At 71.8% G+C, this 57,262-nt stretch carries 48 protein-coding genes, 1 rRNA gene, 1 pseudogene and 1 riboswitch (1 of these 51 cut by a window edge); of the genes and pseudogenes, 34 read left to right on the forward strand and 16 right to left on the reverse strand.

The genetic code is table 11. The annotated features are described in order from the left end of the window. The 11 genes from rrf to ACFY3I_RS32840 all read left to right on the forward strand — a co-directional run. A 5S ribosomal RNA gene (gene rrf, locus ACFY3I_RS32790) occupies positions 1 to 95 on the forward strand; the annotation flags it as partial. Positions 96 to 207: 112 nt separating this feature from the next. Further along, entirely contained in the window at positions 208 to 816 is a 609-nt protein-coding gene (locus tag ACFY3I_RS32795; protein ID WP_360497198.1) for a CDP-alcohol phosphatidyltransferase family protein, read from the forward strand. 118 nt (positions 817 to 934) lie between these two features. Continuing rightward, positions 935 to 3,430 carry a sugar phosphate nucleotidyltransferase gene (locus ACFY3I_RS32800; protein WP_390864680.1) on the forward strand — a complete coding sequence of 832 codons (2,496 nt, stop codon included), beginning with the start codon at positions 935 to 937 and terminating at the stop codon, positions 3,428 to 3,430. 118 nt (positions 3,431 to 3,548) lie between these two features. Then, the gene (locus tag ACFY3I_RS32805; RefSeq protein ID WP_365284950.1) at positions 3,549 to 4,460 is read left to right on the forward strand and encodes a DUF881 domain-containing protein; all 912 of its coding nucleotides are present in this window, start codon (positions 3,549 to 3,551) and stop codon (positions 4,458 to 4,460) included. After that, a complete protein-coding gene (locus ACFY3I_RS32810) occupies positions 4,457 to 4,789 on the forward strand; it encodes a small basic family protein (RefSeq protein WP_046727248.1) in 333 nt (110 codons plus the stop codon). Before ACFY3I_RS32805 ends, ACFY3I_RS32810 begins: the two co-directional genes overlap by 4 nt. 5 nt (positions 4,790 to 4,794) lie before the next feature. After that, entirely contained in the window at positions 4,795 to 5,631 is an 837-nt protein-coding gene (locus ACFY3I_RS32815) for a DUF881 domain-containing protein (protein ID WP_390864681.1), read from the forward strand. A 190-nt stretch (positions 5,632 to 5,821) separates the two neighbouring features. Further along, entirely contained in the window at positions 5,822 to 6,652 is an 831-nt protein-coding gene (locus ACFY3I_RS32820) for an FHA domain-containing protein (RefSeq protein ID WP_365284955.1), read from the forward strand. 41 nt (positions 6,653 to 6,693) lie between these two features. After that, the gene (locus ACFY3I_RS32825) at positions 6,694 to 7,431 is read left to right on the forward strand and encodes a MerR family transcriptional regulator (protein ID WP_365284957.1); all 738 of its coding nucleotides are present in this window, start codon (positions 6,694 to 6,696) and stop codon (positions 7,429 to 7,431) included. A gap of 91 nt (positions 7,432 to 7,522) precedes the next feature. Further along, positions 7,523 to 7,996 carry a bifunctional nuclease family protein gene (locus ACFY3I_RS32830; protein ID WP_026253112.1) on the forward strand — a complete coding sequence of 158 codons (474 nt, stop codon included), beginning with the start codon at positions 7,523 to 7,525 and terminating at the stop codon, positions 7,994 to 7,996. 274 nt (positions 7,997 to 8,270) lie between these two features. Next, a complete protein-coding gene (locus ACFY3I_RS32835; RefSeq protein WP_390864682.1) occupies positions 8,271 to 8,954 on the forward strand; it encodes a MerR family transcriptional regulator in 684 nt (227 codons plus the stop codon). Between the two features lie 89 nt (positions 8,955 to 9,043). Continuing rightward, positions 9,044 to 10,378 (forward strand): DNA polymerase IV, encoded by a 1,335-nt coding sequence (locus ACFY3I_RS32840; RefSeq protein ID WP_390864683.1) that lies wholly within the window; start codon positions 9,044 to 9,046, stop codon positions 10,376 to 10,378. Positions 10,379 to 10,544: 166 nt separating this feature from the next. Here ACFY3I_RS32840 and ACFY3I_RS32845 read toward each other — a convergent pair whose 3' ends face one another. Next, the gene (locus tag ACFY3I_RS32845) at positions 10,545 to 10,919 is read right to left on the reverse strand and encodes a PRC-barrel domain-containing protein (RefSeq protein WP_365284963.1); all 375 of its coding nucleotides are present in this window, start codon (positions 10,917 to 10,919) and stop codon (positions 10,545 to 10,547) included. Between the two features lie 114 nt (positions 10,920 to 11,033). Continuing rightward, a riboswitch (glycine riboswitch) is annotated at positions 11,034 to 11,126 on the forward strand. A gap of 175 nt (positions 11,127 to 11,301) precedes the next feature. Here ACFY3I_RS32845 and gcvP point away from each other — a divergent pair. Continuing rightward, entirely contained in the window at positions 11,302 to 14,187 is a 2,886-nt protein-coding gene (gene gcvP / locus ACFY3I_RS32850) for an aminomethyl-transferring glycine dehydrogenase (protein WP_390864684.1), read from the forward strand. A 64-nt stretch (positions 14,188 to 14,251) separates the two neighbouring features. Here gcvP and ACFY3I_RS32855 read toward each other — a convergent pair whose 3' ends face one another. The 3 genes from ACFY3I_RS32855 to modA are packed head-to-tail and all read right to left on the reverse strand — an operon-like array spanning position 14,252 to position 17,231. Then, positions 14,252 to 15,556, reverse strand: a complete 1,305-nt coding sequence (locus tag ACFY3I_RS32855; protein WP_390864685.1) for an ABC transporter ATP-binding protein — start codon at positions 15,554 to 15,556, stop codon at positions 14,252 to 14,254. Beyond that, on the reverse strand, positions 15,553 to 16,401 hold the full coding sequence (gene modB / locus ACFY3I_RS32860; RefSeq protein ID WP_365284969.1) for a molybdate ABC transporter permease subunit: 849 nt from the start codon (positions 16,399 to 16,401) through the stop codon (positions 15,553 to 15,555). Before modB ends, ACFY3I_RS32855 begins: the two co-directional genes overlap by 4 nt. After that, positions 16,398 to 17,231, reverse strand: a complete 834-nt coding sequence (gene modA, locus ACFY3I_RS32865) for a molybdate ABC transporter substrate-binding protein (protein ID WP_365284971.1) — start codon at positions 17,229 to 17,231, stop codon at positions 16,398 to 16,400. Before modA ends, modB begins: the two co-directional genes overlap by 4 nt. Before the next feature lie 215 nt (positions 17,232 to 17,446). Here modA and ACFY3I_RS32870 point away from each other — a divergent pair, with 215 nt between their 5' ends. Continuing rightward, a complete protein-coding gene (locus tag ACFY3I_RS32870) occupies positions 17,447 to 17,935 on the forward strand; it encodes a molybdopterin-dependent oxidoreductase (protein ID WP_390864686.1) in 489 nt (162 codons plus the stop codon). On the opposite strand, the gene ACFY3I_RS32875 is transcribed toward ACFY3I_RS32870, so the two are convergent. Together ACFY3I_RS32875 and ACFY3I_RS32880 are read right to left on the reverse strand one after the other, a co-directional pair. Further along, on the reverse strand, positions 17,850 to 20,591 hold the full coding sequence (locus tag ACFY3I_RS32875; protein WP_390864687.1) for a molybdopterin-dependent oxidoreductase: 2,742 nt from the start codon (positions 20,589 to 20,591) through the stop codon (positions 17,850 to 17,852). The genes ACFY3I_RS32870 and ACFY3I_RS32875 overlap by 86 nt on opposite strands. Beyond that, positions 20,588 to 21,412, reverse strand: a complete 825-nt coding sequence (locus tag ACFY3I_RS32880) for an FAD binding domain-containing protein (RefSeq protein WP_390864688.1) — start codon at positions 21,410 to 21,412, stop codon at positions 20,588 to 20,590. Before ACFY3I_RS32880 ends, ACFY3I_RS32875 begins: the two co-directional genes overlap by 4 nt. A 185-nt stretch (positions 21,413 to 21,597) precedes the next feature. Here ACFY3I_RS32880 and ACFY3I_RS32885 point away from each other — a divergent pair, with 185 nt between their 5' ends. Continuing rightward, complete coding sequence (locus ACFY3I_RS32885; RefSeq protein ID WP_390864689.1) at positions 21,598 to 23,079, forward strand: PucR family transcriptional regulator; 1,482 nt, start codon at positions 21,598 to 21,600, stop codon at positions 23,077 to 23,079. A gap of 6 nt (positions 23,080 to 23,085) precedes the next feature. Here the strand turns inward: ACFY3I_RS32885 and ACFY3I_RS32890 are convergent, their stop codons facing one another. After that, positions 23,086 to 23,481 carry a helix-turn-helix transcriptional regulator gene (locus tag ACFY3I_RS32890; protein ID WP_365284981.1) on the reverse strand — a complete coding sequence of 132 codons (396 nt, stop codon included), beginning with the start codon at positions 23,479 to 23,481 and terminating at the stop codon, positions 23,086 to 23,088. A gap of 89 nt (positions 23,482 to 23,570) precedes the next feature. On the opposite strand from ACFY3I_RS32890, the gene ACFY3I_RS32895 reads away from it, so the two are divergent. Continuing rightward, positions 23,571 to 24,167, forward strand: a complete 597-nt coding sequence (locus ACFY3I_RS32895; protein WP_390864690.1) for a DUF6461 domain-containing protein — start codon at positions 23,571 to 23,573, stop codon at positions 24,165 to 24,167. A 12-nt stretch (positions 24,168 to 24,179) separates the two neighbouring features. Here ACFY3I_RS32895 and ACFY3I_RS32900 read toward each other — a convergent pair whose 3' ends face one another. The 3 genes from ACFY3I_RS32900 to ACFY3I_RS32910 all read right to left on the reverse strand — a co-directional run bounded on the left by ACFY3I_RS32900 (position 24,180) and on the right by ACFY3I_RS32910 (position 27,798). After that, complete coding sequence (locus ACFY3I_RS32900) at positions 24,180 to 24,701, reverse strand: hypothetical protein (RefSeq protein WP_365284985.1); 522 nt, start codon at positions 24,699 to 24,701, stop codon at positions 24,180 to 24,182. Positions 24,702 to 24,814: 113 nt separating this feature from the next. After that, complete coding sequence (locus ACFY3I_RS32905; RefSeq protein WP_390864691.1) at positions 24,815 to 26,770, reverse strand: amino acid transporter; 1,956 nt, start codon at positions 26,768 to 26,770, stop codon at positions 24,815 to 24,817. A gap of 890 nt (positions 26,771 to 27,660) precedes the next feature. Then, positions 27,661 to 27,798 carry a hypothetical protein gene (locus tag ACFY3I_RS32910; RefSeq protein WP_390864692.1) on the reverse strand — a complete coding sequence of 46 codons (138 nt, stop codon included), beginning with the start codon at positions 27,796 to 27,798 and terminating at the stop codon, positions 27,661 to 27,663. 321 nt (positions 27,799 to 28,119) lie between these two features. On the opposite strand from ACFY3I_RS32910, the gene ACFY3I_RS32915 reads away from it, so the two are divergent. Next, positions 28,120 to 29,532, forward strand: a complete 1,413-nt coding sequence (locus tag ACFY3I_RS32915) for a hypothetical protein (RefSeq protein ID WP_390864694.1) — start codon at positions 28,120 to 28,122, stop codon at positions 29,530 to 29,532. A 25-nt stretch (positions 29,533 to 29,557) separates the two neighbouring features. On the opposite strand, the gene ACFY3I_RS32920 is transcribed toward ACFY3I_RS32915, so the two are convergent. Beyond that, positions 29,558 to 31,117, reverse strand: a complete 1,560-nt coding sequence (locus tag ACFY3I_RS32920; RefSeq protein WP_390864695.1) for a Na+/H+ antiporter — start codon at positions 31,115 to 31,117, stop codon at positions 29,558 to 29,560. Positions 31,118 to 31,298: 181 nt separating this feature from the next. Between ACFY3I_RS32920 and ACFY3I_RS32925 the strand changes: the two genes are divergently transcribed. Next, on the forward strand, positions 31,299 to 33,767 hold the full coding sequence (locus ACFY3I_RS32925; protein WP_390864696.1) for an ATP-binding protein: 2,469 nt from the start codon (positions 31,299 to 31,301) through the stop codon (positions 33,765 to 33,767). A 147-nt stretch (positions 33,768 to 33,914) separates the two neighbouring features. Here the strand turns inward: ACFY3I_RS32925 and ACFY3I_RS32930 are convergent, their stop codons facing one another. Then, on the reverse strand, positions 33,915 to 34,091 hold the full coding sequence (locus ACFY3I_RS32930; RefSeq protein WP_390864697.1) for a hypothetical protein: 177 nt from the start codon (positions 34,089 to 34,091) through the stop codon (positions 33,915 to 33,917). Between the two features lie 172 nt (positions 34,092 to 34,263). Here ACFY3I_RS32930 and ACFY3I_RS32935 point away from each other — a divergent pair, with 172 nt between their 5' ends. Further along, positions 34,264 to 34,536: a hypothetical protein gene (locus ACFY3I_RS32935; protein ID WP_390864698.1), complete on the forward strand. Its 273-nt coding sequence runs from the start codon at positions 34,264 to 34,266 to the stop codon at positions 34,534 to 34,536. Positions 34,537 to 34,542: 6 nt separating this feature from the next. Here ACFY3I_RS32935 and ACFY3I_RS32940 read toward each other — a convergent pair whose 3' ends face one another. After that, positions 34,543 to 35,061: a hypothetical protein gene (locus tag ACFY3I_RS32940; protein WP_365284997.1), complete on the reverse strand. Its 519-nt coding sequence runs from the start codon at positions 35,059 to 35,061 to the stop codon at positions 34,543 to 34,545. Positions 35,062 to 35,340: 279 nt separating this feature from the next. Here ACFY3I_RS32940 and ACFY3I_RS32945 point away from each other — a divergent pair, with 279 nt between their 5' ends. The 7 genes from ACFY3I_RS32945 to ACFY3I_RS32975 all read left to right on the forward strand — a co-directional run bounded on the left by ACFY3I_RS32945 (position 35,341) and on the right by ACFY3I_RS32975 (position 45,307). Next, the gene (locus tag ACFY3I_RS32945; RefSeq protein WP_390864699.1) at positions 35,341 to 37,182 is read left to right on the forward strand and encodes an APC family permease; all 1,842 of its coding nucleotides are present in this window, start codon (positions 35,341 to 35,343) and stop codon (positions 37,180 to 37,182) included. Positions 37,183 to 37,523: 341 nt separating this feature from the next. Next, positions 37,524 to 37,613, forward strand: coding sequence for a K(+)-transporting ATPase subunit F (kdpF, locus tag ACFY3I_RS32950; protein ID WP_016434100.1), 90 nt, complete (start codon positions 37,524 to 37,526; stop codon positions 37,611 to 37,613). 7 nt (positions 37,614 to 37,620) lie between these two features. Continuing rightward, positions 37,621 to 39,285, forward strand: a complete 1,665-nt coding sequence (kdpA, locus tag ACFY3I_RS32955) for a potassium-transporting ATPase subunit KdpA (protein ID WP_390864700.1) — start codon at positions 37,621 to 37,623, stop codon at positions 39,283 to 39,285. 29 nt (positions 39,286 to 39,314) lie between these two features. Beyond that, a complete protein-coding gene (kdpB, locus tag ACFY3I_RS32960; protein WP_390864914.1) occupies positions 39,315 to 41,408 on the forward strand; it encodes a potassium-transporting ATPase subunit KdpB in 2,094 nt (697 codons plus the stop codon). Positions 41,409 to 41,413: 5 nt separating this feature from the next. Further along, entirely contained in the window at positions 41,414 to 42,082 is a 669-nt protein-coding gene (locus ACFY3I_RS32965; RefSeq protein WP_390864701.1) for a potassium-transporting ATPase subunit C, read from the forward strand. Next, positions 42,082 to 42,765 (forward strand): response regulator, encoded by a 684-nt coding sequence (locus ACFY3I_RS32970; RefSeq protein ID WP_390864702.1) that lies wholly within the window; start codon positions 42,082 to 42,084, stop codon positions 42,763 to 42,765. Before ACFY3I_RS32965 ends, ACFY3I_RS32970 begins: the two co-directional genes overlap by 1 nt. A 1-nt stretch (position 42,766) precedes the next feature. After that, positions 42,767 to 45,307: an ATP-binding protein gene (locus ACFY3I_RS32975; RefSeq protein WP_390864703.1), complete on the forward strand. Its 2,541-nt coding sequence runs from the start codon at positions 42,767 to 42,769 to the stop codon at positions 45,305 to 45,307. A 23-nt stretch (positions 45,308 to 45,330) separates the two neighbouring features. On the opposite strand, the gene ACFY3I_RS32980 is transcribed toward ACFY3I_RS32975, so the two are convergent. Beyond that, positions 45,331 to 45,870: a universal stress protein gene (locus ACFY3I_RS32980; protein WP_390864704.1), complete on the reverse strand. Its 540-nt coding sequence runs from the start codon at positions 45,868 to 45,870 to the stop codon at positions 45,331 to 45,333. Positions 45,871 to 46,170: 300 nt separating this feature from the next. Here ACFY3I_RS32980 and ACFY3I_RS32985 point away from each other — a divergent pair, with 300 nt between their 5' ends. From ACFY3I_RS32985 to ACFY3I_RS33025, 9 genes and pseudogenes are all read left to right on the forward strand, one after another. Then, positions 46,171 to 46,530, forward strand: coding sequence for an SAV_915 family protein (locus tag ACFY3I_RS32985; protein ID WP_390864705.1), 360 nt, complete (start codon positions 46,171 to 46,173; stop codon positions 46,528 to 46,530). A gap of 23 nt (positions 46,531 to 46,553) precedes the next feature. Further along, positions 46,554 to 47,888, forward strand: a complete 1,335-nt coding sequence (lysA, locus tag ACFY3I_RS32990) for a diaminopimelate decarboxylase (RefSeq protein ID WP_390864706.1) — start codon at positions 46,554 to 46,556, stop codon at positions 47,886 to 47,888. A gap of 105 nt (positions 47,889 to 47,993) precedes the next feature. Beyond that, complete coding sequence (kdpF, locus tag ACFY3I_RS32995) at positions 47,994 to 48,083, forward strand: K(+)-transporting ATPase subunit F (protein ID WP_360493140.1); 90 nt, start codon at positions 47,994 to 47,996, stop codon at positions 48,081 to 48,083. A 74-nt stretch (positions 48,084 to 48,157) separates the two neighbouring features. Then, a complete protein-coding gene (gene kdpB, locus ACFY3I_RS33000) occupies positions 48,158 to 50,236 on the forward strand; it encodes a potassium-transporting ATPase subunit KdpB (protein WP_390864915.1) in 2,079 nt (692 codons plus the stop codon). Between the two features lie 3 nt (positions 50,237 to 50,239). Beyond that, positions 50,240 to 51,082: a potassium-transporting ATPase subunit C gene (locus tag ACFY3I_RS33005; protein ID WP_390864707.1), complete on the forward strand. Its 843-nt coding sequence runs from the start codon at positions 50,240 to 50,242 to the stop codon at positions 51,080 to 51,082. Positions 51,083 to 51,097: 15 nt separating this feature from the next. Then, positions 51,098 to 52,360: pseudogene (kdpA, locus tag ACFY3I_RS33010) on the forward strand (potassium-transporting ATPase subunit KdpA); the annotation flags it as partial. Positions 52,361 to 52,406: 46 nt separating this feature from the next. Continuing rightward, positions 52,407 to 52,748, forward strand: a complete 342-nt coding sequence (locus ACFY3I_RS33015; RefSeq protein WP_390864916.1) for a potassium-transporting ATPase subunit KdpA — start codon at positions 52,407 to 52,409, stop codon at positions 52,746 to 52,748. 127 nt (positions 52,749 to 52,875) lie between these two features. Then, positions 52,876 to 54,696, forward strand: a complete 1,821-nt coding sequence (locus ACFY3I_RS33020; protein WP_390864708.1) for an amino acid permease — start codon at positions 52,876 to 52,878, stop codon at positions 54,694 to 54,696. Between the two features lie 102 nt (positions 54,697 to 54,798). After that, on the forward strand, positions 54,799 to 56,346 hold the full coding sequence (locus ACFY3I_RS33025; RefSeq protein ID WP_390864709.1) for a glycoside hydrolase family 43 protein: 1,548 nt from the start codon (positions 54,799 to 54,801) through the stop codon (positions 56,344 to 56,346). Between the two features lie 144 nt (positions 56,347 to 56,490). On the opposite strand, the gene ACFY3I_RS33030 is transcribed toward ACFY3I_RS33025, so the two are convergent. Both ACFY3I_RS33030 and ACFY3I_RS33035 read right to left on the reverse strand, forming a co-directional pair. Then, a complete protein-coding gene (locus tag ACFY3I_RS33030; RefSeq protein ID WP_363014973.1) occupies positions 56,491 to 56,697 on the reverse strand; it encodes a DUF5999 family protein in 207 nt (68 codons plus the stop codon). A gap of 359 nt (positions 56,698 to 57,056) precedes the next feature. Further along, positions 57,057 to 57,262, reverse strand: the 3' end of a protein-coding gene (locus ACFY3I_RS33035; protein WP_365285027.1) for a hypothetical protein. It continues 379 nt past the right edge of the window; only the last 206 of its 585 coding nucleotides appear in the window; the start codon falls outside the window, past its right edge; the stop codon is at positions 57,057 to 57,059.

A 57,262-nucleotide genomic window follows, 5' to 3' on the forward strand; every position in this document is an offset into this window, starting at 1 on the left:
AAACGCCCGGTTACATTCCGAACCCGGAAGCTAAGCCTTACAGCGCCGATGGTACTGCAGGGGGGACCCTGTGGGAGAGTAGGACACCGCCGAACTCCTTTTAGAGCTCCGGCTCTTGGGCATCAAGCCCGAGAGCCGGAGCTTTTTTGTGTTGAGGTAGGGTCAGGGAGCAAAGTTGGCTCGTTTCACTTCACAGGAGGCCCCCGGGTGGAGGTCCAGGAGACCCGCGTCCAGACGGACCGGGTCCTCACCATCCCGAACATCCTCAGCATGGCGCGTCTCGTCGGTGTACCCGTCTTCCTGTGGTTGATCCTCAGGCCCGAGTTCGGCGGGCCCAAGAGCGACGGCTGGGCGCTGCTGGTGCTGGCGTTCAGCGGTATCAGCGACTACCTGGACGGCAAGCTCGCCCGGCGCTGGAACCAGATCAGCAGCCTCGGCCGGCTGCTGGACCCCGCCGCGGACCGGCTGTACATCCTGTCCACGCTCGTCGGACTCACCTGGCGCGAGATTCTGCCGCTCTGGTTGACGGCCGTACTACTGCTGCGCGAACTGGTGCTGCTGGTGATGGTGGGGATCCTCCGTCGCCACGGCTATCCGCCGCCGCAGGTGAACTTCCTCGGCAAGGCAGCCACGTTCAATCTGATGTACGCGTTCCCGCTCCTGCTCCTGAGTGACGGAAGCGGCTGGATCTCGTCACTGGCTGCAGTTTTCGGATGGGCGTTCGCCGGATGGGGTACAACGCTCTACTGGTGGGCAGGAGTGCTCTACGTGGTGCAGGTCCGTCGTCTGGTTCGTGCGGACGCCACAGCCGATTGAGCTCGGCGATTGTCCGGACGCAGAGTTGCTCTCGATGGCCCGCGGCGGAAAAGTGGGGGACAATCTGGACGGGTGAAGTCGGCTAGACCGTCATCTTTTAGAGGAGGACGCTTCCGACATGAAGGCCGTCGTGATGGCCGGTGGCGAAGGTACACGCCTTCGCCCAATGACCTCTAGCATGCCCAAGCCGCTCCTTCCGGTGGTGAACCGCCCGATCATGGAGCACGTGCTTCGGCTGCTCAAAAGGCATGGGCTCACCGAGACCGTCGTCACCGTGCAGTTCCTGGCATCGCTGGTCAAGAACTACTTCGGAGACGGCGAGGAGCTCGGTATGGAGCTCACCTATGCCAATGAGGAGAAGCCACTCGGTACCGCCGGGAGCGTCAAGAACGCCGAAGAGGCGCTGAAGGACGATGCCTTCCTCGTCATCTCCGGCGATGCGCTGACCGACTTCGACCTCACCGAACTCATCACCTTCCACAAGGCGAAGGGCGCACTCGTCACGGTCTGTCTGACCCGGGTGCCCAATCCGCTGGAATTCGGCATCACCATCGTCGACGAAGAGGGCAAGGTCGAGCGGTTCCTGGAGAAGCCGACCTGGGGACAGGTCTTCTCCGACACGGTGAACACGGGCATCTACGTGATGGAGCCCGAGGTGTTCGACTACGTCGAGGCCGACGTTCCGGTCGACTGGTCCGGCGACGTCTTCCCCCAGTTGATGAAGGAAGGCAAGCCGATCTACGGCTATGTCGCCGAGGGCTACTGGGAGGATGTCGGCACTCACGAGTCGTACGTGAAGGCGCAGGCCGACGTCCTGGAGGGCAAGGTCGACGTCGACATCGACGGCTTCGAGATATCGCCGGGTGTCTGGGTCGCCGAGGGCGCCGAGGTGCATCCCGACGCCGAACTGCGCGGTCCGCTGTACATCGGCGACTACGCCAAGGTCGAGGCCGGCACGGAAATCCGCGAGCACACCGTCGTGGGATCCAACGTCGTCGTGAAGAGCGGTGCCTTCCTGCACCGGGCCGTCGTCCACGACAACGTCTACGTCGGGCAGCACAGCAATCTGCGGGGCTGCGTCGTCGGGAAGAACACGGACATCATGCGGGCCGCCCGGATCGAGGACGGGGCGGTCATCGGTGACGAGTGCCTGATCGGTGAGGAATCGATCGTGCAGGGCAACGTCCGCGTCTATCCGTTCAAGACGATCGAGGCCGGCGCATTCGTCAACACCTCCGTCATCTGGGAATCCCGAGGGCAGGCGCATCTCTTCGGCGCACGTGGCGTCTCCGGAATCCTGAACGTGGAGATCACGCCGGAACTGGCCGTGCGGCTCGCAGGCGCGTACGCGACCACCCTGAAGAAGGGCTCGACGGTCACCACCGCCCGGGACCACTCCCGCGGTGCCCGTGCGCTCAAGCGGGCGGTCATCTCCGCTCTGCAGGCCAGCGCCATCGACGTACGCGACCTGGAGAACGTGCCCCTGCCGGTGGCACGGCAGCAGACCGCGCGGGGCAGTGCCGGCGGCATCATGATCCGGACCTCGCCCGGGGTGCCGGACTCCGTGGACATCATGTTCTTCGACGGTCAGGGCGCCGACCTGTCGCAGGCCAGCCAGCGCAAGCTGGACCGCATCTTCGCCCGACAGGAGTACCGCCGGGCGTTCCCCGGTGAGATCGGTGACCTGTACTTCCCGGCCAGTGTCTTCGACTCGTACACCGGGTCGCTGCTGCGCAACGTCGACACGACCGGGATCGCGGAAGCCGGCCTGAAGGTCGTCGTCGACGCCTCCAACGGCAGCGCCGGGCTCGTCCTGCCCAGCCTGCTCGGGAAGCTCGGTGTGGACTCGCTGACCGTCAATCCCGGTCTCAACGAGGCCAGGCCCACGGAGACGGCGGATCAGCGGCGGGCGGGGCTGGTGCGCCTCGGCGAGATCGTGGCGTCCTCCGGGGCCGCGTTCGGCGTCCGGTTCGACCCGGTGGGCGAGCGGCTGTCCCTGGTGGACGAGAAGGGCCGCATCATCGAGGACGACCGGGCGCTGCTGGTGATGCTCGACCTGGTCGCCGCCGAGCGGCGCAGCGGCCGGGTGGCGCTTCCGGTCACCACGACCCGGATCGCCGAGCAGGTGGCCGCGTACCACGGCACCCAGGTCGAGTGGACGACCACCTCACCCGACGACCTCACGCGCGTGGGGCGTGAGGAGGGCACCATCTTCGGGGGTGACGGCAAGGGCGGATTCATCGTCCCCGAGTTCAGCAGTGTGTACGACGGTACGGCGGCCTTCGTGCGTCTGATCGGGCTGGTGGCGCGCACGCAGCTCACGCTCAGCCAGATCGACGCCCGGATCCCGCGGGCCCATGTCCTCAAGCGGGACCTGGCCACCCCGTGGGCCGTCAAGGGCCTGGTCATGCGACGTGTCGTCGAGGCGGCCGGTGATCGTTCCGTGGACACGACGGACGGGGTGCGGGTCGTGGAGACCGACGGGCGCTGGGTGATGGTGCTGCCCGACCCGGCCGAGGCGGTCACCCATCTGTGGGCGGAGGGTCCCGACGACGCCTCCGCGCAGGCCCTGCTGGACGAGTGGTCGGCGATCGTGGACAGCGCCGGACGCTGACCCCACCGCATCGCACCGCACGCGCGCGTGCCGGACAGGTGTCCCCCGAGGGGGGCCTGTCCGGCACGCCGGTGGGGCCATTCGGAGGTACCGGTGGCAACGTGCGACGATGTGCGGCATGCCGCAGCAACCCCCCGTTCGGAGCAGCGCCACCCGGTCGCGCCGCCTGGACGCCTCCATGTCGTTGATCACCAACGTCATGGACCACAGCCTCGACGACGGGTACGCGCAGGCGGCGGCCCGCAAGCGGGCGCTCGGGGAGGCCGGCGGCATGCCGAAGACCCTCCGGGCCAGGCTGGGCCTCGCCGGCGGTCTGGTACTCGCGGCCCTGGTGGTGACCGTGGGGGCCGCGCAGGCGCGGGTGACGGCTCCGGTCGTGGCCAAGGAGCGGCAGGAGCTCATCGACCGCATCGACCGTGAGACGGCGGCGGCCGACAAGCTGGAGAGCAACGTCGACAAGCTCCGTGACGACGTCAGCGCCCGTCAGCGTGCGGCGCTGAAGGAGAGCGGCGGGAGCGGGCAGGCGGACCTGGTGGGCATCCTGTCGGGTGCGACGGCGGTCCGGGGCCCCGGGGTGAAGCTGAGCGTGAACGACGCCAAGGAGGCCTCCTCGGGCGGTGACGCGGACAATCCGCGGGAGACCTCGGGGTTCTCCGACACCGGCCGGGTGCGGGACCACGACATGCAGCGGGTCGTGAACGGGCTGTGGGCCTCGGGTGCCGAGGCGATCTCGATCAACGGGCAGCGGCTGACCGCCCTGTCCGCGATCAGGGCCGCGGGAGACGCGATACTGGTCGACAACAGGCCGCTGGTACCGCCGTACACGGTGCTGGCGGTGGGGGACGGGGAGAAGCTCAGCTCCAGGTTCCAGGACAGTCCCGACGGGCTGTACCTGCACGCCCTGGAGGAGAACTTCGACATCCGGGCGACGATCTCCACGGAGAGTGACGTCCGGCTGCCCGCCGCACCCAGCGTGATCGTACGTACGGCCGAGCCGTACACCGAGAAGACTGAGAAGGGCACATCGTGATCGCCGTACTTGGCCTCGTCGTGGGCGTCGTGGCCGGACTGTTGGTCCGTCCGGAGGTTCCGGCGGTCGTCGAGCCGTATCTGCCGATCGCCGTCGTCGCGGCGCTCGACGCCGTCTTCGGCGGTCTGCGGGCCATGCTCGACGGGATCTTCGACGACAAGGTCTTCGTGGTGTCGTTCCTGTCCAACGTGGTGGTGGCCGCGTTGATCGTCTTCCTCGGCGACAAGCTGGGCGTGGGCTCGCAGCTGTCCACGGGCGTCGTCGTGGTCCTCGGTATCCGTATCTTCTCCAACGCCGCGGCGATCCGACGGCACGTCTTCCGGGCGTGAGCGGTATGAGCGAGCACGAGAACCAGCCCGAGCACCGGCTGCGCAGGGAACTGCCCGCCGAGGTGCCCTCCGCGGCGCCGGAAGCCGTTTCCGCCGACGAGTCGAAGCCCGGGGACGGGCTGACCGGCAGGCGGCGACTGGTCCAGGGACTGTGGCCGCCGCGGGTCAGCCGGGCCCAACTGATCGTCGCCGTGCTCCTGTTCGGGCTCGGATTCGGGCTCGCCGTGCAGGTGGCGTCGAACAGCGACAACGACAGCGCCCTGCGCGGTGCCCGCCAGGAAGATCTTGTTCGCATCCTCGATGAACTGGACGACCGTACTCAGCGTCTTGAGGACGAGAGGACAGGACTGGAGAAGCAGCGTCAGGAGTTGCAGAGCAGCTCCGACCAGGCGGCGGAGGCGCGCAGGCAGACGGCCGAGAAGGAGAGGCAACTCGGCATTCTGGCGGGCACCGTGGCGGCTCAGGGTCCTGGCATCACGATGACGGTCGACGACCCGAAGGGGACGGTGCAGGCGGACATGCTGCTCGACGCGATCCAGGAGCTGCGCGCGGCCGGTGCGGAGGCGATCCAGGTCAACGGCGTGCGCGTGATCTCCGGCACCTACCTGACGGATTCCGGCAAGAGTGTGAGCGTCGACGGGAACAAGATCACCCAGCCTTTCGTTTTCAAGGTGATCGGCAAGCCGCAGGACCTCGAACCGGCTCTCAACATCCCCGGAGGCGTGGTGCAGACCCTGGAGAAGGAACAGGCGACTGTGACCGTCGAACGATCGACCAAGATCGTCGTGGATGCCTTGCGACCGGCGAAGCAGCCTGACTACGCTCGGTCGACCTCACAGTGAACCGGTGGTGCATGCGGGACGTCCGGCGAGGGCATGAGGATGCGGGGGGTCGGCGCACCGGGGAACCGGGGCGTGGTGGAAACTGTCTGGTGGATACGGACGTTGTGTGGTTGTCCGGGTCGGCCGGTTTATTGAGTCAGGGTTCGTCCTGCCCCACGGGCGGGTCTGTTTCGGTCAAGGGGAATCGCCCGTGAAGTTGTTTTCGAAGTTGTTCGGCAAGAGCGCGCGAGAGGGCAGCGACAACGCGACCGCCCGTCATCGCGCACAGCCCGACGCGGACGGTCAGCGTCCGCTGTTCCGGGATCAGGTGGCTGGTCCGGGGGGTGACATTTCGGGAGGTCAGGGCGCGCCGTCAGTTGACCCGTCCCAGTCCGGCGGCATAGGTTTCGGGCAACCGTCAACCTCAGGTGCGGGTGGAGGGTTTACCTCCGGTCCGCACGCGTCCAACGTCCCGGCGGGGCAGCCGCGGCAGGAGGATCCGTCCATGTCGGCCCTGGTTTGTACGAGGTGCGGTAACCGCAACGCGGAGAACGCCCGCTTCTGTTCCAACTGCGGTGCCCCGCTGCGCGCGGGCGCCGTGCCCGAGCGGGCGTCGGAGACGACGTCCACGATCTCGATCTCCGGCCTCGAGGCCTACGACGCCGAGGTCACCGGGCAGACCCAGGCCCCGGCGCTCTCGCCGGAGGCCCAGGCGGCCGTCGACGCGCTGCCGCTGGGTTCCGCGCTGCTGGTGGTGCGCCGTGGCCCGAACTCGGGAAGTCGCTTCCTGCTGGACAGCGACCTGACCACGGCCGGCCGTCATCCGCAGAGCGACATCTTCCTGGACGACGTGACGGTCTCGCGCCGGCACGTGGAGTTCCGCCGCCAGCCGGACGGTTCGTTCACGGTGGCCGACGTGGGCAGCCTCAACGGCACCTACGTCAACCGGGAGCGCATCGACCAGGTCGCCCTGTCGAACGGTGACGAGGTCCAGATCGGCAAGTACCGGCTGGTCTTCTACGCGAGCCGGCAGGGCATCTGACCCTGCGGACCTCGTGCGGGGGCCCCAGGGAAGAAGGGTCCATGCTGCACACACCGAGCGGCGGTACCGGCAACGGCACCGCCGCCACGGAATCCGGGCTGATGAGCATCGGCACGGTGCTGAACGTGCTGCGCGACGAGTTCCCCGAAGTCACCATCTCAAAGATCCGCTTCCTGGAGTCCGAGGGGCTCATCGAACCCCGACGGACCCCCTCCGGGTACCGGAAGTTCAGTGCCGGGGACGTGGAGCGTCTCGGACACGTCCTGAGGATGCAGCGGGACCACTACCTGCCGCTGAAGGTGATCCGGGAGTACCTGGACGCCATGGAGCGCGGTGAGGCAGTACAGCTGCCCGTGCTGGGGCGGCAGCGGGACGGCGAGACGGTGGCGATCGTGCCCGAGGCGCCCGCGGTGGCGCGCATCGGCCGGGACGAGCTGCTCGCGGCCGCCGAGATCGACGAGAACCGTCTCACGGAGTGGGAGTCGTACGGGCTGCTCACTCCGGTGGAGGACGGCGTGTACGACTCCGAGGCGGTGACCGTGGCCGGGCTCGTGACCGAGCTGGGCAGATTCGGCATCGAGCCGCGGCATCTGCGGGCGATGAAGGCGGCCGCCGACCGTGAGGCGGGCCTGGTGGACCAGGTGGTGGCTCCGCTCAAGCGGCACCGCAATCCGCAGACCAGGGCCCACGCGGAGGCCCGTACGAAGGAGCTGGCGGCGCTCACGGTGAAACTGCATGCCGCGCTGGTGCAGACCGCTCTCGGGGTGCGGCTGCCGTGACCGCCGTGACAGGACCCGGGCCGAGGCCGGATCGGGCGCGCGTTCCGGGCCCGACTACCCAAACATCCCGGGCACGGCCTAGGGTTGCTGTGTGAACGAGCTCGATGTCGTAGGTGTCCGGGTGGAAATGCCCTCCAACCAACCGATCGTGCTCCTGCGCGAAGTGGGAGGCGACCGTTACCTTCCCATCTGGATCGGGCCGGGGGAGGCGACGGCGATCGCGTTCGCCCAGCAGGGCATGGCGCCCGCGCGGCCGCTGACCCACGACCTGTTCAAGGACGTGCTCGAGGCCGTCGGGCAGGAGCTCACCGAAGTACGCATCACGGACCTGCGTGAGGGCGTCTTCTACGCGGAGCTGGTGTTCGCCAGCGGCGTCGAGGTGAGCGCCCGCCCGTCCGATGCCATAGCGCTGGCGCTGCGCACCGGTACGCCGATCTACGGGAGCGACACGGTGCTGGACGACGCCGGCATCGCGATCCCGGACGAACAGGAGGACGAGGTGGAGAAGTTCCGCGAGTTCCTCGACCAGATCTCGCCCGAGGACTTCGGCACCAGCAGCCAGTGAGGGGCCTGCCGACCGGCCTGTCGGCCGTCTCCCGAGGGGGCGGTGGCGGGCCGGATGACGGCAGGTCACGGTTGGAACTCACGGGCAATTGCCAGCGGCCACTGAGAGCGTCCTACGCCTTCCCGGCAGAGCATTCGGCTAGCCTTTCCCCGCGGTGGGGCACGGGAAACCACTCCTAGGGTGATTATCACTCGGCGTGCCGAGTGTGGCGATCGTTGACGCACCCCTGGTGACTGCCTACCGTCGAGAAGGCAGGTCAAGGACGGAGGTCGGCGTGAGAAGCAGCGGCGACGGTATGGCCGGGGGTGTCCCGGGACGCGGTCTCGGGGAGAGCGGTCCGTACCCTCCCTCGAGCTCTCAACTTCGTTCGGGCCGGGGGGATCCCCAGCACGGCAGCACGGCCGGTCAGGCTCCGCAGCGGCCGACGGCAGTGCCCAGCGGCGGAGGGGCGGCGTCCATGGCGACCGAGGAGTTCGGCTACCGGGGGCCCACGGCCTGTGCGGCGGCCGGCATCACGTACCGGCAGCTCGACTACTGGGCCCGCACCGGTCTGGTCGAGCCCAGCGTGCGTCCGGCCTACGGCTCGGGCACCCAGCGCCTGTACAGCTTCCGGGACGTCGTCGTCCTGAAGATCGTCAAGCGGTTCCTGGACACAGGGGTCTCCCTCCAGAACATCCGCACCGCCGTCCAGCACCTGCGGGAACGCGGCTTCCGCGACCTGGAGCGGATGACCCTCATGAGCGACGGCGCCACGGTCTACGAGTGCACCTCGCCCGACGAGGTCCACGCGCTGCTCCAGGGCGGTCAGGGCGTCTTCGGGATCGCCGTCGGTGTGGTGTGGCACGACGTGGAGAGCGCGCTCTCCCAGCTGCACGGCGAGCGCGTCGACACCGGGGAGACGCTGGTCGGGCACAACCCCGCCGACGAGCTGGCCCGCCGCCGCAACAAGGCGGTCTGAGGGGCCGGCCCGCACCCGTACGGCTCTGTGACGCCCCGGCACGGTCGCGTGCCGGGGCATTGTCAGTGCTGTGGTGCAGCATCAAAGGTGTGAGAAACGCGCCCACGATCCTGCATCTCGACATGGATGCCTTCTACGCCTCCGTGGAGCAGGCGTCGAAGCCGAGCCTGCGCGGAAAGGCCGTGGTCGTGGGCGGGCTCGGACCGCGCGGTGTGGTGGCCACCGCCTCCTACGAGGCCCGGGTCTTCGGGGTGCACTCGGCGATGCCGATGGCACAGGCCCGCAGGCTGGCGCCGAACGCCGCGTACCTGGTGCCTCGCTTCGGGCTGTACCGGTCGATCAGCGAGCAGGTGATGGCGCTGCTGCACGAGCTGTCACCGCTGGTGGAGCCGCTGAGCCTGGACGAGGCGTTCGTGGACCTGGAGGCGGGTGAGGTGGCCTGGGACGCGGGATCGGCGAGGTCGGTGGGGGAGAGGCTGCGCGCGGACATACGGGGTGCCACGGGGCTCTCCGGGTCGGTCGGGCTCGCCGCCTCCAAGATGCTCGCGAAGATCGGCTCGGAGCAGGCCAAGCCGGACGGGCTGGTGCTGATCGAGCCGGGCACGGAGCGGGCCATGCTCGGGCCGATGCCCGTGCGGACCCTGCCGGGTGTCGGGCCGGCGACCGGAGACCATCTGCGACGGGCCGGGATCGCCACGGTCGACGAGATCGCCGAGGCGGGCGAGGACGAGGTGGTGCGGCTGCTGGGCAGGGCTCACGGTCAGGCGTTGTACGCGATGGCGCTGGCCCGCGACGAACGGCCCGTGGTCGCCGAGCGGGAGGCCAAGTCGGTGTCCGTCGAGGACACCTACGACGTGGACATCCACGACCGGCTGCGGGTGGGCATGGAGGTACGAAGGCTGGCCGACCGGTGTGTGCGCAGGCTGCGGGCGGCCGGGCTGTCCGGGCGGACCATCGTGATCAAGGTGCGGCGCTACGACTTCTCCACGCTCACCCGGTCGGAGACGCTCCGGGGGCCGACCGACGACCCGGCGGTGGTGCGGGAGGCCGCCGCGCGGCTGCTGGACTCCGTGGACACGACGGGCGGGGTGCGGCTGCTGGGCGTGGGCGTGTCGGGGCTCGCCGACTACACCCAGGAGGACCTCTTCGCGCAGGCGGCGGGTGAGGCGGCGGAGATCCTGGCCGAGGAGGAGACGGCCGAGCCGGTCGCCGAGCAGGAGGCCGTCAGCGAGCGGAGATGGCCCGCGGGGCACGACGTGCGGCATGCCGGGTACGGACACGGATGGGTGCAGGGGAGCGGGCTGGGGCGGGTGACGGTGCGGTTCGAGACGCCCTGGGCGGTGGAGCCGGGGCGGGTGCGGACCTTCCGGGTCGACGATCCCGAGCTGGAACCGGTGGACCCGCTGCCGCTGGTGCAGGGGTGACGGTACGTGCCGGGCGGTGGGGACCGGGCAGCCGGTCACGGGGTTCCCGCGCCCCTGGCGGGGCGCTGAGCCAGCCGGTTCCCGCCTGCGGTCGGCGGCGACGCGGCCCCGCACACGGCGACAATCCCCCCGCAGCGCCGGTGAGTGACCCCTTGGCGGCCCCCGGTCAGGCCCCCGTGTCCTCCGTTCCCGCCAGCTTGCCGAAGTCGTGGTCCGGAGGGGGCGGGGCCGTGGTGTCCAGGCCGTAGTGGTGATAGAGCTGGAGTTCCTGCTCGGGGGAGAGGTGGCGGCCCACCCCGAAGTCGGGGGCGTCCTTGATCAGGGCGCGGTCGAAGGGGACCTTGAGGGTGCCCTCGACCAGCTCGCTCGGCTCCAGGGGCACGAAGGCGTCCCGGGAGAACAGGCCGGTGCGTATGGCCGCCCACTCCGGCACCCCGGTCGCGTCGTCGAGGTAGACCTCGTCGATCGTGCCGATCTTCGTGCCGTTGCGGTCGAACGCCTTGCGGCCGATCAGGTTGCGCGGATCGATGTCGGTCTGCACGGGCCCTCCACTAGGTCGCAACTCATTCGTAAGCACTACAAAAGAGCACATTGAAGGAGGCGGCCACTCGAAGGCCCGTGTGTTGCCCTCGCTGGTAGGCTGGCAAGCGGCTGCTGACCCCGTGCGGGAGAGTCCTCCGGACACCGGAGGCGCCGAAGGAGCAAATCCTCCCCGGAATCTCTCAGGCCCACGTACCGCACGGACGAGGTCACTCTGGAAAGCAGGGCGGACGTCGTCGGCGTCCGCTCTCACCGACGGTGAAAGCCGGACACCCCTGGGTGTCCGGCGAAGCTCTCAGGTTGAGATGACAGAGGGGGAGGCCGTCGGGGTACCCGTGCCGGGGTACCCCTCGAAGGTCGCGTCAGACCAGGAGGCCTCCGCCATGACCGCCCAGCGTGTTCCGCTCTCCGAGCTAGAGCAGGGAATCCCCTTCGAGCAGCGCCACATCGGACCCGACGACGAGGCCCGGGCCAAGATGCTCGCCCAGGTCGGGTACGGCTCGCTCGACGAGCTGACGGCCGCCGCCGTGCCGGACGTGATCAAGAACGCCGACTCGCTGGAGCTGCCTGGCGCGCGCACCGAGGCCGAGGTCCTGGCCGAGCTCCGCTCGCTGGCCGACCGCAACCAGGTGCTCGGCTCGATGATCGGGCTGGGCTACTACGGCACCTTCACGCCGCCCGTCATCCTGCGGAACGTGATGGAGAACCCCGCCTGGTACACGGCGTACACCCCGTACCAGCCGGAGATCTCGCAGGGCCGGCTGGAGGCGCTGCTGAACTTCCAGACCGTGGTCGCCGACCTCACCGGACTGCCCACCTCCGGTGCGTCGCTGCTCGACGAGGGCACGGCCGCCGCCGAGGCCGTGGCCCTGTCGCTGCGCATGGGCAAGAACAAGAAGGGCGTCTTCGTCGTCGACGCGGACGCGCTGCCGCAGACGATCGCCGTGATAGAGACCCGGTGCGAGCCGACCGGCGTCGAGGTCGTCGTGGCGGACCTCAGCGACGGCATCCCGGCCGACCTCGCCGCGCGCGAGATCAACGGCGTGCTCGTCCAGTACCCGGGTGCCTCCGGTGCCGTACGCGACATCAAGCCGCTCGTCGAGCAGGCGCACGGGCTGGGCGCCCTGGTCACCGTCGCCGCCGACCTGCTCGCGCTGACCCTGCTGACCTCGCCGGGCGAACTGGGCGCTGACATCGCGGTCGGCACCACCCAGCGGTTCGGCGTGCCGATGGGCTTCGGCGGGCCGCACGCCGGCTACATGGCGGTGCGGGAGAAGTTCGCGCGCAGCCTGCCCGGCCGGCTCGTGGGCGTCTCCGTCGACGCCGACGGGCACAAGGCCTACCGGCTCGCGCTGCAGACCCGTGAGCAGCACATCCGCCGTGAGAAGGCCACCAGCAACATCTGCACCGCACAGGTGCTGCTCGCCGTGATGGCCGGCATGTACGCCGTCTACCACGGCCCCGAGGGGCTGCGGGCCATCGCGCGGCGGACCCACCGCTACGCCACGATCCTGGCCGCCGGGCTCGAGGCCGGCGGCGTCGAGCTCGTGCACGGCGCCTACTTCGACACCCTCACCGCGCGCGTGCCCGGCAAGGCCGCCGAGGTGGCCGCCGCCGCCCGGCAGAACGGGGTCAACCTGCGCCTCGTCGACGCCGACCACGTCTCCATGGCCTGCGACGAGACCACCACGCGCGCCCAGCTCGGTGCCGTGTGGGCGGCCTTCGGGGTCGACGGCGACGTCGAGGCCCTGGACACGGCCGCCGCGGACACCCTGCCCGAGGCGCTGCTGCGCGAGGACGGCTACCTGGGGCACCCCGTCTTCCACGAGCACCGGTCCGAGACCGCGATGCTGCGCTACCTGCGCCGCCTCGCCGACCGCGACTACGCGCTGGACCGGGGCATGATCCCGCTGGGCTCCTGCACCATGAAGCTCAACGCGACCACCGAGATGGAGCCGGTCACCTGGCCCGAGTTCGGCCAGCTGCACCCCTTCGCCCCCGCCGAGCAGGCACAGGGCTACCTGACGCTCATCCGGGAGCTGGAGGAGCGGCTCGCCGAGGTCACGGGCTACGACAAGGTGTCGCTGCAGCCCAACGCCGGCTCGCAGGGCGAGCTGGCCGGTCTGCTCGCCGTCCGCGCCTACCACCGCGCCAACGGCGACGAGCAGCGCACGGTGTGCCTGATCCCCTCCTCCGCGCACGGCACCAACGCCGCCAGCGCCGTGATGGCCGGGATGAAGGTCGTCGTCGTGAAGACCGCCGAGGACGGCGAGGTCGACGTCGAGGACCTGCGGGCGAAGATCGAGCAGCACCGCGACCAGCTCGCCGTACTGATGATCACCTACCCGTCCACCCACGGTGTGTTCGAGGAGCACGTCGCGGACATCTGCGCCCTGGTTCACGAGTCCGGTGGCCAGGTCTACGTCGACGGGGCCAACCTCAACGCCCTGGTCGGGGTCGCCAAGCCCGGGCACTTCGGCGGCGACGTCTCGCACCTGAACCTGCACAAGACCTTCTGCATCCCGCACGGCGGCGGCGGCCCGGGCGTCGGCCCGGTGGCCGTACGGTCCCACCTTGCGCCGTACCTGCCGAACCACCCGCTCCAGCCGGCCGCCGGCCCCGAGACGGGCGTCGGGCCGATCTCGGCCGCGCCCTGGGGTTCCGCGGGGATCCTGCCGATCTCGTGGGCGTACGTCCGCCTGATGGGCGGCGAGGGGCTCAAGCGCGCCACCCAGGTGGCCGTGCTCAGCGCCAACTACGTCGCCAAGCGGCTGGAGCCGCACTTCCCCGTGCTCTACACCGGCCCCGGCGGACTGGTCGCGCACGAGTGCATCATCGACCTGCGCCCGCTCACCAAGGCGACCGGCGTGAGCGTCGACGACGTCGCCAAGCGGCTCATCGACTACGGGTTCCACGCACCGACGATGTCCTTCCCGGTGGCCGGCACGCTCATGATCGAGCCGACCGAGTCCGAGGACCTGGGCGAGCTGGACCGGTTCTGTGAGGCGATGATCGCCATCCGCGCGGAGATCGACAAGGTCGGGGCGGGGGAGTGGCCCGCGGAGGACAACCCGCTGCGGGGCGCGCCGCACACCGCCGCCGCGCTCGGCGGGGAGTGGGAGCACGCCTACTCGCGTGCCGAGGCCGTGTTCCCGGCCGGGGTGTCCGCCGCCGACAAGTACTGGCCGCCGGTACGCCGGATCGACCAGGCCTTCGGCGACCGGAACCTGGTCTGCTCCTGCCCGCCGCTGGACGCCTACGAGGACTGATCCACGGCGGTGGGAACGTGACGTGACGGAGGCCCCGCTTCGGCGGGGCCTCCCGCATGTGGTGCTACGCCGGGTAGGCGTGGGTCTGTGTCGCCTTCACCGTCGCCCAGACCGGGGCGCCCGGACGCAGGTCCAGTTCCGCGACCGCGACCGTGGTGAGGTCGGCGGCCAGGGGAAGCTCGCCGGTCAGGTCGGCGCGGATCCGGTCGCCGTGGATCTCCAGACCGGCCACCTCGCAGCGCCAGACGTTGCGGGCGCTGGCCCCGGTGGGGCGGTCCCGGAACAGGGTGACGGCGCTCGGCGGGAACGCGACGAAGGCGTCACCGGTGAGGTGCTCGGTGGTGGCGACGACGGCGCCGGAGTCCAGCCGGACCAGGTGGCCCCCGGCCTCGGTCTCGGCCCGGCCGCGGTAGAGGTTGAGGCCGACCAGGTGGGCGATGTAGTCGGTGCGGGGGTGGCGGGCGATGTCCGCGGGGGTGCCCTGCTGGACGATCCGTCCGTGCTCGATGACGATCAGCCGGTCGGCCAGCACCATGGCGTCCAGCGGGTCGTGGGTGACCAGGACCGCCACGGCCTCGAACTCGGCCAGATGGCGGCGGAGCTGGGAACGCACGTCGAGGCGGGTGCGGGCGTCGAGGGCGGCGAGGGGCTCGTCCAGGAGCAGCAGGCGGGGGCGGGTGGCCAGGGCGCGGGCCAGTGCGACGCGCTGGGCCTGGCCGCCGGAGAGGCGGCGGGGCTTGGCGCCGGTGTGGTCGGCGAGGCCCATGCGGTCCAGCCACGCGGCCGCCTGGGCGCGGGCCTCGGCCTTCGTCGCGCCATGGCAGCGGGGGCCGAAGGCGACGTTGTCCAGGGCGGTGAGGTGGGGGAAGAGGAGGTAGTCCTGGAAGACGACTCCGACGGGGCGGGACTCGGGCGGTGTGCGGTCCAACTCCTCGCCGTCCAGGCGGAGATGGCCGGCGGTGAGGGGGGTGAGTCCGGCCAGGGCGCGGAGCGCGGTGGTCTTCCCGGCGCCGTTGGGGCCGAGGAGGGCGACGACCTCGCCGGGGGCGGCGGTGAGGGTGATGTCCAGGTGGAACGCGGGGCGGGTGACGATCAGGTGGGCGTCGAGGGCGTCGAGGGCGTCGAGCGCGTCGAGCGCGTGGGGGGAGTGCGGGTGTGGGGCTGGGTGCGGGTGGGTGGGGGCTGCCCGGCCTCCGGCCGGGATGTGTTTCCCGCCCGCACCACCCGCGCGGGCATCAGGGGCAGGTGCGGCGGGCCCCTGCGGGGGTCGTGCGCCGTCGGCGGCCGCGGGTGTGGTGTGGCGTGGTTGCGCGCCGTCGGTGGTCGCGCGTGGGGTGTGGGGCGGTCCGGTGGGGTCGGGGGTGGTCATGAGGCGGTCATCCAGCGGTCGCGTAGTCCTGCGAGTACGGCGATCGAGACGGCCAGCAGCACCAGGCTGAGGGCGATCGCCGCGTCGGGGTCGTTCTGGAGGGCCAGGTACACCGCGAGCGGCATGGTCTGGGTGCGGCCCGGGAAGTTGCCGGCGAACGTGATCGTCGCACCGAACTCGCCGAGCGCGCGGGCCCAGGCAAGGACCGAACCGGCCGCGATGCCGGGGGCGATGAGCGGCAGCGTGACCCTGCGGAACGCCGTGAAGCGGGACGCGCCCAGCGTCGTCGCCGCCTCCTCGAACCGCGGGTCGGCCGCCCGCAGCGTGCCCTCGACGCTGATCACCAGGAAGGGCATGGCCACGAACGACTCCGCGATCACCACCGCGGTCGTGGTGAACGGCAGCGTGATCCCGAACCAGGAGTCCAGCCACTGCCCGACGATCCCGTTGCGGCCGAGGGCCAGGAGCAGGGCCACGCCGCCGACCACCGGAGGGAGGACCAGGGGGAGGGTCACCAGCGCCCGTACCAGGCCCCGTCCTCGGAACTCGGTGCGGGCCAGGAGCCACGCCAGCGGAACCCCCAGGACCAGGCTCACGGCCGTCGCCGCGGTCGCGCTGAGCAGCGACAGCTGGAGGGCCTGCCACACCTCCGTGCTGGTCAGCAGCGACGGGAGGCTGCCCCAGGGGGCGCGGACGAGGAGGGCGAGCAGCGGCAGCAGGAGGAAGACCAGCGCCACCGCTCCGGGGAGGAGGAGCGGTAGCGGCACGGCCGAGCGGACACGCCGGCGCCGTGAGCCGCCCGTGACGGCGGCGGCCCCGGCGCCCGGCTCGTCGACCTTCGTCACGGCTTGAGGAACCCGGCCTGGTTCAGGACCTGCTGGCCCTCGGGGGACTGCACAAGTGCGATGAACGCCTTGGCCACCGCCGGGTTCGGGGCGTCCTTCAGCAGGGCGATCGGGTAGTCGTTGATGGCGTCGGCGGACTCGGGGAACTCCACGCCCTCCACCTTGTCACCCGCGGCCTTCACATCGGTCTTGTAGACGACCGCGGCGTCGGCCTCCTTCAGGACCACCTTGTTGAGGGCCGACTTCACGTCCTCCTCGTAGGAGACCGGGGTCAGCTTGAGCTTGCTCGCGTCCAGCGCCTTCTGCGCGGCGGCGCCGCACGGCACCGTCTTGTCGCAGAGGACCACCTTCAGCGAGGACTTGGTGAGGTCCTTGAGCGAGGCGACCTTGTCGGGGTTGCCCGGCAGGGTGGCGATCTCCAGCTGGTTGCGGACGAAGGTGGCCGGGGTGGTGGCGGTGTCCTTCTTGTCCGTCACGATCGCCATCGTCTTGGGGCTGGCGGCGGCGAAGACGTCGGCGGGGGCACCGCTGGTGATCTGCGCGGCGAGGGTGTCGCTGCCGCCGAAGCTGAAGTCGACCTTGGTGCCCGGGTTGGCCTTCTCGAAGTCCGCCTTCAGTGTCGTGAAGCTCTCCTTGAGGGAGGCCGCCGCGAACACGGTGATCGAGCCGGACAACTTGGGCGACGCGGAGGACGAGGTGTCCGACTTCGTCTTCGCCGACGAGTCGTCGTCGGAGGACGAGGAGGAGCAGGCGCTCAGGGCAAGCAGGGCCGCCACCGAGGCACCGGCCACCTGAAGGGTCCGCCGGGTCCGGCGCGCGGAACGGGTCATCACGAGTGAACTCCTCTGAATCCGGATGAAAAAAAGCTGTCGCGCCCTGGTGCGACCTGTCCATCTTCATCGGCCGCCACGCGATGATACTGCCGCACCTGCCAGCCGTAAGTCTTCTGTCACATCGCATGAGCTGCACACTTATGACGTGGAGCTGGCATGTGCGTTTGTACGGAGGCCTGCCGTGGGTACCGTCATCCGGGAGGAGGCCGCACATGACGCTCGCCGAACTCGACCTCACCGGGGACCTGGCACGGCCGTCCCGGCTGACCGTGTCCGACCTCCTGGGCCGGCCCCAGCACCGGGTGCGGGTCAGCTTCGAGTGCGCCACCAGCGGCGTGCAGCGCCACGACTTCTCCGGCCCCCTGCTGTACGACGTACTCAGCGCCGCGGGCCCGCACTTCGACCCCGCCCGGCGCAAGGACCGGCTGCGTTTCCTGATCGCGGTCACCGGCGCCGACGGGCACCACACGCTGCTCTCCTGGGCGGAGATCGACCCGGACTTCGGCCACGCGCCCGTCCTGCTCGGCGTCAGCATCGACGGCACCCCGCTGGACCTGGCGGGCCCTCAGCTGGTCCTGCCGCAGGACCGCTGCGGGGCCCGGCACATCAGCGGTATCACGGAGATACGGGTGGACGGGGCGTACGGCGTACGGCGTCCAGCGCCCGCCACACCCGGTCGCGCGTCAGCGGCAGCTCCGTGAAGCGCACGCCCGTCGCGTCCCGCAGCGCGTTGGCCAACGCCGGGGCGACCGGGTTGAACGGGCTCTCGCTCATCGACTTGGCGCCCAGCGGGCCGATGGCGTCGGCGGTCTCCATGAAGTGCACCTCGGTGCGCGGGACGTCCGCGTACTGCGGGAGCCGGTAGCGGCGGAAGGCCGCCGTCTCGACCGCGCCGCGCGCGTCCAGCCGTACGTGCTCGAAGAGCGCGGCGCCGAGCGCCTGCGCGACCCCGCCCTCGACCTGGCCCCGGCACTGCATCGGGTTCATCACCTTGCCCGCGTCGGCCGCGTGCACGCTGCGCAGGATACGGATCTCGCCCGTGCCGGGGTCGACGGCCACCCGGAACCACTGTGCGTTGAAGGCGACCGAGCGCGGGGTGCCGCCGAAGTGGCCGTCGGCGGTCAGCTCGACGCCGACCGCGCGGACGGCGGCGTACAGCTCCTTGAGCCCGAGCCGCCCGCCCGGATACAGGACGGCCTCCGGTGCGAGCCGGCAGTCCGCGCGCGGCACCCGCAGCCGGGCCGCCGTGAAGTCCAGGAGCAGATCGGCGAGGGCGCGGGCCGCAAGCAGGGTGGCCTTGCCCGCGACCACCGTGCCGGTGGAGGCGAACGCGCCCGTGTCGTGCCGTACGACGTCCGTGTCGGACTGACGGATCGTGATCCGGTCGACGGTGGTGGCGAGTTCGCCGGCCGCGATCTGCCGGTGCACGGTCGTGGTGCCGTTGCCGAACTCGGCCGTGCCGACGGCCAGATCGAAGCTGCCGTCGGGGAGGACGGCCGCCCTGGCGTCGGCGATGTGACCGCCCGGCGGGCCGGTGGCGATCATCGACAGCGCCGTGCCCTCGCCGACCAGCCAGCCGTCCGGGGCCTCCCGCGGGCAGGGTTGCGCCCGCGCCCGGCGCACGACGGACAGACACTGGTCGAGCCCGTAGCTCGCGATGTGCAGGTCCTCCTCGTGGCCGCCGGGGGTGAGCATCGCGTCGCCCGGCCCGATCATGTTGCGCGCCTTGAAACCGACCGGGTCCAGGCCCAGTCGGCGGGCCAGCTCGTCCAGGGCGGACTCGACGGCGAACAGGACCTGGCCGAGGCCGTAGCCGCGGAAGGCGCCCGCCGGGACGGTGCGGGTGTAGACGGAGTAGGCGTCGACCTTCTTGTGCGCGGCACGGTACATCGCCGTCGACTCGCCGACGCTGTGGAACATCACCGCCGGACCGTGATTGCCGTACGCCCCGGTGTTGGAGACCACTTCCAGCTGGAGGGCGGTGAGGGTGCCGTCCCGGCGGGCGCCCGCCTTCACACGCACGGTGAAGGGGTGCCGGGTGGTCGCGCCGTGGAACTGCTCGGCGCGGGTGTACTCCAGCTTCACCGGGCGGCGCAGTCGCAGGACGGCCAGCGCCACGATGTCCTCGACCAGCATCTCCTGCTTGCCGCCGAAGCCGCCGCCGACCCGGCCCGCGACCACCCTGACCCGGTCCTCGGGCAGGTCGAAGAGGGCGCACAGGGCGCGGCGGGTCAGGAACGGGGTCTGCGAGCTGGTGCGGACGGTGAGCCGGCCGTCCTCGTCGAGCCAGGCGACCGCGCCGTGCGTCTCCAGGCTGGCGTGCTGGACCCGCTGGGTGCGGAAGGTCTCCTCGTACACGAGGTCGGCCGCGGCGAACCCGGCCTCGACGTCCCCGATCTCGCCGTGCGCCTCGCCGACGACGTTCGCCCGCGGACGGGAGATCCGGGCGGCGGAGGGGTCCTTGTCGTGGACCACCGGAGCGCCGGGGCGCATCGCCTCCTCCGGGTCCAGGACGGCGGGCAGGACCTCGTACGTCACCTCGACGCGGCGGCAGCCCTCCTCCGCCGCGGCCTCGCTGTCCGCGACGACCGCCGCCACCCGCTGGCCGACGTGGCGGACCGTGTCGTCGAGGAGGCGGGTGTCGGCCGGGTCCTCCTCGGGGTGCTCGTGGCGGGCCGTGGAGTAGTGCCGCTCGGGGGCGTCGTGGTGGGTGAGGACCGCGTGGACGCCGGGGACGCGGAGCGCGGCCGAGGTGTCGATCGCCGTGATCCGGGCGTGGGCGTGCGGGGAGCGCAGCAGCTTCATGTGGAGCAGGCCGGGCACGTCGATGTCGAAGGTGTAGCGGGCGGTGCCGGTGACGACCTGCGGTCCGGCGGGGGCGGGCAGGTTGCGGCCGACGGACTCGCCGGGTGACGGTTCCTCGACGTGCCTGACCCCGCGTACCGCGTCCTCGATGGCGCGGTAGCCGGTGCACCGGCACAGGTTGCCCTTGAACGCCCTGGGCAGATCGCCGAGTTGGTCCTCGGACAGGGCGGCGGTCGTCATCAGGAAGCCCGCGGTGCAGAACCCGCACTGGAAGCCCTGGGCGTCCAGGAACCGCTGCTGCACGGGGTGGAGTTCGCCCTCGGGGGAGGCCAAACCCTCGACGGTGGTGACCGTACGGCCGTCGGCCCGGAAGGCCGGGTACACGCAGCTGTGCACAGGCTCGCCGTCCACGTGGACGGTACAGGCACCGCAGTCGCCGGCGTCGCAGCCCTTCTTCACCCCGAACCAGCCGCGCTCGCGCAGGTAGGTACGCAGACACTGGCCGGGACGCGGCTCCGCCTCGTGGGACCGCCCGTTGACCTCGATCCTCATCGCTCTCCCCGGTCGCGCAGTTCGCGGCGGATCTCCTCCGCCAGCCGGAACGTCATGTGGCGCCGCCACTCGGGCAGACCGTGGATGTCGTCGGACCACTCGTCCTCGGCGACCGCGGACCCGATCGCCGTGCGCAGCGCCCCGGCCGTGGGCGGCAGCGGGAACCACAGGCGCACCGGCCGCACCGTCGACGCGGTGACCGTGAGCGCGAACGAGCCGTCGGCGGGGTCGAGGACGCCGATCACCAGGACGCCGGAGCGGCCCAGGCCGTAGAGGGAGGCCTGCCGGAACGCCGTACGGCAGTCCAGGCTCCCGGCCGGCAGCGTGACCGAGCGGAGCAGTTCGCCCTCGGCCAGGTCCTTGCGGCCCGCACCGGTCACGAAGGCGGTGACGGGGACCCGGCGCCGTGAGCCGTCCTGGGCGATCAGCAGGCAGCGCCCGTCGAGCGCGGCGGTGAGCGAGATCATCGGGCCGGCCGGGAGGGCGTTGCAGAGGTTGCCGCCCACCGTGGCCGTGTTCCAGATCTTGAAGGAGGCCAGGAAGGCCCGGCAGCACTGTTCGAAGAGGGGGGCGGCGGGGACCGTCATGGCGGCCGCGGACCGGGACAGCCGGGCGACGGTGCAGGTGGCGGCGATCTCCAGGGAACCGTCCGGGGTGCGGGCGAAGGGCCGCCAGCCGGTGCGGCCGAGGTCGACCAGGCGGCGCAGGTGCGGCTGGGGCTCGGAGAAGAGGTAGGTCCCGCCGCCCAGCCAGGCGTCCCCGGGGCGCCAGGGCGCCGGGTTCCGGGCGTCCCGGATCTCCATCACCGTGTTCAGGTCCATGCCGGTCAGTGAAGCAACGCGCGGCCGCCCGGCACGACTGGTGCCGGGCACGGAAAAAACGAGCCCGGCCGGGCCGGTCCTGGATGATCCACCAAGAGGCGTTCCGTCCGGGCAGACTTGCATTTACGATGCCGTAACTCGTACTCACCTGGTGAATGCGAGGTCGGCGCGAGGAGTCTGAGCACATGCACGTCGAACACCTCCTGACGGACGTCTCCCTCGGGCTGCGCCCGCTGTGGGCGCAGGACGCCCTGCTGGCGCGGGAGATCAGCGGGGTCACGGTCACGGACCTGGAGGACCCGGCGCGTTTCGTGCGCCCCGGCGAGGTGGTGCTCAGCGGACTGGTGTGGTGGGCGCCGGGCAAGGCGGAGCGCTTCGTGTCGGGCCTGAGCGAGGCCGGGGCCGCCGCGCTGTTCGCGGGCGAGGAGACCCACGGGAGCGTGCCCGGGGAACTGGTGGAGGCGTGCGCCCGGCACCGGGTCCCGCTCGCCGGGGTGCCGGCGCACATCATGTTCCGGGCCATCACGGACACCGTGTACCTGCGCCGGTGGGGTGAGCTCAGCCGCCGGCAGGCGCTGCCGGAGAACACGCGGGTGCGGCTGAGCCGGCTGCTGGCGCGGGAGGCCGGGCCCGGGGACGTCCTGGCGGCCGCCTTCGCGCATCTGGACCGGATCGCCGCCCAGGTGTTCACGCAGTCCGGCCGGACCGTCGCCGCCACGGCGGGCGCCGGGCCCGTTCCGGCCCGGGAGGCGGCGGCGCTGGTCGCGGACGGGCGCGGGGTGACCGTGTCGGTGGCCGCGGACGGCGTCTCGCCCTACGAGCGCTGGCTGCTCTACCTGCCGGACCCGGACGGCGCGCCGGCCGGGATGCTGCACGAGGTGGCCGCCGCGCTCGGGCGCTGCCAGGAGGCCGCGGTCCGGCGGCGGGCCGCCGAGCACCAGGCCGCCGACGAACTGGGCGCGCTGCTGACCGTGCCGGGAGCGGCGGCGGAGGCCCTGCCCGCCGCGATTCGAGAGTGCGGGCTGCCCGCCGACGGGCCCTACCGGGTGCTCGTCGCCGACACCGGGGCGGGCCGGCCGGGACTCGCCGAGGGGGCCCTGACGGAGGTCGCCGGCCAACTGGCGCCCGCGGCGGCGGTGGGCCGGCTGCCGGACGGACTCGCCTTCGCCGTCCTGCCCACCGGGGACGCGGTACCGGAGGACGTGTGGGCGCTGGTCGCCGGCTGCGAACCCGGCGTACCACTGCAGGGCGGGACCGGGGCGGCGGCCGACGGGCCCGGCGGACTGGCCGCGGCGCTGGCGCAGGCCCGGTACGCGTTCACCGCCGCCCGGGGGACCAGCCCGCAGGCCTCGACTCTGGTCGACGCCACCGGGCTCAGCAGCCTCGCCGCGCTGCTCACCGGAGTGCCGGCCGACGTCCGCGCGGCCTACAGCCGGACCGTGCTCGGCCCGCTGCTGACCGGCGGACGCACCACCTCCGCCATGCTCTTGACCACCCTGGAGACCTTCCTGGCCTGCGACGGTTCCTGGGCGCGCACCGCCGAGGCCCTGCACCTGCACGTCAACACCGTGCACTACCGGATGCAACGGGTGGAGCACTTCACCGGACGGGACCTGTCCCGGCTCGGCGACCGGCTGGACCTGTGGGCGGCGCTGCTGTGCCGGTGACGGCGGTCAGACGCGGTCGATGTGCACGTTCGTCGACTTCACCCGGGCGGTGGCCTCCATGCCCACCTCAAGGCCCAGTTCCTCGACGGCCTCCCGGGTGAGCAGGGAGACCAGGCGGTGCGGGCCGGCCTGGATCTCGACCTGGGCGGCGACGTCCCCGAGCTTGATCGCGGTGACGATGCCGGGGAAGGCGTTGCGGACCGAGGTGTAGGGGGCGTCCTCCTCGACGGTGCCGGCCCTGGCCAGTTCGACGGAGAACGCGGCGAGGTCCGTGCCGTCGATCAGCCGCCGGCCGCCCTCGTCGCGACGGGTGGTCATCCGGCCGGCGTCGGCCCAGCGGCGGGCGGTGTCCGGGCTGACGCCGAGCAGCCGCGCCGCCTGGCCGATCGTGTAGGACTGCATGGGGTCACGATAGGGCCGCCCGGCGGGGCCCGCGGACCCGGTGTCCACCGGTTCGGGCCGGACGGCGTGGGTGTGGCAGCATCCGCCGTATGACGACCACAGGAGCGAGCCGGGGCCTGGACCTGTTCCGGGACCAGGACATCCCGATCTACACGCTGACCTTCGCGCGGGACGTGGCCCCCGAGGAACTGCTGACCCGCATGGGAGCAGACCCCGGGACCCTGGCGCCGCGCGGTACGGGCGCCGCGCTCGCCGACGACCTCGGTGACGACCTCTACGACGGGGACGAACCCGTCGTCATGACCGGGGTGGACGGCCCGTGGACATGGGCCTGGGAGCTGGGCGGCCTGCACGGGCTCGACGAGCGGGTCCTGGGCGCGGTCTCGGCGGGGACCGAGGCCGTCGTGGTCCACTACAACGAGAAGCCGATGCACTGGTTCAAGTACGCGGCCGACGGTGACGTCCTCGTGGACTTCCACACCCTGCACGCGATCGACCCGATCGGATACGACCCGGCACGGCTCGACGCCACCATGCGGCCGCTGGGTCTGGTCCGCGGCGAGACGGCGCCGCCGGACAGCGTGCTGACGCTGCTGGAGAACGCCTTCGGCATCTCTCTCACCGACCCCGCCACCGTCGGCGGCGAGCGCTGGAGCGGCAGGCTGCGCGCCCTGCCCCAGGAGTGAACGGCGCGGCGGTCAGGTCAGGCCGGAGGCCCTGAGCACCGCGAGCGCGTTGGTGTCGTCGATCTCGTGCCCCAGCCGCGCGAGCACCTCGCCGCCCCGGCACAGGGTGCCGCGGTCCAGGGAGCGGCGCACGCCGGTGTCCAACTGGTGCCAGAGCAGCGGGTTCGCGTGCAGGACGTTCGGGTCGAGCTCCAGCCGGTTGCCCGCGGTGTCGCGCAGCACCAGGTGGGCGGAGACGTCCCCGTACTGCCCGACGTAGACGAGGCGGTCGGTGCGCACGGTACGGCGGCGCAGGGGCCCGCGGGTGGTCAGCCAGCCGGGGCCCGCGGTGACCCGGGCCGGGAGCAGCATGACGAGGATGGCCGCGGACAGGAAGCCCCAGAGCAGGGCGCGCGGCGGAGTCAGGGTGCCCGCGTCCCAGTCCACGGCGAAGGTGAGGCCGCCGAAGCCGAGGGCACAGCCGACGGCGAGGCGTGCGCTGCCGCGCCAGGTGCGGTCACCGGCCGCCCGGCCCCCGCGTCTCGTGTCCTTCATGCGGCCGACGGTAGGTGCCGCCGGCCGTCGGGGGACGGCGGCTGACGGCCTTCTTATGCGTACCGAGCGGTTATTGACGGGATTCTTACGACGGCGGCCGCCGCCTGCCCGGCTCAGCCCGTGTGGACGCGCGGCCGCCGGGTGCGGTCCGGCTCCGCCTCGCGCAGCACCTCCCGGGTGACCGGGGCGACCTCGCCCTGGCCGAAGAGGAAGAAGCGCAGGAAGTTGGCGAACGGACCGCCCTCGGTCCACTCGAAGTAGATGTGCGGGATGCAGCCGGTCTCGTCGCGGACGTGCAGCAGCAGCGCCGCCAGGGCGTTCGGGATGGACGCGGACTCCAGGGTCAGGACGCGGTAGCGGCCGTGCAGGACCTCGCCGCGCACCATCAGGCCCGCCTCGAACTCGGAGGGGTCGGTGACCGTGACCTCGACGAAGACGAAGTCCTCCTGCTCCGGCATGTCGTTGTCGGCCCGGATCTGCTCGATCTTGTCCCGGTACTCGGCCTTGTCGCGGGCGTCCGGCTCGTTGGCGATGAACCGCATCTTCCGGCTGGCCATGTCCCTGATGAACCGCTCGGCCATGTCGTCGAGCGTCACGCTCGTCACGCGCAGCTCGAAGGCGCGGGCCAGCCGGGACAGCAGCGAGACCAGGATGATGCCGACGATGAAGCAGGCACCGATCTTCACGCCGTCCGGGCGCTCGATGACGTTCACGACCGTCGTGTACAGGAACACGGCGGAGATGACCGCGAACGCGACGGTCCAGTTCCGCTGCCCGGCCTTGCGGGCGGCGATGGTCACCGCGATCGCCGCGGAGCTGATCAGCACCAGCACACCGGTGGCGTACGCGCCGCCCTGCGCGTCCACGTCGGCGTCGAAGATCCAGGTGACCAGGAAGGCGATCAGGGTGAAGACGATGACCATCGGGCGCACGGCACGCGCCCAGTGCGGGGCCATGCCGTAGCGGGGCAGGTAGCGCGGCATCAGGTTGAGCAGGCCGGCCATCGCGGAGGCGCCGGCGAACCACAGGATGCAGATGGTCGAGACGTCGTACACGGTGCCGAAGGCGTTGCCGAGGTACTCGTGCGCCAGATAGGCGAGCGCACGGCCGTTGGCGTCGCCGCCGGACCTGAACTCCTTCTCCGGGATCAGCAGCGTGGTGATGAAGCTGGTCGCGATCAGGAAGCAGCTCATGATCAGGGCCGCCGTGGTCAGCAGCTTCCTGGTGTCCCGGATCCGGCCGGTGGGCCGCTCCTCGGTGTCGCCCGGGTCGCCCTGGACGTGCGGCATGACCGCGACGCCGGTCTCGAAGCCGGACAGGCCGAGCGCCAGTTTGGGGAAGACGATCAGGGCCACGCCGATCATGACGAACACGTTGCCGTGTTCGGTGGTGAGGGCGCTGGTCCAGTCGGTGATCACGTGCTCGGCGGTGATGACGTGGTAGATCCCGACGACCACGACGACGACGTTCAGCGCGAGGTAGATGCCGACCAGGGCGACCGCGACGCCGATGGCCTCCAGGAAGCCCTTGAGGAAGACCGCGCCCAGCAGCGCCACCAGGATCAGCGTGATGATCATCTGCTTGCCCTGGAGGAAGTCCGTCAGGTGCGGGTTCTCGACCAGGTGCGTGGAGGCGTCGGCGGCCGACAGGGTGATGGTGATCAGGAAGTCGGTGGCTGCGAAGCCCAGCAGGGTGAGCACGAAGAGCTTGCCCTGCCAGAACGAGAGCAGCCGCTCCAGCATGGCGATGGAGCCCTCGCCGTGCGGGCTCTCCGCGGCGACGCGCCGGTACACCGGCAGCGCGCCGGCCAGGGTGACGACGACCAGCACGATGGTCGCGATCGGGGACAGCAGCCCGGCCGCGAGGGCCGCGATACCGGGCTGGTACCCGAGGGTCGAAAAGTAGTCCACACCGGTCAGGCACATCACCCGCCACCAGCGCTGGCCCTTGTGGGCGGCCTCCGGCTGCGCGTGGGGTCCCGTGTGGCCGCCGCTCCTGCCCATGTCGGACAGCCCCTCGAGCATCCAGGCGCGCAGGCGACCGGGAGGGGGGTGTTCGGTCGTGGCCATGGGTCGGGCTCCTGGTGTCCGGCGCGCTGAGTGCGGGGCAGTTCGATTCCGGCCATCACGCGGACGGCGGCACCAGCGTATGCAGAGAGTGACGCGTGGGCCCACGGATCAGTGGGCCCTGGGCGTCAAGCTTGCGTTAAGAATCGCCTGGCAGCGGCGTCGCGGCGTCAAGAAAGGACGCCGTGCGGGCCACGAGGAGGCGTTCGGCTGTACGGGGGACGGCGGGCGGGTGCGGGGTGCCGGACACCGAGCGTCATCCGGGAGGGCGCCCTGCCGCGCGCCCGCTCGTAACCGCGCGGTCCAGGCCGGCAGAGGACTGGAACGGTCGTGGACCTGACAGTTCCAGGCGGGGACGTGACCGTGCGCGGGAAGCCGGCGGGAGCGTCGGTCCGGGCGCCGGGCCGGCGGCGCCGGATCCCCGGGTGTCAGCGCTTGCCTGGCTCCGCGCAGGACGACGTGTCCGGCGCACGAGGCGGCGCTCACGCCCGGAGGCGCGGGGCGGCCGGCCCACCACCGGCCGACGCCGGTGGCCGCGGCACGCTCGCCGACGGCGGGACCGGGTTCCCGGTGGGCGGCCCGGCGGCTCGTCAGGGCGGGATGCGTGGCGGGCTCGTTCGCTGGCGTGCCCGCGTCGCCGTGCCGTCCGCCGGCCGGCCGGCCCGGCGACGCCGCGGGGAGGACGGGCCTCGGTCCGGTTCGTTCGGTGGCGCCGGCCGACCGGGCAGCGCGGCCGCGGGGAGGGGGACGGCGACGGGGGGCAGGGGAGTCGCCCTGCCCCCCGTCGGACCACGGGACGGTGCCGGCTCCGACCGGCCTTCGGGCACCGTGGCCGGCCTCCTTGCCGCGGGCCTGCTCGGCCGTGTGTCAACTGCGCGCCAGGAGATGGACGTTCAAGCGGCGCGGCCGACCAGCAGGTCGGCGAGCCTGCTGAGCCGTCTGACCGTGCGGTCCTCCGGCGCCGCGGCGGCCGGTTCGACGCGGGCGTGCGGCGACGAGGTCGTGCGGCGGCCAGGGCGTGCGGCGGACACCGCGCAGGGTGAGCGGGCAGGGATTTCGAACGGATCCCGTACGGGCGGTGTGCCTACGCCGTCAAGGTCCCGTCAAACCTGCCTGAAGGGTCGTCAGGGGCGCATCAAGGCCGACCGCCCGTGGCCGGATCCGGTCGCAGACTGATCGGTACGGGGGACGGGCGACCGTCCGTGGCGGGGACCTGGGAGGGGACCGTGACCATCGCGGCCGGCGCACCACACATACCTCCGGTGGAGGCTGTCGAAGAGCCACGGCCGACCACGGTCGTCCCGCCCGTACCGGCCCCGGAGCCGCACGAGCGGCGCCCGGGGGAGAGGAGCGTGGCCGCGCGGGCCGCTCGACGCCGCCGTTTCCGGTCGACCGTTCCGGCACGGCTGCGCCTTCTGCGCGCGGCCACGGTCCTGCTCGCCGGTGCCCTGGGGATCCTGCTCCTCGTGGCCGGAGCGGCCGCGAACGGCACCTGGGACGCCGTCGCGGGCCGCGACGCCCCCCGCACCACCAGCGCCGCCGACCTCGAACTGGCCCTGAACGACATGGACGCCCAGGCCGCCAACATCCTGCTCTCCAGCGGGGACGGCGGAACGGGCGGACTGGCCGTCCCGCACGCCAAGGCCGTCACCCTGTACGGAGACGCCCGCCGCGAGATCGGGCACGACCTGCGCACTCTGTCCGCCGCCGCCCAGGGGGACCGGACCGAGGAGAAGACCGTCGAGTCGATCACCGACGACTTCGCCGAGTACCAGGAGCTCATCGGCCGCGCCCTGGAGAACGACCGCAGGACCGGCGGCAAGCCGGACGCGCTCACCGACTACCGCGACGCCACCGACCTGTTGCGCGGCCACCTGCTGCCGGACGCGCGCAGGCTCGTCTCCGCCAACGACTCGGCCTTCGACTCCCGCTACGCGACGGCCCGTTCGGCGCTCAACGCCCAGCTCGCCGCCGTCCTCGCGCTCGGCCTGCCGCTCCTCGCCGTCCTCGGTGTCCTGCAGATGTATCTGGCGCGCCGCTTCCGCCGGATCCTCAATCCCGGCGTCCTGGCGGCCACCGTGTGCACGCTGGCCGCCGTCGTCCTCGGCACCCAGCTCCTCTCCTCCTCGGCCACGCATCTGAAGGTGGCCCGGCATGACGCCTTCGACTCCGTCGTCGCCCTCTCCCGCGCCCGGGCGACCGCCTACGACGCCAACGCCGACGAGAGCCGCTTCCTCCTCGACCCCGGGCGCCGCACCCGGTACGCGGACGCCTTCCTCGCCAAGTCCCAGGAGCTGTACGGCATCCGGGGCGCCACGCTCTCGACGTACGACGCCGGGCTCGCCGCCACCTGGCGGGACTACCGGGCCGACGCCACCGACCCGCGGTTCACCGGGGAGTTCCGGCGGGAACTGGACAACATCACCTTTCCCGGAGAACGGGCCGCGGCGGAGAAGTCGGTCGACGCGTACGCCGTCTACGAGCGCGACGACCGGAAGATCCGCGCGCTGCTCGCCGCCGGCGAGGACGAACAGGCGGTGGAGTTCTGCATGGGCTGGGAGGCGGGCACGTCCAACGCGCACTTCGGGGCGTGGATGGCCGCGCTGGACCGGGTGACCGACATCAACCGCGCCCACTTCGACGAGTCGGTGGCCGCGGGGCGGGGCGAGCTGACCGGCCGACTGCCCTGGGCCTGTGGGCTGTTGCTGCTCGCGATGGCGCTCACCGGGCTGGGGCTGCGGCCCCGGCTGGCGGAGTTCCGCTGAGCACCGGCCCCTGCCCGGACACGCCCTACGCGTCCGCCAGCCGCGCCTCCTCCAGGTCCAGGGACCGCTGGAGCCGTCTCCTGGTCGTGTCGCTGATCGTGTGCTCGTCGTACAGCCGTCGCAGCTCCGCCGCCTCCACCGCGATCAGGTCCCGCCGCAGCTGCCGGTAGACCAGGTCGGCCGACTCGGCCGTGCTGTCGGTCAGCCGGTCGTGGGCGTCGTCGAGGCGGGCGTTGAGGCCGCGCCTGAGCCGGTCGACGACCACCTCGGGCACGGCCTCCAGCTCGGACAGCTCGTCCAGGCGCCGGATGCCCGCGTCCGCCAGCCGACAGCGCGCCGTGGCCTCCTCGCGCTCGGTGTGGTCGGGCTCCAGGGCTATCCCGGAGCGGCGTACCACGGAGGCGAGGGAGAAGCCCTGCACGACGAGGGTGACGACCACGACCGAGGTGGTCAGGACCAGGACCAGCGGGCGCTCGGTCAGCGCCGAGCCGTCCTGCGCCACCACCGGGATCGACAGCGCGGCCGCCAGCGGCACCACGCCCCGGGTGCCGGCCCAGGTCAGCACCACCGGCACCCGCCAGTTCGGCCGCTGGATGCCGCCCTTGCGCTGCACCACCGCGGACAGCGGCGCCAGCCACAGCAGCCGCACCGCGATCAGCGTGCCGGCCACCGCCAGCGCGTACAGCGGCCACGCCCGGTCGCCGTCGGACAGGGCCCGCACCTGGGCGGGCAGCGCCAGCCCGATCAGGCTGAACACCACGCTCTCCAGCAGGAAGACCACCGTGCCGTACACCGCGTGCAGCTGCAGCCTGATACCTGCGTTGGTGAGCCGGTCGCCGCGGCCGCCCAGGACCACGCCCGCCACGACCACCGAGGTGACACCGGAGGTGTGCGCGGCCTCCGCCAGGACGTAGGCCGTGTACGGGGTGACCAGCGATATCACCGTCTCCAGTACCGGGTCCTCGGTGCGCCGTCTGATCAGCGCGACCACACCGGCGACGGCCGCGCCGATCAGCGTGCCGCCGCCCGCGAGCAGCAGGAACTCGCCCCCCGCGGCCCCCCAGTCCGCGGCCGCCGAGGCCACCGCGACGCTCACCGCGACCCGGTAGAGAACCAGGGAGGTCGCGTCGTTGAAGAGGCTCTCCGCCTGGACCAGCATCTGCACCTTCGGCGGCAGCGCGAGCCGGCGGCCGAGCGCGGTCACCGCGACCGGGTCGGTGCTGGCCAGGATCGCGCCCAGCACCAGTGCCATCTGCCAGGACAGCGGCGTGACCATCGAGGCGACCGCGCCGACGGCCGCCGCGGAGGCCAGCACCAGGCCGACCGCGAGCACCCCGACCGGTTTCCAGACCGCTCGCAGCTCGCGCCAGGACAGTTCCTCGGCGCTGGCGTAGAGCAGCGGCGGGAGGACGACGAGACCGATGACCTCCGGGCTGATCCGGATCTCCGGGGTGCCCGGCAGCAGGGCCACCGCGAGGCCCGCGACGACGAGGAGGGAGGGGGCGGGGATCCGCCACCGGCGGGCGAACGTCGCCACCACCGTGGCCAGTACCACGAGTGCCAGAACCGTACCCACGCTGCGCATGCCGTCCCCCTGGGGCTCCACGGGAGCCCCTGTGACTCCCCGCCGACCAGACTTCCCGGCACACCGCCTTCACCCTATCCGGCCAGGGGCCGTCAAGACAGTGTCAACGTCCTCGTCAGCGGCGCCAGAGACGCGTCAAGAGGCCGGACCGGTGCCCTGCGGCACGCTTCCCTTTGAGGTGATGAACGACGTACCGCGCGGACGACTGAAGGTCTACCTCGGTGCCGCCCCAGGGGTCGGCAAGACCTACCGCATGCTCGACGAGGCTCAGCGCCGCGCGTCCCGGGGCGCGGACGTGGTGGTGGGATACGCGGAGTGCCACGGGCGCCCGCTGACCGAGGCCATGATCGGCGGCCTGGCGGTCGTGGCCCGACTGCGCTGCGACTACCGGGGCGGCGAGTTCGAGGAGATGGACGTCGCGGCCGTGCTGGCGCGCCGCCCCGAGGTGGCGATCGTGGACGAGTTCGCCCACACCAACATCCCGGGCGGCGGACGGCACCCCAAGCGCTGGCAGGACGTCGAGGACCTGCTCGCGGCCGGCACAGACGTGATCACGGCCGTCAACATCCAGCACCTGGAGTCGCTCAAGGACGTCGTCGAGAAGATCACCGGCGTGCCGCAGCACGAGACGGTGCCCGACGAGGTCGTCCGGCGGGCCCACCAGATCGAGTTCGTCGACATCCCGCCGGAGGGCCTGCGCCGGCGCATGGCGCACGGCAACATCTACACCCCCGAGAAGGTCGACGCGGCCCTCGCCAACTACTTCCGCCCCGGCAACCTCACCGCCCTGCGCCAGCTGGCCCTCCTCTGGGTCGCCGACCGGGTCGACGAGGCACTCCAGTCGTACCGCGCGGAGCACGCCATCGGCGGGGTGTGGGAGACCCGGGAGCGGGTCGTGGTCGCGCTGACCGGCGGTCCGGAGGGCGACACGCTGGTACGACGGGCCGCGCGCATCGCCGACCGGTCGGCCGGCGGCGATCTGCTCGCCGTGCACGTGGCCCGCAGCGACGGACTGGCCGCCGGTGTCTCCCACGCGTCGCTGGCCCGGCAGCGCCGGCTGGTCGAGGACCTCGGCGGCAGCTACCACTCGGTCGTCGGCGACGACGTGGCCGCCGCCCTGGTCGAGTTCGCCCGCGCGGAGAACGCCACCCAGCTCGTCCTCGGCACCAGTCGCCGGGGCCGCCTCGAACGCTTCCTGACCGGACCGGGGACGGGGGAGGTCGTCACCGCGCTCTCCGGCGACATCGACGTCCACCGGGTCACCCACGAGCGCGCCGGCCGCGGCACCCTGCTGCCCTCGCGCCGCCGTACGCTCTCCACGCGCCGTCTGATCGCCGGACCGGTGGCGGGGCTGGTGCTCCCGGTGCTGCTGACCATGGCTCTCGCCCAGGTCCGCGGTACCGTCAACCTGACCAGTGAGGCTCTGCTCTTCCTGCTCGCGGTGGTCGGCGTGGCCTGCATCGGCGGGGTCACCTCCGCCGTGATCGCCTCCGTCACCGCGTCCCTGCTGCTCAACTACTGGTTCATCCCGCCCGTCGGCCGGTTCACCCTCGACGATCCCAACGCCCTGCTGGCGCTCGGGGTGTTCGCGGTCGTGGCCGCCACCGTCGCCGGGGTCGTCGACCGCTCGCTGCGGCTGTCCCGGCGCGCCGCCCGGGCCGCCGCCGAGGCCGAGACCATGTCGTCGCTGGCCGGGAGCATCGTGCGCGGCGGTCAGACCATCCCGGCCCTGCTGGAACGCACCCGCGAGACCTTCGGCATGGATTCCGCCGTGCTCGTCGAGGAACCGCCCGACGGTGCCGACGTCACCGCCGTGCCGGCCGGCCCAGGCAACTACCTGGTCCTGCGCGGTCGTACCCCGTCCGCGTCCGAGCGGCGGGTGCTCGCCGCCTTCGCCGCACACGTCGGCTCGGCCGTGGAGCGGGCCCGGCTCGCGCAGGCCGCCGCCGAGGTCGAACCGGTGCGCGCCGCCGACCGCATGCGCACCGCGCTGCTGCGGGCCGTCGGCCACGACCTGCGCACCCCGCTCGCGGCCGGCTGGGCGGCGGTCACCTCGCTGCGCAGCCGCGAGGTGGAGTTCTCCCCGGAGGACCGCGACGAACTCCTCGCCACGGCCGAGGAGTCCATGGCCCGGCTGAGCCGGCTCATCGACAACCTCCTCGACCTCAGCCGCCTGGAGGCCGGCGTCCTGACCCTCAACCTCCGGGCCACGGCCCTGGAGGAGGTCCTCCCGGCTGCCCTCGCCGACACGCCGACCGTCGACGTGCACGGCGAACCGGAGAACATGCCGCCGCTGCTGGCCGACCCGCCGCTGCTGGAGCGTGTGATCGCCAACCTGGTCGGCAACGCGGCCCGCTACAGCCCGCCGGGCAAGCGGGTGCTGGTGACGGCGAGCGCGCTGGCCGGGCGCGCCGAACTCCGGGTCATCGACCGGGGCCCCGGCCTGCCCGCGGGCGGGCGCGATCGCCTCTTCGAGCCCTTCCAGCGGTTCGGCGACACCGACAACACCACCGGCCTTGGTCTCGGCCTCGCCCTCGCCCGAGGGCTCACCGAGGCGATGGACGGCACCCTGACCCCTGAGGACACCCCGGGCGGCGGACTGACCATGGTCGTCTCGCTGCCCCTGGCGGGGCCGGTCGGCACGGGCTGACCAGCGAGGGAGGGCCGGGGCGGGGGCCGCGCCCGCCCACCGTGTCGGCGTGCTCTGCGCAGGCATGCTCTTGGCGAATTCTTGAACAGCGGTCGCGGCCCGGCCGGAACCGGTGGCGCCGGCGGTGCCGTTCTGGCTGATGTAACGTCAACTCCGTTCGTGGCAACGGCATCCGGCGAATGAACCGGACACATGGTGATCTGCGGTGACGACGGACTCGCGCACCGGCTCGCCGTCGAACCGGACGCCGTGTGCGGCGAGACCGTCACCGTCGTCCTGCCGTCCGCCGACGACGAGCACGGTGCCCAGGTCGCGGCCCTCCATCGCGACCGGGCCTCAGCCGTCCGACTGCACGTCGCCGCCCGCCCGGACGAGGCCACCCTGCGCCCGGCCGGTGTCGAACGGGCCGCCGCGCTCGCCCCGGAGCCGAAGCGTTTCGGCGCTGGCCGCGCCCTCGTTCGCCGCGGCCATGATGGGGCGTCATGTGCTGGGGGTGATGCCCGTGGAGCGGGGGTCGCTGTTGTTCACCTGCGTGGACGTGGCCGGCCATCCCGAACCGGAGGGCCGGCCGGTGCACCAGGCGTTCCGGCGGCGGGAGTGGCGGGTGCCGGCGGTGGGGCCCGCCGCCGGACGGGCCGGGGCCTTACGGGCGGGGGCCTTCGACTGGCGGCCGCCGCAGGGGCGGGTACCGCGCCCGGGGGACCGGGTGGTGATGGCGACCACCCGGCAGGGGCTCGACGTGCTGATGACAGCGGCGGGGCAGGACTGAGGGCACCTACTCCAGCCCCGAGGCCTTGAACACACCCAAGGCGTTCTCGTGTTCGACGCGTTCGGCGAGCCGAGTCAACGCGGTCGCGCCGCACAGCAGGGTGCCGGCCGCGGCCGCCTTGCGCGCACCCTCGTCCACGCGCCGCCACAGGGCCGGGTTGTCGACGAGGATCTGCGGATCGATCTCCAGCCGGTCACCGCGGGCGTCCCGGAGCAGGAGCCGGGGGGAGATCCCGTCCAGGCAGCGGACCGAGACCAGCCGGTCCGTGCGGACCCTGCGGGTGCGCAGCAGGCGGCGGGAGGTCAGCCAGCCGTCGCCGGCCCGGACCCTGGCGGGGTGAAGGGCGGCGAAGAGGAGCAGAGCGAGCGCCGTCCAGAGAGCGGCGCGCCGCCAGGCCAGTGTCCCCGCCCCCCAGTCGACGAGGAGGAGCAGGGCGAGGAGCGCGCCCGCGCAACGGGCCGATGCGTAGACGTCCTTGGACCAGCGGGGGTCCTCGGTGGGGCGGGCTGCTTCGCCGTGCTGCATGGGGCGAAGGTAGGGAGCCGCGGGCGGCGGCGTCAGCGGGTGCGGCGTGTCCTTGACGGGACTCTGATGACCTCGGGTCCGTGGGGGCCGGCTGCGGCTCGTCACGCCGCTCGGGTGCGCTGCGGCCACCCCTGTCAAGAAGTCATCAAAGTCGAACCCGCTCGCGCGAAGAACGCGCAAGGAATGGCCGTTTCTGGCGGAGGCGGGACAGAACCTAGTCGCATCGCGCGGTACTGCCGCGCGCGAAGGCATGTCCCGTCCGTTAAGGAGCACCCTTCCATGTCCGTACTGACCACCGAAACGGGCGCCGTGCCCGCCGGTGAGGAGCCGCCCGATACCGATGAGCGGCATCGCCTCACCGCCGTCACCGGGCTCGCCGCGCTGTCGCTGGACGCGATGGCGTCGGTGGCGTACGGGCCGGAGGCCATCGTGCTGGTGCTGGCCGCCGCCGGTGCGCACGGGCTCGGCTTCACGCTGCCAGTCACGCTCGCCATCGCTGCCCTGCTGGCGGTGCTCGTCGCGTCCTACCGGCAGGTCATCGCGGCCTTCCCGGACGGGGGAGGGGCCTACGCCGTGGCCCGCAGGCATCTCGGCGCCCGGACCGGTCTGGTCGCCGCGGCGTCCCTGGTGCTCGACTACGTGCTCAACGTCGCCGTCGCCGTCACGGCCGGTGTCGCCGCGCTCACCTCCGCCTTCCCGGCGCTGTACGCCGACCGGCTCTGGATCTGCCTGGCCGTGCTGGTGCTGGTCACCGGTGTGAACCTGCGCGGCATCGTGGAGTCGGCCAAGGCGTTCATCGTGCCGACCGCGGTGTTCGTGGGGTCGATCTTCGTGCTGATCGTCGTGGGGCTCTTCCGGTCGGGACCGGTCAGCACCGCCACCGCGGCCGGGCATGCCTCCGTCCTCGCCGACAACGCCACCAGTGTCGGCACCCTGCTTCTGCTGAAGGCTTTCGCCTCCGGCTGCGCCGCGCTCACCGGCGTCGAGGCCATCGCCAACGCCGTGCCCTCCTTCCGGGCGCCACGCGTCCGGCGGGCCCAGCACGCGGAGATCGCCCTCGGGGCCGTGCTCGGCGCGATGCTGATCGGTCTCTCGGTGCTGATCTCCCGCTTCCACCTCCAGCCCGTCGAGGGCGTGACCGTCCTCGCACAGCTCGCCGACGCCTCGCTCGGGCACAACTGGGGCTTCTACGTCATCCAGTTCGCCACGATGATCCTGCTCGCCCTGTCCGCGAACACCTCGTTCGGCGGGCTTCCGGTGCTGCTCAAGCTGCTCGCCCGGGACAACTACCTGCCACACGTCTTCGCGCTCAAGGCCGACCGGCAGGTGCACCGGCACGGGGTGCTCGCCCTGGCCGTCGTCTCGGCCGCGCTGCTGGTGTTCTCCGGCGGCGACACCAACACGCTGGTGCCGCTGTTCGCCATCGGTGTCTTCGTCGGCTTCACGATCGCCCAGGTGGGCATGGTGCGGCACTGGCGGCTGGAGCGCGGGCCGGGCTGGCGCGGGAAGGCGCTGCTCAACGGCTTCGGGGCGGTCCTGACCGGGGTCGCCACCGTCGTCGTCACCGCAAGCAAGTTCACCGACGGCGCCTGGCTCGTCGTCGTCACGCTGCCGCTGCTGGTCGCGGCCTTCGGCGCCGTACGTCGCGCCTATGGGCGGATCGGTGAGCGGCTCGGGCTCGGGCGGATCCCGGAGGCACCGCACCGCGAGCGGTCGGTCGTGATCGTGCCGGTGTCGGCGCTGTCCCGGCTCACCTCCCAGGCGCTGTCGGCGGCCGCCTCCCTCGGCGACGAGGTCCGGGCCGTGACCGTCTGCCACCCCGACCCCGAGGACCGGGCTCAGCTGCACGCCCTGGAGCGCGCCTGGGCCGAATGGGACCCCGGGGTGCCGCTGGTCCGGCTTACCTGTGAGCGGCGCACCCTGGGCCGTCCCATCGCCGCGTACGTCCGCGAGGTCAGCGCGGCCGAGCCGGCCACCCAGGTGACCGTGCTGATCCCGGAGACCGAGCCGGAGCGGCTGTGGCAGCGGCTGCTGCAGAACCAGCGGGGCTCCGTCGTCGCGCACGCCGTGCGCCGGGAGACCGACGCGGTGATCTGCCGGCTGCGGTTCCGCATCTCCTGACGCCCACCCCGGCACCTTGCCCGCCCGCCCGTGCAGACCACGGGCGGGCGGACGTGTCCGGGCGCCCTGTTCCCCCAGTTCAGGGTGGTACGGGGAGCCGGACGGCCGTCTCCGGTCGCGGGTGGGTCGGCCGGGCGTAAGAGTCGCGTCAAAGGCGTGAACGGCGCCGTAAGGGAGCCGTCAACGGCGGTCGAATCCGGCCACGGAGGCGGTTTGCTCTAACCGTCCAAGTCCGTTCCGAATCTCATCCAGGAGTTCACGATGGCCGATCTGGCCTTCGTCGTCACCGTGCTCGCGGGTTTCGCGCTGGTGGCCCTCGTCGCCAAGGGGGTGACCAAGCTGTGACCGCCGAGAACATCGTCGGCCTCGTCGTGGCCGTCGCCCTGCTGGGCTATCTCGTCCTCGCCCTGATCTTCCCGGAGAGGTTCTGAGACAGACATGGGTCCCGTAACCGCCGCCGTGCTCCAGCTCGCCGCGCTCATAGGCGCGCTCGCGCTCTGCTACGTCCCCTTCGGCAACTACATGGCGAAGGTCTACTCCTCCGACAAGCACCTGCGTGTCGAGAAGTGGATCTACAAGAGCATCGGCGCCAACCCCGGCACCGAGATGCGCTGGCCCGCCTATCTGCGCGGTGTCCTCGCCTTCTCCGCCGTCAGCGTCCTCTTTCTCTACCTGCTCCAGCGGCTCCAGGGCATCCTGCCCGGTTCGCTCGGCTTCTCCTCGGTCAACCCGGCGCAGTCGTTCAACACGGCCGTCTCCTTCGTGACCAACACGAACTGGCAGTCGTACTACGGCGAGCAGACCATGGGTCACGTCGTGCAGACCGCCGGTCTGGCCGTGCAGAACTTCGTCTCCGCGGCCGTCGGTATCGCCGTCGCCGTGGCGCTGGTGCGCGGCTTCGCGCGCTCGCGCACCGGTGAGATCGGCAACTTCTGGTCCGACCTGGTCCGGGGTGTCGTCCGCATCCTCCTGCCGTTCTCGGTGATCGCCGCGGTGATCCTCGTCGCCTGCGGTGCCATCCAGAACTTCTCCGGCATCCACGAGGTCGGCCAGTTCATGGGCGGCTCGCAGCAGTGGAACGGCGGCGCGGTCGCCTCCCAGGAGGCCATCAAGGAGCTGGGCACCAACGGTGGCGGTTACTTCAACGCCAACTCCGCCCACCCCTTCGAGAACCCGACGCCCTTCACCAACCTGTTCGAGATCTTCCTGATCCTGCTGATCCCGTTCGCGCTGACCCGCACCTTCGGTGTGATGGTCGGCTCGGTCAAGCAGGGTTACGCGATCCTCGCGACCATGGGTGCCATCTGGCTCGGCTTCACCGCGCTGATGATGTGGACCGAGTTCGCCCACCACGGCCCGGCGCTCCAGGCCGCGGGCGGGGCGATGGAGGGCAAGGAGGTCCGCTTCGGGGTCGGCGGCTCGTCGATCTTCGCGGTGGCGACCACGCTCACCTCGACCGGCGCTGTGGACTCCTTCCACAGCTCGTTCACCGGCCTCGGCGGCGGGATCACCATGCTCAGCATGATGCTGGGCGAGATCGCTCCCGGCGGTACCGGTTCCGGCCTCTACGGCATCCTGATCATGGCGATCATCGCGGTGTTCATCGCCGGTCTGATGGTCGGCCGCACGCCCGAGTACCTGGGCAAGAAGATCGGCTCCCGCGAGATCAAGCTGTCGGCGATCTACATCCTGATCACGCCTGCGCTGGTGCTCGTCTTCACGGCGATCTCCATGGCCCTGCCGACCCCGCCGCACTCCATGCTCAACCCGGGTGCCCACGGGTTCTCCGAGGTGCTGTACGCCTTCACCTCGGCGGCCAACAACAACGGCTCGGCCTTCGCCGGCCTGAACGCGAACACCGACTGGTACAACACCATGACCGGACTCGCGATGCTGTTCGGCCGCTTCCTGCCGATGGTGTTCGTGCTGGCGCTGGCCGGCTCGCTCGCCGAGCAGCGGCCCGTCCCGGCCACGGCCGGCACCCTGCGCACCGAGAAGCCGCTCTTCACCGGCCTGCTCGTCGGCGCGATCCTGATCATCACCGGTCTGACCTACTTCCCGGCCCTGGCGCTGGGCCCGCTGGCCGAGGGGCTGGCGTCGTGACCACCCGAACGGAAGCCCACGAGGACACCATGTCCACACCCACCCTTGCGCCCCACCAGGACGCGCCGACCGGGCACAAGCCCGCCGAAGGCCGCGTCGGCGCGGGCCTGTTCGACCCCAAGCAGCTGATCAGCTCGCTTCCCGAGGCCTGCCGGAAGCTCCACCCGCGGGTCATGGTCAAGTCGCCCGTGATGTTCGTGGTCTGGGTCGGCTCGATCCTGACCACCGTCTTCTCCTTCAAGGACCCGGGCGACTGGTTCGGCTGGACGATCAGCGCCTGGCTCTGGCTGACCGTCATCTTCGCCAACCTCGCGGAGGCGGTCGCCGAGGGCCGCGGCAAGGCCCAGGCCGACACCCTGCGCAAGGCCAAGACCGACACCGTCGCCCGGCGGCTGGTCGGGGACACCGAGGAGCAGGTGCCCGGCACCGAGCTCAAGATCGGTGACCTGGTCGTCTGCGAGGCCGGCGACATCATCCCCGGCGACGGCGACGTCGTCGAGGGCGTCGCATCGGTCGACGAGTCGGCGATCACAGGTGAGTCGGCCCCGGTCATCCGTGAGTCCGGCGGTGACCGGTCCGCGGTCACGGGCGGTACCAAGGTGCTGTCCGACCGGATCGTCATCAAGATCACGACGAAGCCCGGCGAGACCTTCATCGACCGGATGATCAGCCTGGTCGAGGGCGCGTCCCGGCAGAAGACGCCCAACGAGATCGCGCTGAACATCCTGCTCGCCTCGCTGACCATCGTCTTCCTTCTGGCCGTCGCCACCCTCCCGCCGTTCGCCGACTACGCGGGCACCCACCTGACGATGGTCGTGCTGGTCGCCCTGCTGGTCTGTCTGATCCCGACCACCATCGGCGCCCTGCTCTCCGCGATCGGCATCGCCGGCATGGACCGGCTGGTGCAGCGCAACGTGCTGGCCATGTCCGGCCGCGCGGTCGAGGCCGCCGGTGACGTCTCCACGCTGCTGCTCGACAAGACCGGCACCATCACCCTCGGCAACCGTCAGGCCTCCGAGTTCGTGCCGGTGAGCGGCAGCACCGAGGCCGAGGTGGCCGACGCCGCCCAGCTGTCCTCGCTGGCCGACGAGACCCCCGAGGGCCGCTCCGTCGTCGTCCTGGCGAAGGAGAGGTACGGGCTGCGCGAGCGGCACCAGGGTGAGCTGACGCACGCCGAGTGGATCGCCTTCACCGCCCAGACCCGTATGTCGGGTGTGGACGTCGACGGCCGGAAGATCCGCAAGGGCGCGGCCGGTTCGGTCATCGCCTGGGTCCGTGAGCAGGGCGGCACGGTCGCCGAGGACGCCGACACCCTCGCCGACCGGATCTCGGAGTCCGGCGGCACCCCGCTGCTCGTAGCGGTCGAGGACGGTCAGGGTGCCCGCGTCCTGGGCGTCATCCACCTCAAGGACGTCGTCAAGGACGGCATGCGGGAGCGGTTCGAGGAACTGCGTCGCATGGGCATCAAGACCGTGATGATCACGGGTGACAACCCGCTGACCGCCAAGGCCATCGCGGAGGAGGCGGGCGTGGACGACTTCCTCGCCGAGGCCACTCCCGAGGACAAGATGGCCCTCATCAAGCGGGAGCAGGCGGGCGGCAAGCTGGTCGCGATGACCGGTGACGGCACCAACGACGCGCCGGCCCTCGCGCAGGCGGACGTCGGCGTGGCCATGAACACGGGCACGTCGGCCGCGAAGGAGGCCGGCAACATGGTCGACCTCGACTCCAACCCGACCAAGCTCATCGAGATCGTCGAGATCGGCAAGCAGCTGCTGATCACCCGTGGCGCGCTGACCACGTTCTCCATCGCCAACGACGTCGCGAAGTACTTCGCGATCATCCCGGCCATGTTCGCCGTGGTCTACCCGGGCCTGGACAAGCTCAACATCATGCACCTGTCCTCGCCCAGCTCCGCGATCCTGTCCGCGGTCATCTTCAACGCGCTGATCATCATCGCGCTGGTGCCGCTCTCCCTGCGGGGCGTCCAGTACAAGCCGGTCAGCGCCGACAAGATGCTCCGCCGCAACCTGGGGATCTACGGCCTCGGCGGTCTGATCGCCCCCTTCATCGGCATCAAGATCATCGACCTGCTCATCTCCCTCATCCCCGGAATCGGCTGATCGCCATGAACAATTCGGTTACCAACACCGCTCGGCTGCTCTGGGCGGGCCTGCGTGCCCTGCTCGTGCTGACCCTGGTGACGGGCGTCGTCTATCCGCTGGTCGTCACCGGCATCGCCCAGGCCGCGTTCCACGACAAGGCGAACGGCTCCGAGATCAAGTCGGACGGCAAGGTCGTCGGCTCGTCCCTGATCGGGCAGTCGTACAACCTGCCGCTGAAGAAGGGCCAGGAGACCCCGGACGCGGCCCTGAAGTGGTTCCAGGGACGCCCGGCCAACGGCCTCGGCAGCAACAGCATCAACACCCGGTACAGCCTGATCCTTTCGGGTGCGACCAACCTGGCCGCCGACAACAAGGTGCTGATCCAGCAGGTCAAGGACGCCAAGGCCGCGGTCGTCAAGGACAACTCGGTGGCCGGCTACACGGTCGAGCCCTCCCAGGTGCCCGCCGACGCCGTCACCTCCTCGGGCTCCGGCCTCGACCCGGCCATCTCCTCGGCCTACGCGGAGCTCCAGGTCCACCGGATCGCGGCGAAGAACCACCTCTCCGTCGACCAGGTGGAGAAGCTGGTGAAGGACCACACCGACGGCCGTACCCTCGGCTTCATCGGGGAGCCCCAGGTGAACGTCCTCGAACTCAACATCGCGCTGAAGGAACTGATCAAGGGCAGCTGATGACCCGAGTGCTGGTCGTGGAAGACGACCCTCAGCTCGTACGGGCACTCGTGATCAACATGCAGGCACGCCAGTACGGAGTGGACGCGGCGCCCGACGGCGCCACGGCCCTCCGGCTGGCGGCCGCGCGTCAGCCGGACGTGGTGATGCTCGACCTCGGACTGCCCGACATGGACGGGGCCGACGTCATCAGGGCGCTGCGCGGCTGGACCCGTGTACCGATCCTGGTGCTGTCGGCGCGGCAGGCCTCCGACGAGAAGGTCGCCGCGCTCGACGCGGGCGCCGACGACTACATCACCAAGCCGTTCAGCATGGACGAACTGCTAGCCCGGCTCCGGGCGGCGGTCCGCCGTACGGAGGACGCGCCGCTAGCCCCCGAGACCACCCTGGTGGAGACCGACCACTTCACCATCGATCTGCTCGCCAAGAAGGCCGTACGCTCCGGCCACGACATACGCCTGACCCCCACCGAGTGGCACCTGCTGGAGATCCTGGTCACCAACCCGGGGCGGCTCGTCACGCAGAAGCATCTGCTGCAAGAGGTGTGGGGGGTCTCGCAGAGCAACAAGACCAACTATCTCCGGGTGTACATGGCCCAGCTCCGCCGCAAGCTGGAGGCGGACCCCTCACACCCCCGGTATCTGATCACCGAGCCCGGCATGGGCTACCGCTTCGAAGGATGACATGGCACGCGGCAGGCTCCGGATCTATCTCGGTGCGGCACCCGGCGTGGGCAAGACCTACGCCATGCTCTCCGAGGCCCATCGCAGGATCGAACGGGGCACCGACTGTGCCGTCGCGTTCGTCGAGCACCACAACCGGCCGCGCACCGAGGTGATGCTGCACGGTCTGGAGCAGATCCCGCGCCGGGAACTGGACTACCGGGACACGGTGTTCACGGAGATGGACGTGGACGCCGTGCTCGCGCGCCGCCCCCAGGTGGCCCTCGTCGACGAACTCCCGCACAGCAACATCCCCGGCTCCCGCAACGCCAAGCGCTGGCAGGACGTCGAGGAACTGCTGGCCGCCGGGATCGACGTCGTCTCCACCGTCAACATCCAGCACCTGGAGTCGCTGGGCGACGTCGTCGAGTCCATCACGGGCGTACGGCAGCAGGAGACCGTGCCCGACGAGGTGGTACGGCGCGCGGACCAGATCGAACTGGTCGACATGTCACCGCAGGCGCTGCGTCGGCGCATGGCGCACGGCAACATCTACAAGCCGGACAAGGTCGACGCGGCCCTGTCCAACTACTTCCGGCCCGGCAACCTCACCGCCCTGCGCGAACTCGCGCTGCTCTGGGTCGCGGACCGCGTCGACGAGTACCTGAACGAGTACCGCAGCGAGCACCAGGTCTCGAAGATCTGGGGCTCACGGGAGCGGATCGTCGTCGGCCTGACCGGCGGCCCGGAGGGGCGGACCCTGATACGGCGGGCCGCACGGCTGGCCGAGAAGGGCGCCGGCGGCGAGGTGCTTGCCGTCTACATCGCCCGCAGCGACGGCCTGAACTCGGCCTCCCCGAAGGAACTCGCCGTCCAGCGCACCCTGGTCGAGGACCTCGGCGGCACCTTCCACCACGTCCTCGGCGACGACGTCCCGAGCGCCCTGCTCGACTTCGCCCGCGGAGTCAACGCCACCCAGATCGTCCTCGGCGTCTCCCGGCGCCGCAGCTGGCAGTACGTTCTCGGACCGGGCGTCGGGGCCACGGTCGCCCGCGACTCGGGACCCGACCTCGACGTCCACCTCATCACCCACGCCGAGGCGGGCAAGGGGCGGCTGCCGCTGGCCCGTTCGGCGCGGCTCGGCCGGTCCCGGATCATCTGGGGCTGGCTGGCCGGCGTCCTCGGGCCGGTCCTGCTGACCTGGCTGCTGACCAGTGCCGCGCCGGAGGTGGGCCTGGCCAACGACATGCTGCTGTACCTCACCCTGACGGTCGCCGCGGCCCTGCTCGGCGGGCTGCTCCCGGCGCTCACCTCGGCGCTCGTCGGCTCCCTGCTGCTCAACTGGTTCTTCACCCCGCCCGTCCACACACTCACCATCGCGGACCCCAAGAACATCGTCGCCATAGCGATCTTCGTCGGGGTCGCGGTGTCGGTGGCGTCCGTGGTGGACCTGGCGGCCCGCCGTACCCAGCAGGCGACCCGGCTGCGCGCCGAGTCCGAGATCCTCTCCTTCCTCGCGGGCAGCGTGCTGCGTGGCGAGACCGGCCTGGCGGAACTGCTGGAACGGGTCCGCGAGACGTTCGGCATGGAGTCGGTGGCGCTGCTGGAGCGGACGGACGACGTCGCACCGTGGACCTGCGCCGGCAGTGTCGGGCCCCGGCCCTGCCGGACCCCGGAGAACGCGGACGTCGACATGCCGGTCGGCGACCACATGACCCTCGCCCTGTCCGGGCGGGTGCTGCCGGCCTCCGACCGGCGGGTGCTGGCCGCGTTCGCCGCCCAGGCCGTCGTCGTGCTCGACCGGCAGCGGCTCCAGCTGGAGGCGGACCGGGCCAAGGAGCTGGCGGAGGGCAACCGTATCCGCACCGCGCTGCTGGCCGCCGTCAGCCACGACCTGCGCACCCCGCTGGCCGGCATCAAGGCGTCGGTGTCGTCGCTGCGTTCGGACGACGTCGAATGGTCCGAACAGGACCGGGCGGAACTCCTGGAGGCGATAGAGGCGGGCGCCGACCGGCTCGACCACCTCGTGGGGAACCTCCTCGACATCACCCGGCTGCAGACCGGCACCGTCACACCCATCGTCCGCGAGGCCGACCTGGACGAGGTGGTGCCGATGGCGCTGGGCGGGGTCCCCGAGGACAGCGTCGAGCTGGACATCCCGGAGACGCTCCCCATGGTCCATGTCGACAAGGGGCTGCTGGAGCGGGTGGTGGCCAACGTGGTCGAGAACGCGGTGAAGTACAGCCCGGCGGACACCCTCGTACTGGTGAAGGCCAGTTCCATGGCCGACCGGGTGGAGGTCCGGGTGGTGGATCGCGGACCCGGCGTCCCGGACGAGGCCAAGGAGCGCATCTTCGAGCCGTTCCAGCGGTACGGCGACGCACCGCGCGGTGCCGGTGTCGGCCTCGGCCTGGCCGTGGCCCGGGGCTTCACCGAGGCGATGGGCGGCACCCTCACGGCCGAGGACACCCCCGGCGGCGGGCTCACGATGGTGCTGAGCCTGCCGCTGTCCCCGGGACGGAGACCGGGGCGGCCGGAGCTCTCGGCGGCCGTGACGTCGTAACGTCCCGCCCTTCGGCACGTCCGTCAGCAGGGCAACTTCCCCGTGTTCAGCGGCAGATGCCAGGCGTTGCGACGCCGCGCGGCCGCCAGTGACTCCTCCAGCGGGGACGGCGGGATCGCGAGGACCGGGCAGTGCGCGTGGGTCAGGCAGTAGCGGGTGACGCGGCCCGAGAAGGCCCGGTGCCAGCCGCGCCGCCCCGCGCCGACGACCAGGATGTCGTCCTCGCGATCCGCCGTCTCCACCAGGGCCAGGCCGGGCGTGGCGCGGACGACGAGACCGTGCAGCGGAACGCCGGCGGGCGTCGCCTCGCCGAACACCTCGTCGAGCACGACGAGCAGCCGTTCGCGGGCCAGCCGCTGCCATTCCTCGACCAGCGCCGGCGGCGCGGGGGAGCGGCGGGCCGCCAGCTCGCCGCCCGGCGGCTCCCAGGCCAGCACCGGCCACAGCTCCGCCTCCTGCCGCCGGGCCTCCGCGGCGGCCCGGCACAGGGCCGTGACACTGCCCAGCGAACCGCTCACACCGACGACGACCCGACGGGACGGGCAGGTGTCGTATCCGGACATGTCTTCACCGTACTTCCGCAGCGGACCCCGGGCGTGCCCCGGGGACGGACCGCCTCCATGACACTCCCGGAGCGGTGCGCGGGCCAGCCCCGCAGCCGCTTCCTGTCACACCTCTGACGCCCGCGACCAGCGTCGACGGACCCTCCGTCAGCGTCCCGTCAACGTCGCCGCGATCACCGTCAGCGTCCCGTCATGAAGCGTCGGAGGAGTGCCGGGGCCGGGCATAGCGTCATGGGCGAGCCCCCGGTCAGCCTCCCCGCGTCCGGGGCACCAGCTCCTACCTGTAGCAGGAGGCATTCCATGTCAGAGCTCTTGTGCGGTGACGATCCGGAACCTTCCGATCGCTTCCCGGCCGGACCATTGTTCGTACCGGTCCGGCCGGGACCCGCGGGGTGCGCGGCCCGGCTCTTCCGCACCCCCCTCGGCGAGCGGACCGCCGTCGGTTTCACCTCGGCCCGCAACCTCGCCGCCACGCTCGGCCCCGACCAGGCCTGGATCCGGCTCGCCGAACCCGCGCTGCGTGCCCTGACCGCACCGCTCGGCGTCACCACCGTCACGGTCGATCCCCAGCTGTCCGCACCGGCGCCGGCCCCGGTGTCGATCCCGGTGGCGCCGCTCGCGCCCGTCGCCGCGTCACTGCGGATCGCCCGAACCGCCTGAACCGTCCGAGAGGGGAGCGGTCGATGACCACCCTGCACGAACCCGTCCTCACCACCACGCCCGCCGATCTGTCGGTGTGGCCCGCCTCCACCACCGAGTCCCGGCCGGGCGACCTGGCCGTGGGCGGTGTCCCGCTCGCCGAGATCGCCGACCGGTTCGGCACCCCCGTCTACGTCCTGGACGAGAACGAGGTCCGCGAGCGCTGCCGCACCTACCGGGACGCCTTCCCGGACGCCGAAGTCCTCTACGCGGCCAAGGCGTTCCTGTGCCGCGCGATGGTCCACTGGACCGAGGAGGAGGGCCTCGGCCTGGACGTCTGCTCGGCCGGCGAGCTGGAGCTCGCGGTCACCACCGGGTTCCCGCCGGACCGCATCGTGCTGCACGGCAACGCCAAGTCGCCGCGCGACCTGGACACCGCGCTGCGGCTGGGCGTCGGGCGGATCGTGATCGACAGTCCCTCGGAGATCGCCCGGCTCGCCGCCGCCGTCGGTCCCGGCGGACACCAGAGGGTGATGGTCCGGGTGGTGCCCGGCATCAGCGCGGGCGGCCACGCGAAGATCCGCACCGGCACCGAGGACCAGAAGTTCGGCATGTCCATCGCCGACGGCTACGCCCAGCACGCCATCGCCCGGATACTGGACCAGCCGCAGCTCGAACTCACCGGCCTTCACTGCCACCTGGGGTCCCAGATCACCACCGTCAAGCCCTACCTGGCCGCGGTGCGCCGGGTGGTCGGGCTCATGGCCCGGCTGCACGAACAGCACGGCCTGGTGCTGCCCGAGCTGGACCTGGGCGGCGGTCACGGCATCGCCTACCGGCCGGGTGAGGAGGCCCTCGACCTCACCGCCCTGGCCCGCCGGGTGCGCGCCGAGCTGACGGAGGCGTGCGGAGCCGCCGGTCTGCCGGTGCCCCGCCTCATCATCGAACCGGGACGGGCCATCGTCGGTCCTGCGGGGATCGCCGTGTACCGGGTCCTCGCCGTCAAGAAGACCGGCGAGCACACCTTCGCCGCCGTCGACGGCGGGATGAGCGACAACCCGCGGCCCGCGCTGTACGGCGTCCGGTACGCGCCCCGGCTGGTCGGCCGCGCGAGCGCCGCGCCGGCCGCCCCGGTGACCGTCGTGGGACGGCACTGCGAGGCGGGCGACGTCCTGGCCACGGACGTCGAACTCCCCGCCGACCTGCGCCCCGGCGACCTGCTCGCGGTCCCGGTGGCCGGTGCCTACCACCTGTCGATGGCCTCCGGCTACAACCTGGTGGGCCGCCCGCCGGTCACCGCCGTCCGGGACGGCCACGCCCGCCTGCTGGTCCGACGCGAGTCCCTGGACGACATCCGCCGCCGGGACGTCGGCCTGTAGCCCGGCCCGTCCCCGATACCCACCTCCGGGCGAGCGGCGGCCCGGCCCCCGCCCGGAGGTGCTCCAAGGCCCCCTGAGAGACACGTTCGTGAGGAAGAGGTCCCTGTGACGATCGAGAACATCGTCGGGCTGATCGTCGCGGTCGGCCTGCTGGCCTACCTCGTGGTGGCCCTGATCAAGCCGGAGCGTTTCTGATGACCGCCCCCGCACCCGTACGTGAGTGACCCGCCGGCACGGTACGACCGCCAGACCCGGAAGCCGGCCGCCGGATCGGCGCCGGCCTGCTCGACCCCCAGCAGCTGTGGCGGGCCCTCCCGGCCGCGCTGCGCAGGCTCAACCCGGTGACCCTGGCCCGCAACCCGGTCATGTTCGTCACCGAGATCGGCGCGGCCCTGACCACCGGCCTCGCGATCGCCCGTCCGTCCGGGTTCGGCTGGCTGATCACCGTATGGCTGTGGCTGACCGTCGTCTTCGCCAACCTCGCCGAGGCGGTCGCCGAGAGCCGGGGCCGCGCCCAGGCCGACACCCTGCGCGGGATGCGCCGCCAGACCGTCGCCCGCCGGCTCACCGGCCCGTCGGACGGCCCGTACACCGAGGAGAGCGTCGGCGCCGGCGAGTTGCGGCGCGGTGACCTCGTGGTCGTCGAGGCGGGGGAGCTGGTGCCCGGTGACGGCGATGTCGTCGAGGGCGTGGCCAGCATCGACGAGTCCGCGATCACCGGCGAGTCGGCACCGGTCATCCGCGAGTCGGGCGGTGACCGCTCCGCCGTCACCGGCGGCACCCGGGTGCTGTCCGACCGGATCGTCGTGCGGATCACCCAGGAGCCCGGCCAGTCCTTCCTGGACCGGATGATCTCCCTGGTCGAGGGCGCCGACCGGAAGAAGACCCCGAACGAGCTCGCCCTCAACCTGCTGCTCGTGATGGTGACCTTCGTCTTCCTGGTCGCGGTCCTCACGCTCCAGCCGTTGGCGATCTTCTCCAAGGAGTTCATGTCGGCCGCGCCCGACACCCAGGCGCTCACCGCCGACGGCGTCACCGGCATCGTCCTGGTCTCCCTGCTGGTCTGCCTGATCCCGACCACGATCGGCGGACTGCTCTCCGCGATCGGCATCGCCGGCATGGACCGGCTGGTGCAGCGCAACGTGCTCGCCATGTCGGGCCGCGCGGTCGAGGCGGCGGGCGACGTCAACACGCTGCTGCTCGACAAGACCGGCACCATCACCTACGGCAACCGGCGGGCGAGCGCCCTGCTGCCGGTCGGCTCGGTCCTGGGACGCGATCTCGCCGAGGCCGCGCTGCTGTCGTCGCCGGCGGACGAGACTCCCGAGGGCCGCTCGATCGTCGAGTACGTGCAGGGGCAGTTCTCTCTCGCGGCCGCCGAACCCGAGGGCGCGGAGTGGGTCGCCTTCACGGCCGTGACCCGGATGTCCGGCGTGGACCTGCCGTCCGGCCGACGGCTGCGCAAGGGCGCGGCCACCGCGGTCGCCGACTGGGTCACGGAGAACGGCGGCACCGTACCGGTCGCCCTGGCGGCCTGCGTCGAGCAGGTCTCGGCCTCCGGCGGCACCCCGCTCGCCGTGGCCGAGGCCCCGGGCGACGGCCCGGCCCGGGTGCTCGGCGTCGTCCACCTCAAGGACGTCGTCAAGCCCGGCATGCGCGAACGCTTCGCGGAGCTGCGCCGGATGGGCATCCACACGGTCATGATCACCGGCGACAACCCGGTCACCGCGCGGGTCATCGCCGAGGAGGCGGGCGTCGACGACTTCCTCGCCGAGGCCACCCCCGAGGACAAACTCGCTCTGATCAAGAAGGAGCAGGCGGGCGGCAAGCTGGTCGCGATGACCGGTGACGGCACCAACGACGCGCCTGCGCTCGCCCAGGCGGACGTCGGGGTGGCGATGAACACGGGCACGTCGGCCGCGAAGGAGGCCGGCAACATGGTCGACCTCGACTCCGACCCCACGAAGATCATCGACATCGTCGAGATCGGCAAGCAGCTCCTCATCACCCGGGGCGCGCTCACCGCGTTCTCCATCGCCAACGACATCGCCAAGTACTTCGCGATCCTCCCGGCGATGTTCGGCGGGGTCTACCCGGCCCTGGACGCGGTCAACATCATGCGGCTGCACTCACCGGCCTCGGCGATCCTGTCCGCGGTCATCTTCAACGCCGTCATCATCGTCGTGCTGATCCCGCTGGCCCTGCGCGGTGTCCGCTACCGGCCCAGCAGCGCCGACGCCCTGCTCACCCGCAACCTGTGGATCTACGGCATGGGCGGACTCGTGCTGCCCTTCCTCGCGATCAAGCTCATCGACTTCGCGGTCGTCCAGTTCATTCCGGGGCTCTGACTCATGAACTTCCTCTCCAGAACGCCCTCCTGGATCGGCCACCACGTGGCGGCGGTCCGGGTGGTCATCGTCCTCACCGTGGTGCTGGGCCTCGCCTACCCGCTGGCCATGACGGCGATCGCGCAGGTCCCCGGTCTGCGGGACGACGCGCGGGGCCGTACCTCGCTGATCGGCCAGTCCTTCCTCGACGAGAAGGGCGACCCGATCCCGTACTACTTCCAGTCCCGGCCCTCCAACGCCGGTACCGGCTACGACGCCTCGGCCTCCTCGGCCGGCAACCTCGGCCCCGAGTCGACCGTCGACGTCCTCGGCCCGGACGGCAGGCAGAGCCTGCTCACCCAGGTCTGCGCCCGCAGCAGGGCGGTCGGTGAACTGGAGCACGTCGACGGCTCCCGCCCGTACTGCACCTCCGACGGGGTCGGCGCCGTCCTCGGCGTGTTCCGTGACGGCGGTACGACCGGGAAGGCGACCCGGGTGGTGAGCCTGGACCAGGCCTGCCCCGCCAAGCCGTTCCGAGCCGCCTACGAGGGCGTCACCGTCACCTGCGCCAAGCCCGGCGAGGACTACGGCGCGGCTGTCGTCACCCCCGTCCGCGGAGACGCGCCCGCCCACCCGGAGGTCCCCGCCGACGCCGTCACCGCGAGCGCCAGCAGCCTTGACCCGCAGATCAGCCGGGCCTACGCCCTGCTCCAGACCCCGCGCGTCGCCCGCGAACGCGGCATGGGCGAGGCTGCCGTGGACCAGCTGGTCGGGAAGTACACCACCGGCCGGGCCTTCGGCATCCTCGGCGAACCCGCGGTGAACGTCGTCCAGTTGAACGCGGCCCTCGACCGACGCATCCCGTGAAGGGAGCCTGACCCCATGTACGGCTGGCTTCAGGCCACCTTGATCCTCGCCGTGGTCGTGGGACTGCACGTCCCGCTCGGCGACTACATGGCCCGCGCTCTCGACGACGGTCCGCACCACCGCGCCGAACGCGTCCTCCACAAGCTCTGCGGAGTCGACCCGGACCGCGAACAGGACTGGCTGCACTACCTGTTCGCCCTGCTCGCCTTCAGCCTGGTGAGCATCGCCGCGCTGTTCGCGCTCCTCACCCTCCAGGGCGGCCTGCCCTGGTCCACCGGCCACGCCGGGCTGCCCTGGCGGCTCGCCCTGCACACCGCCGTCAGCTTCACCACCAACACCAGCTGGCAGAACTACGCGGGCGAGTCCACCACCGGGCACCTCGCCGCCATGGCCGGCCTGGGCGTGCAGGCCTTCGCGTCGGCCGCCGTCGGCATCTGCGCCGCGCTGGCCCTGACCCGGGGACTCGTGCGCCGGGACACGGACCGGCTCGGCAACTTCTGGGTCGACCTGATCCGTACGGTCTTCCGGGTCGTCCTGCCGCTGTCCGTCGTCTCCGGGATCATCCTCATCGCCCTCGGCGTCCCGCAGAACCTCATGGACCCGCACACGGTCACCACCGTCGCTGGCGGACAGCAGACCGTGCCCGGCGGCCCGGTCGGCTCCTGGGAACCGCTCAAGCTGCTGTCCGGCGACGGCGGCGGCGTCTTCAACGCCAACAGCGCGCACCCCTTCGAGAACCCGTCCGCGTTCACCGACGCGATCGAGATCGTGCTCATGCTGCTGATCCCGACCGCCTTCATCCGCACCTACGGCCGCATGATCGGCTCCCTGCGGCAGAGCTGGACCCTGCTCACGGTCGTCGGCATCCTCTTCGGCCTGCTCCTGGCGGCCGGCAGCCTCGCCCAGGGCGCCCACACCGGCACGGTGACCGAGGCCGTCGGCGGACCGTACGAGGGCACCGAGACCCGCGTCGGCGTACCCGGCTCCACCCTCTTCGGCATCGCCGCCACCGGCTCCGCCGACGGCGCGGCGAACGCGTCGTACGACAGCTTCTCCAGCCTCGGCGGCGGGGTGCTGCTGTCCGCGATGATGCTCGGTGAGATCGCGCCCGGCGGCACCGGCAGCGGACTGTACGGCCTGATCATGGCGGTGCTGATCGCCGTGTTCGTCGGCGGACTGATGGTCGGCCGGACCCCCGAGTACCTGCGCAAGCGGATCGGGTTCCCGGAGATGCGCTACGTCGTTCTCTACGCGCTGGTCGCCCCGACCGCCATCCTCGGCTGTGCCGCCCTCGCGGTCGCGCTCGGCGACGGACCAGTCGTCCATGGGCAACCCGGGACCGCACGGCCTGACGGAGCTGGTGTACGCCTACACCTCCAACGTCAACAGCAACGGCAGCGCGATGGCCGGCTTCAACGGCGCCACCGACTTCCACAACCTGCTGATGACGGCGGCGATGCTCATCGGACGCTATGCGCCCATGGTGTTCCTGCTGGCCCTGGCCGGCCGGCTGGCCCGCCAGCAGCCCGGCGTGGTCACCGTCGGCACCCTCCAGGCCCGCGGCGTCAACTTCGTCGCCCTGGCCACCGGAGCAGCGGTCATCCTCGCGCTGCTCAACTTCCTGCCCGCACTGTCCCTCGGCACGCTGGCGGAGGGGCTCCTCTAGAGACTCCCGGACGGGCCGGCCTCCCTCACCCACACCGGCCGACCCGTCCGGGCTTCCCCCACGGGCGGCCGCCCACGGCCCGAAGGACACTGTTGCCGACCGTTCCACCGGCCGTGATGGGGGCCCGATGGCGTATGGCCTGGCACGTCGTCAACTGAGACCGAAGGTTCCGCTGCGCCCGGGCGAGGGCGACACACACGGTCTGACCAGTCTGCAGGGGCTGGCCGCGCTCTCCCTCGACGCGCTCAGTTCGGTGGCGTACGGTCCCGAGGCGATCGTGCTGGCCCTGGTGGTCGCCGGTACCGGCGCGATCACCGCGACCCTGCCCATCACCCTGGCGATCACCTTCCTGCTGGCCACGCTCGTCGTCTCGTACGGCCAGGTCATCGCCGTACACCCGGACGGCGGTGGCGCCTACGCCGTCGCCAAGACGGATCTGGGCGGCACCACGAGCCTGCTCGCCGCCGCCAGCCTGGTCGTGGACTACGTCCTCACCGTCGCCGTCAGCCTCGCGGCCGGCGCCGACGCGCTCGCCTCGGCCTTCCCCTCCCTGGGCCGGGACAAGCTGCTCGTCTGCCTGATCGGCCTCGCCCTGCTGGCGGCCGTGAACCTGCGGGGCGTCGCGGAGAGCGCCCGGGTGCTGATGCTGCCGACGCTGCTCTTCATCGTCCTGGTCCTCGGCGTGATCCTGGTCGGCCTCGCGCTGCGCTCCCACCCGGTCGCCGTGGTCGGTACGGACCACCCCGTGCACGCGACCGAGGCGCTGGGCCTGCTGGTGATCCTCAAGGCGTTCTCGTCCGGCTGCTCGGCCCTGACCGGTGTGGAGGCCATCGCCAACGCCGTGCCCACCTTCCGGCCCCCCAAGGTCGGACGCGCGCAGCGCACCGAGCTGATGCTGGGGGCGCTGCTCGGCGTCATGCTCGTCGGCCTGGCGATCCTCATCCACCGCGACCACGTGGCCCCGCGGGGCGGGGTGACCGTCCTCGCCCAGCTCACCGCGGGGGCCTACGGCACCGGCTGGCCCTACTACCTGACCAACCTCGTCGTCACCCTGGTCCTCGGGCTGGCCGCCAACACCAGCTTCGGCGGGCTGCCGGTGCTGCTGAGCCTGCTCGCCCGCGACCACCGGCTGCCGCACCTCTTCGGCCTGCGCGCCGAACGTCCGGTCTACCGCTACGGCGTGGTGGCCCTCGCCCTGCTGGCCGCACTGCTGCTGCTCGCCACCGACGCCGACACCCACCGGCTGCTGCCGCTCTTCGCGATCGGCGTCTTCATCGGTTTCACCCTCAGCCAGGTCGGCCTGGTGAGGCACTGGGCGACCCTGCGCCCGCCCCGCTGGAGGCGCAGGGCGCTGATCAACGGCACCGGCGCGCTGCTCACCACCCTCGCCGGGGTCATCCTGCTGTTCACCAAGTTCCTCGGCGGGGCCTGGGTGGTGGTGCTCGCCGTACCGCTGCTGATGCTGCTGTTCGCCCGCATCCAGCGCTACTACACCGCCGTGGGGCAGGAGCTGGGTCTCGGCCGCGTCCCGCAGGCCCCGGCCCGGCACACCGGCAGCCTGGTGATCGTGCCGATCGGCGAGGTCAGCAAGCTCGCCCGGCACGCCCTCGGCGCCGCCCTCGCCCTGGGCGACGAGGTGGTCGCGGTCGCGGTGCACGCCGACCCCGTCAGGTCCCGCGCCCTGGAGGCGGCCTGGCAGCGGTGGAACCCCGGGGTGCGCCTGGACATCGTGAACAGCCCGCACCACTCGCTGGTGCAGCCGATCGTCGACTACGTCCACCGGGCGGCGGAGGGCGGCCGTCAAGTCGCCGTTCTCATCCCCGAGGTGGAGCCCAGACACCGCCGCTACGAGATCCTCCAGAACCAGCGCGGCCTGCTGCTCGCCACCGTGCTGCGGGCCCGCACCGACGTCGTGGTCTGCCTGCTCCCGTACCGCCTGAAGCTGTAGCACGCGTGCCTTGCCGGGCTTCCGACGGCTCCTTACAGTGCGCCTCGTAATATTCGCCGACCTCGCCGAAAGTTTCGGTGACGGCTGTGGAGGGGCACGCGCATGCGGACGTACGACAACCCGGTCATCCCCGGATTCCACCCCGACCCGAGCGTGTGCCGGGTAGGGGAGGACTACTACCTGGTGTGTTCCAGCTTCGAGTACTTCCCCGGTGTCCCGCTCTTCCACAGCCGGGACCTGGTGCACTGGCGGCAGCTCGGCAACGTGCTGGACCGGCCTGGCCAGTTGGCGCTGCCGGACGACACGCCGGCCTCCGGCGGGGTGTACGCCCCGACGATCCGGCACCACGACGGGCTCTTCCACGTCGTCACGACCGTCGTCGGCGCGGGCGACGGCGCGAGCGGCAATCTCCTGGTCACCGCCGAGCGGCCCGAGGGGCCCTGGTCCGACCCGGTGTGGATCGACGTCCCCGGCATCGACCCCGATCTCGCCTGGGACGAGAACGGCGACTGCTGGTGCGCGGTGGCCGGAGTGTCCGTGGCCCGGATCGACACCCGGACCGGGAAGGTACTGGAAGGGCCGCTGCCCATGTGGTCCGGGACGGGACTGCGCGACCCCGAGGCGCCGCACCTGCACCGGGTCGGGCAGTGGTGGTACCTGCTGGTCGCCGAGGGCGGTACCGCCCTCGGGCACGGGGTGTCCGTGGCCCGCGCCCGCTCACCGCGCGGACCCTGGGAGCCCGCCCCGGCCAACCCCCTGGTCTCCCACCGCGGTTCACCGGAGCCCGTCCAGTGCACCGGCCACGCCGACCTGGTGCGGGCCGCCGACGGCAGCTGGTGGGCGGTGCTGCTGGGCACCAGGCCGCGCGGCTGGTTCCCGGAGTTCCACGTCCTCGGCCGGGAGACGTTCCTGGCCCCGGTGGAGTGGGTGGACGGCTGGCCGCGGATGGGGCCGGTGCGGGAGCGGGAGCAGGCCCCCGGGGCCTGGCACCCGGTCGAACAGCCGCCCGCGCGCGACGACTTCACGGCGCCCGCGCTCGCACCCCACTGGATCTCCCCGCGCAGCCGCCCGGACGGTTCCTGGTCGCTGTCCGAGCGGCCCGGCCGGCTGACGCTCACGGCCACCGGGGGCAGCCTGGACCGGCCCGGTCACACCTTCGTCGGCCGCCGCCAGCAGCACCCGGACTGCCGCGCGGCCGCGCGGCTCGAGGCGGGCTCGGCCCGTGCGGGTCTCTCGGTCCGCGTGGACGAGGCCCACCACTACGACCTGGAGGTGGGCGGCGGGACGGTGAGCGCGGTGGTCCGGATCGGGCCGCTGCGCCAGACGGTCGCCGAACAGCCGTTGCCGCCGGGCCCGTTGACGCTCGTCATGGAGATGAGCACGGATCGGGTGCCGCCGCCCACCGGTACCGTGCCGGGGAACCGGGAGGCGACCGGGGTCCGCCCCGGCGGGCCCGACGCGGTGACCCTCTCGGTCGAGACGTCCGACGGTGTCGTCCGGCTGGCCGAACTCGACGGCCGTTATCTCTCCACCCAGGTCGCGGGCGGCTTCACCGGCCGGGTCGTCGGCATGTACGTCACCGAGGGCCGGGCCGCCTTCGACTGGTTCGAGTACGCCCCCGTCGGGCGGGTCGACTGCGCGGCACCCTGACACTCCCGACCCGCGAACGGCCGGTTACCGGGAGTGATCACCCCTGGACGCACGTCGGGGCCGGTGCGCACCGTGCGTGTGCGTCCGGCCCCTGCTGATCACCGGGCGGAGCGGTGGGGCCGCCCGGGGGTGGTGCGGTGTCCGTCAGGCGGCGGTCATGACGCTGCCGGCGCCGACCGGACGGTGCGGTGCGATGATCTGGCCGTCGGGCAGGAGCTCACCGGTGTCCTCGAAGAGCAGGACGCCGTTGCACAACAGGCTCCACCCCTGCTCCGGGTGGTGCGCCGTCAGACGGGCGGACTCCCGGTCGGCGGATTCTGCTGTCGGGCACGGTGGCTGGTGCTGGCACATGGGTGGGGTCTCTCGCTCTGTCGTGGTCATCTCGGTCCCCCGTGGTCATGAGTCGTACGGAAACCAGTGTTGCCCTCCGGGCGGTGTTCCGCAGGGATTTGGCCGCACCGCCTCTCACAGACTGGAGACGCGTCACTCGCGCGGACGGTTCATCTCGGCCGGGCTGCCAATTCGGATGGTTCCGCATGGCCGGATGGGGCTAGTCAGATCGACGGAGCGCGGTCATCCGGCTCCGAGGAGCGGGTAATTGCTCGTACGAGCGGTATATGCGCTTACCGTCGCCCCGTGAATTGACGGGTGGAAATACGACCGTACCCCGTCACTCGTTCGAGGGTGACGGGGTGCGGCGGGTGACGTGCTCAGGCGGGCGTGATCAACAGGGGTGCCGCGGTGGCCCGATGGGTCAGCACCGGGAGCAGTTCGGCCACCGGGTGCGGGCGGTGGGCCGCGATGCCGGGCGGGGCCGGTGCGAGCGGAACGAGCAGGTCGTCGGCGGCCGGGTGGCCCTCGGCGCCGTCCGCGGTGCAGTCGCCGTGCAGCCACAGGGTGAGCATGTACAGGCTGG

Origin of the sequence: Streptomyces sp. NPDC001068 (assembly GCF_042897315.1) — a bacterium.
Classification (GTDB): Bacteria; Actinomycetota; Actinomycetes; order Streptomycetales; family Streptomycetaceae; genus Streptomyces.

Coding starts and splice junctions, on each gene's coding strand:
- ACFY3I_RS32945 (WP_390864699.1), top strand. CDS start 35,341: ATGTCCGTACTGACCACCGAAACGGGCGCCGTGCCCGCCGGTGAGGAG.
- ACFY3I_RS32970 (WP_390864702.1), top strand. CDS start 42,082: ATGACCCGAGTGCTGGTCGTGGAAGACGACCCTCAGCTCGTACGGGCA.
- ACFY3I_RS33025 (WP_390864709.1), top strand. CDS start 54,799: ATGCGGACGTACGACAACCCGGTCATCCCCGGATTCCACCCCGACCCG.
- gcvP (WP_390864684.1), top strand. CDS start 11,302: ATGACCGCCCAGCGTGTTCCGCTCTCCGAGCTAGAGCAGGGAATCCCC.
- ACFY3I_RS32880 (WP_390864688.1), bottom strand. CDS start 21,412: ATGGACCTGAACACGGTGATGGAGATCCGGGACGCCCGGAACCCGGCG.
- ACFY3I_RS32940 (WP_365284997.1), bottom strand. CDS start 35,061: ATGCAGCACGGCGAAGCAGCCCGCCCCACCGAGGACCCCCGCTGGTCC.
- ACFY3I_RS32975 (WP_390864703.1), top strand. CDS start 42,767: ATGGCACGCGGCAGGCTCCGGATCTATCTCGGTGCGGCACCCGGCGTG.
- kdpB (WP_390864914.1), top strand. CDS start 39,315: ATGTCCACACCCACCCTTGCGCCCCACCAGGACGCGCCGACCGGGCAC.
- ACFY3I_RS32870 (WP_390864686.1), top strand. CDS start 17,447: ATGACGCTCGCCGAACTCGACCTCACCGGGGACCTGGCACGGCCGTCC.
- ACFY3I_RS32855 (WP_390864685.1), bottom strand. CDS start 15,556: ATGACCACCCCCGACCCCACCGGACCGCCCCACACCCCACGCGCGACC.
- ACFY3I_RS33005 (WP_390864707.1), top strand. CDS start 50,240: ATGAACTTCCTCTCCAGAACGCCCTCCTGGATCGGCCACCACGTGGCG.
- ACFY3I_RS32895 (WP_390864690.1), top strand. CDS start 23,571: ATGACGACCACAGGAGCGAGCCGGGGCCTGGACCTGTTCCGGGACCAG.
- ACFY3I_RS32825 (WP_365284957.1), top strand. CDS start 6,694: ATGCTGCACACACCGAGCGGCGGTACCGGCAACGGCACCGCCGCCACG.
- ACFY3I_RS33030 (WP_363014973.1), bottom strand. CDS start 56,697: ATGTGCCAGCACCAGCCACCGTGCCCGACAGCAGAATCCGCCGACCGG.
- ACFY3I_RS32885 (WP_390864689.1), top strand. CDS start 21,598: ATGCACGTCGAACACCTCCTGACGGACGTCTCCCTCGGGCTGCGCCCG.
- ACFY3I_RS33020 (WP_390864708.1), top strand. CDS start 52,876: ATGGCGTATGGCCTGGCACGTCGTCAACTGAGACCGAAGGTTCCGCTG.
- ACFY3I_RS32900 (WP_365284985.1), bottom strand. CDS start 24,701: ATGAAGGACACGAGACGCGGGGGCCGGGCGGCCGGTGACCGCACCTGG.
- ACFY3I_RS32925 (WP_390864696.1), top strand. CDS start 31,299: ATGAACGACGTACCGCGCGGACGACTGAAGGTCTACCTCGGTGCCGCC.
- modA (WP_365284971.1), bottom strand. CDS start 17,231: ATGACCCGTTCCGCGCGCCGGACCCGGCGGACCCTTCAGGTGGCCGGT.
- ACFY3I_RS32920 (WP_390864695.1), bottom strand. CDS start 31,117: ATGCGCAGCGTGGGTACGGTTCTGGCACTCGTGGTACTGGCCACGGTG.
- ACFY3I_RS32965 (WP_390864701.1), top strand. CDS start 41,414: ATGAACAATTCGGTTACCAACACCGCTCGGCTGCTCTGGGCGGGCCTG.
- kdpA (WP_390864700.1), top strand. CDS start 37,621: ATGGGTCCCGTAACCGCCGCCGTGCTCCAGCTCGCCGCGCTCATAGGC.
- ACFY3I_RS32905 (WP_390864691.1), bottom strand. CDS start 26,770: ATGGCCACGACCGAACACCCCCCTCCCGGTCGCCTGCGCGCCTGGATG.
- ACFY3I_RS32805 (WP_365284950.1), top strand. CDS start 3,549: ATGCCGCAGCAACCCCCCGTTCGGAGCAGCGCCACCCGGTCGCGCCGC.
- ACFY3I_RS32815 (WP_390864681.1), top strand. CDS start 4,795: ATGAGCGAGCACGAGAACCAGCCCGAGCACCGGCTGCGCAGGGAACTG.
- ACFY3I_RS32890 (WP_365284981.1), bottom strand. CDS start 23,481: ATGCAGTCCTACACGATCGGCCAGGCGGCGCGGCTGCTCGGCGTCAGC.
- ACFY3I_RS32935 (WP_390864698.1), top strand. CDS start 34,264: ATGCCCGTGGAGCGGGGGTCGCTGTTGTTCACCTGCGTGGACGTGGCC.
- lysA (WP_390864706.1), top strand. CDS start 46,554: ATGACCACCCTGCACGAACCCGTCCTCACCACCACGCCCGCCGATCTG.
- ACFY3I_RS32930 (WP_390864697.1), bottom strand. CDS start 34,091: ATGGAGGGCCGCGACCTGGGCACCGTGCTCGTCGTCGGCGGACGGCAG.
- ACFY3I_RS33015 (WP_390864916.1), top strand. CDS start 52,407: ATGGGCAACCCGGGACCGCACGGCCTGACGGAGCTGGTGTACGCCTAC.
- ACFY3I_RS32875 (WP_390864687.1), bottom strand. CDS start 20,591: ATGAGGATCGAGGTCAACGGGCGGTCCCACGAGGCGGAGCCGCGTCCC.
- ACFY3I_RS32985 (WP_390864705.1), top strand. CDS start 46,171: ATGTCAGAGCTCTTGTGCGGTGACGATCCGGAACCTTCCGATCGCTTC.
- ACFY3I_RS32980 (WP_390864704.1), bottom strand. CDS start 45,870: ATGTCCGGATACGACACCTGCCCGTCCCGTCGGGTCGTCGTCGGTGTG.
- ACFY3I_RS32800 (WP_390864680.1), top strand. CDS start 935: ATGAAGGCCGTCGTGATGGCCGGTGGCGAAGGTACACGCCTTCGCCCA.